This is a genomic window from Microbacterium sp. CFBP9023 (assembly GCF_034045055.1).
In the GTDB taxonomy this organism is placed as follows: domain Bacteria; phylum Actinomycetota; class Actinomycetes; order Actinomycetales; family Microbacteriaceae; genus Microbacterium.
In genome coordinates this window covers 1,700,879-1,756,648 of the sequence record NZ_JAXCWI010000001.1, presented here as the reverse complement: position 1 = coordinate 1,756,648, position 55,770 = coordinate 1,700,879, and the positions used below count along the sequence as shown (strand labels likewise).

Below are 55,770 nucleotides of genomic sequence, written 5' to 3'. Positions count from 1 at the left end.
CACCGACATCGCGCAGGGCGTGCCCGAGATCTTCGGCGTCGGCGAAGCGATCGGACTCGCATTCGCCGCCGTCGTGCTGATCGTCATGCTCGGCACACTCATCGGCGCAGCACTGCCGATCGTGACGGCCGTCGTCGGCGTGGGCGTCGGTGTGACCGCATCTCTCGCCTTCTCGGGCGTCGTCGACATGGCATCCGTCACCCCCGTGCTCGGCGTCATGCTCGGTCTCGCCGTCGGCATCGACTACTCGCTCTTCATCGTGAACCGGCACCGCAAGCAGCTGCTCAATGGTGTTCCGGTTCGCGAATCCATCGGCCTCGCCACCGGCACCTCGGGAACGGCCGTGGTGTTCGCCGGCACCACGGTGATCGTCGCGCTGCTGGCCCTCAACGTCACCGGCGTTCCGTTCCTCGGACTCATGGGCACGGTCGGCGCGGTCTGCGTCGGCGTCGCCGTGCTCGTCGCCATCACCCTCGCCCCCGCGATCCTCGGGCTCGTCGGAACACGACTGCTCAGCGGCAAGGCTCGCACCACGATCGGCCAGCCGCACGCCGCGGGCAAGCCCGTGAAGCGGATGTCCACGCTCCGCGCGATCGTCACCGTGCTCGTCAGCGTGATCGCACTGCTGATCGTCGCGATCCCGTCGATGTCGATGCGCCTCGGACTGCCCGACGGCGCGAGCGAACCGTCGGATTCGACCAGCTACCGCGCCTTCCACATCGTCGACGAGCAGTTCGGCGAAGGGGCGAACGGTCCGCTGCTCGTCACAGCCACCCTCGACGACGCGGTGAGCGACGACGACCTGCTCGCCACGCAGGTCGAGATCGCCCAGAAGATCGCCGACCAGGACGACGTCGTGGGTGTCGCGCCGATCGCGAACTCCGACGACAACACCCTGCTCGCGTTCCAGGTGCTCCCCGCCGAAGGCCCGAACAGCGCATCGACCGAGAAGCTCGTGCAGGACATCCGCGCCCTGCCGCAGCTCGACGGCGGCATCACCCTCGGCGTCGCCGGGCAGGCCGCGACCAACATCGACATCTCCGAGGCGCTGGCCGCCGTCCTGCCGCTCTACCTCGTGGTCGTGGTCGGGCTCTCGCTGCTCATCATGATCGTCGTGTTCCGCTCGCTGCTCGTGCCGATCATCGCCACCGGTGGCTTCGTGCTCTCGCTGTTCGCGACCTACGGCCTGATCGTCGCCGTGTTCCAGTGGGGCTGGGGCGCCGACCTCATCGGCCTGGACAGCCCGGGGCCCATCCTCAGCTTCCTGCCCGTGATCCTCGTCGGCATCCTGTTCGGGTTGGCGATGGACTACCAGCTCTTCCTCGCCTCGGGGATGCGCGAGGCGTACGTGCACGGAGCCTCGGCACGGGATGCCGTCGCCCAGGGCTTCCGGGCCGGACGTTCGGTCGTCGTCGCCGCGGCGCTCATCATGGTGTCGGTCTTCGGCGGGTTCATCTTCTCGGAGTCGACCATCATCCGCTCGATCGGCTTCGGCCTGGCGTTCGGTGTGCTGCTCGACGCCTTCGTCGTCCGGATGCTGCTCATGCCGGCGCTCATGCACCTGCTCGGCCGGTCGGCCTGGTGGCTGCCGCGGTGGCTGGACCGCATCCTTCCGAACGTCGACATGGAGGGTGCTGCGCTCGAGCGCGAGCACCCGGGAGTCAGGACCGACACGGTGCAGGTCGTGGCGAGCTCGGAGACGCCTGAGGCGCGCTGACGCCGCGGCAGTGACTGCCGCTCGGACTGCCGCTCGGCGTCCCTGCGAAGGAGATCTCGCACAACGAAGGAGCCCATCCGAGGAATGCTCCTTCGATGCGTGAGATCTCCTTCCGTGCGTGAGATCCCTTCGGCGCGTGAGATCTCCTTCCGCTGACGTCGCGGCAGTGACTGCCGCTCGGGTTCCCTGGGAAGGAGCTCTCGCACAACGAAGGAACCCATCCGAGGAATGCTCCTTCGGTGCGTGAGATCTCCTTCGGTACGTGAGATCCCCTGAGGGCGATTCAGCCGCCATTCGTGACGCAGCCCGCCGTCTGCATCACCTCACCCGGATGCCCGGGTGGGTCCCCGGGACGCGTGGGTCAGGCGACCATCCCGCGCCAGATCGTCTCGACCGCAGCCCGCAGGCGAGCGGCCACCGCAGGGTCGTCCATCCGGTCGCCGCGCACGACGATCTGGTAGTACGCGGTGCCGGCTATCGCATCGAAGCACGCCTCGACGTCGAGGTCGGCCCGCAGCTCGCCACGGGAGATTCCTGCGCGCAACGCGTTCAGGAGCGGCACTCGCCGCCGCGACACGTGCGACTGCCAGTACGCCTTCTGCAGTGCGCGATCCGACATGACGAGTCGGATGCGCTGCCGGAATCGTTCCTCCGCATAGCCGGATGCCGCGACAGACAGCGCCACCCCGGTGTCACCGAGCCCGAACCCGTCGAACAGCGCCTCACGCAGGTCGACATGGTCCGGGTATTCGGGCGGGATGGTGCGTCCGACGTCGAGCGCCGCCGCGATCAGCGTCGTGAGCGACGGCCACCGCCGATACAGGGCAGCGCGACTGACTCCGCTCCGCGCGACGACGCGGCTGACGGTGACGTCCTCGCCCGCATCGATGATCTCGAGCGTCGCGGCGACTATCTGCCCGTCCATGTCCTCATCGCGCGGACGGCCGGGGCGGCGGCGGGCCGCAGCCCCGGCATCCGACGCGCCCGCAAACTTCGCGCGCGCAGACTTCGCGCCCGCAGACGTCGAGCCCGCAGTTCCGACGGCGACCGGAGCGGCACCGACAGCGTCACCCGCGCTCGCGACGCGAGCCTTCAGCTCCACGGTCGTCACGCGGCGAGCGCCCGCTCACGGAGCCGCGCGACAGTGGCATCCGACAGTCCCGCCGCTCGCAGCGGAGCGAGTGCATCGCCGTGCTGCGCGCGGAGGGTGTCGAGCAGGGTGCGCATCGACACCTCCATCGAACCCTCCAACAGCGACGACGTCGCACCGGCGGCATCCGCGTCGAAGCCGAGCGCCTTCCACATCGCGCCCATCACGGGTGCGGTGCGCTGCATTATCGCGACCATGTTGCCGCCGGTGAGGGCGTAGTCGGCGACGATGTCATCATCAGCCGCGCCGAGGGCGAGCAGCAGCATCGCCGCCACGACTCCGGTGCGGTCGCGCCCGGCCGCGCAGTGGAACGCCGCGGTTCCCGGCGTGTAGGCGATCACGTTCAGCGCGGTGACGAGCTGGGGTGCGGCGACCTCGACCATGCGCAGGTACATCCGGCCCATGGCGTCGTGGCTGAGCTCGGGAGCGTCGCGGTTCATCGACTCCCCGACATCCGCGATCAGCGGCAGGTGGTGGTACGCGACCGGGTAGTCGGCGAGCGGACCCCGCCCCGTGACCGAGACCTCGAGCGGCGAGCGCAGGTCGATGATCGCGGTGAGCCCTGCGGCTACGAGCTGCGACGCGATCTCGGTCGTGACGTAGGCGAGGTCATCCGTGCGGATCGCGAGACCATCCCGCAGCACTCCCCCCTCGATCGGGATGCCGCCGAGGTCGCGCAGGTTCACGGGGGCGCTGAGCACCAGGTCGATGTCGGCGATGGTCATGTGATTCTCCTTCGGATGAGGGCGCTGCCCTGGTCGATCGCCGTGACGAGCACGATGATGCAGATGATGATGGCGCTGAGGTGGCCGTAGTCGTACATGCGCATGGCGGTGGTCAGCTCGAGGCCGATGCCACCGGCGCCGACGAGGCCGAGGATGGTCGCGCCGCGCACGTTGCCCTCGAACAGCAGCAGCGTGTAGGACGTGAGCAGCGGTGCGCTCTGCGGCAGGATGCCGTACTGGATGACCTGACGCTTCGAGGCACCGATCGCCTCCATGGCGACGACGGGTCCGCGGTCGACCTGCTCCATGGCCTCGGCGAAGATCTTGCCGATCGACCCGATCGAGCCGAGGGTCATGGCCAGGATGCCGGCGAACGGACCGAGTCCGACAGCCGAGACGAACATGAGCGCGAACACAAGGTCGGGCACCGAGCGGATGATGTTCATGACCCAGCGCGTCGGGTAGTAGACCCACTTCGGCGCGATGTTCGACGATGCCCCGAAGGCGACGAGCAGCGACAGCACGGCTCCGAGCACGGTGCCGACCACCGCCATCTGGAAGGTCTCGAGCAGCAGCGCGAGGATCGTGCCGATCTTCGAGAAGTCCGGCGGGAACAGGCGCGACAGGAACTCGCCCATGTTGACCGCGCCGTCGCCCAGCTTGATGAAGTTGAACTCGGCGCCGTTGAACGACCAGATCAGCAGCAGGGCGGCGATCGGCAGCCCGAGCAGGAACCTCGCGCGCGGCACCCGGAACGCCCGCTCGAGCCGCGAGCGCTCGGCAGGGTCGAGGGTCGGCCTCGAGATCGAGCGGTCGGTCGTGCCGGCGGCGGGGCCGGCTGAGCCTGCCGACCCTGCCGTGGAGCGGGGGTCAGTGGTGAGCGTCATCGTCGTGCTCCTCGTCGTCGTAGAGCGGCGCAAGGGCCGCGGCATCCAGCTGCGAAGTGGCGCCGGCGACCAGCATCCGTCCGTGCCGCAGGCCGATGATGCGGTCGCTGTGCGCGAGGGCCAGCGGCAGCACGTGCAGGCTGACGAGCACGGGGATGCCGTCTTCGGTGGCGATCTCGCGCAGCAGACCGAGAACGGAGTCGGCGAGCTTCGGGTCGAGCGACGCGACCGGTTCGTCGGCGAGGATCACCTTCGGCTGCTGCATGAGAGCGCGGGCGATCGCGACGCGCTGCTGCTGTCCGCCCGACAGCGAGCGAGCAGGCTCGTTGGCCTTGTGCGCGATGCCGACGCGATCGAGCAGCTCGAGTGCGCGGCGACGGTGCGCGCTCGAGAAGCCGCCGACCAGATTGATGGAGCCCGCGCCGTGCAGGGCTCCGGCCAGCACGTTCGTCATGACGCTCAGACGCGGGATGAGGTTGAACTGCTGGAACACCTGGCCGACATCCGACCGCAGGGTGCGCAGCTCGCCGCGCGCGAGATTGGTGACGTCGTAGCCGGCGACTCGCGCCGAGCCTGCCGAGATCGGCGCGAAGCCCGTGAGACTGCGCATCAGGGTGGACTTGCCCGACCCCGAGGCGCCCAGCAGCGCGACCATCTCGCCCGGGAACAGGTCGAGATCGACGCCGTCGAGCACGGTGGTGGTGTCATACGCGACGCTGAGGTCGCGCACCGTGACGAGCGGCAGGGCCTGGCGCAGCTCGGCGGTCGGGGTGCGGAGCTCTTCCGCCGTCGGAGATCCCAGACCATCGGATGCCGTCTCGGCGCGTCGGGAGGCGACATGCCGATCGGCGGACGCACCGCGCGCGTTCTCCAGCGAAGCGACGACGGGTGCGGGACTCGTCACTTGAGGTCCTTGAGCTCGACACCGGCGACCGCGGCGATCTCGGCGAACGAGGCGAACGACGAGCCGTCGGGGTCGACGGTCTGCTCGGCGGCGGCGAAGGCGCCGTACGCTCCGAGGCGCTCGGCGTTCTCGGGCGAGAAGACCTCGGCGATGCCCTCCTGGATGACCTTGCGGGTGTCGGCGTCGAGCGACTGACGTCCGAGCACAGCACCCTGGATGTCCATCGCCGGGCTCTCACCCACCGCACGCCACTCCCCGTCGGCGAACGGGAACATCGGCGCGCCGAGCTCGGTCAGCATGACCGCGGTGCAGGCGGCATCCACCTGTCCCTGCTCGAGCGCGGCGAAGCTGCCTTCGTGTCCGCCGGCGAAGATCGCCTCGTAGTCGGTGCCCTGCTCGAGGCCCGCCTCATGCAGCATGTACACCGGCATGAAGTAGCCCGAGCTCGACGCCTGGTCGGCGAAGGCGACGGTCTTGCCCTCGAGGTCCTCGACGGTCTGGATCGGCGAGTCGTTCAGCACCACACAGGTCGAGACGGGCTTGCCGTCGCCCTGGAAGGCGACGAGCGCGTCGACCTCGCCCGTGTTCACGGCGAGCGCCGAGGGGAAGCCGCTCATGATGCCGATGTCGACGTGGTCGGCGCGGATCGCCTCGACGACGCTGAGGTAGTCGGGAACATCGGTGATCTCGACGTCGCGGCCGGTGGCGTCTTCGAGCAGCTCGGCGAAGACCTCGACGGGGTTCTCGGCTGTGGGGTCGTCGCCGACCGGGATCGTCGCGATCGTGAGAGGAGCGTTCGGGTCGGCGGGGGCCGCTTCGGCGGACGGGCTCTGGCAGCCGGTCAGGGCGAGGGCGGCGACGCCGAGGAGGCCGACGGCGGGCAGGGTGAGGCGGCGCATGATGACCTTTCGGGAGGAGGCGTTCCCGAATTCCGAGAACATGGGTATTCCAACTCGCGAAGGTGACAGGCAATTACGAGACCGCCGTACTCGAAACGGAACGCTGAGTGAACGGCTGGTGTCGGAGGTGCCGCCTAGAGTGTGCGGATGACGTCGGATGCCCGCTCACGCCTCGAGATGCTGCGCGCCGAGGCGACGGCGCGGGTCGCATCGACGGCGGCGACCCTCGCCGAGCTGATGCACGATCGCGAAGGCTCGAACGACGACGACGAGCACGACCCCGAGGGCGTCACGCTCTCGTCCGAGTGGTCACGGCTGACCGGGCTCGCCGATGCGGCGGCATCCGAACTCCAGCAGGTCGACGACGCGATCTCACGACTGGATGCCGGCACCTACGGCGTCTGCGCGCACTGCGGCAGGCCGATTCGCGAGGCGCGACTCGAGGTGCGCCCGTTCGCCACGCACTGCGTCGCCTGCGCGGAGAAGCTCGGCCTCTGATCGGCGCCCCGGGGGGGCTCCATAACTCCGGAGATCCTGTGCACCCCCGCGAGGGCCGCCCGTCTTCTCGGCGCTTGCGAACGAACGTGGTCGCCTGCCAGTCCGGATCTCCGGAGTTGTGGAGCACACGCGCACGCAACCCCGGCCGCCCACGCCACACAGCCCGAGAAGTAGGCTGAGGGCATCATGGACGAGTTCATCCAGGGCTTCTGGAACTTCGCGGGGCACTACTGGTGGCTCGTCTTCCCCATCATGGGCATGGCCGGCGGCGCCGCGAAGGCGTGGGAGCGCAACTCGAAGCGTCGCCACGAACGTCGCATCGAGACCCTGCGACTGAAGGCCGAGATCAAGACGGCTCAGCTCGAAGCCCGCACCGGAAGGGCGAGGCAGGCGGGACCGGCGTTCGTCGACACTCGTGCTTCCGTCGCACCGAACACCCTGCTCGAGCGGCTCTTCTCCGAGCACGACGAGATCACCGCGCGGTGGCTCGACTACGAGCTCGACGTCGCGAAGCTCATCGCCTTCCCCGCCATGAGCGACGGACGCCAGCCTCTGGTCGCGGCGTTCCTTCGGGCCAAGAGGACGGCGGATGCGCTGCGCCCGCTCTCCGCTGACGCAGCCGTGACGGAGCAGCAGGTGTCGGAGTACCTCGACGCCGTCGGTGCGTACGCCGTCGCATTCGAGATCGCCGAGAAGGATGCCCGGCGGCTGCGCGACTCGACCTTCACCGAACCCGAGCGCAAGCGCCTCGACCGCGCGCAGCAGCTGCTCAAGGTCGCCGTCGACGAGTCGGCCACCCAGGCCGAGCGCAACGTCGCCTACCGACGCGTGCGCGACGAGCTCGAGGGCCTGATCCTGCTCAGCGACGAGGCCGTGCAGGTGCTCGAGAAGCAGGTCGCGCGCGAGCTCCCCGCACATCCGTCGACGGGCACCGTCACGGATGCCGCATCGACGACGCCCGCCCGCGCCGGGGCCGTCTCCGATCCGGAGCCCGAGAAGATCCGGCTGCCGTCGCCGACGACGGCTCCCGACTCCCCGGCCCGGACTGACGCGTCTGCACCCCTGCGCGCGAACACGAACGACGACGGCGAGAATCCCCGATGATCACGAGATTCGAAGAGCTCGACTGGCAGGAGACCCCGATCGGCGAGCTGACGCTGCGTCGCCGCACCGAACCCGCTGTCGGCCAGGAGATCTACGAGGTCAAGCTCGGTGACGAATACCTGATGTCGAGCCTGTTCACGGTGGCGGAGGAGGAGCTCTCGAATCTCGGCCTGGCCGCTGTCGCCGGCGATGACCTCTCTGTGCTGGTCGGCGGCCTGGGGCTCGGATACACGGCGGTCGCGGCGCTGCGTGACGACCGCGTGGCGTCGCTCACCGTGGTCGACCGGCTCGGCGCGGTGATCGGATGGCACCGACGGAAGCTGCTGCCCGTGTCGGCGGAACTTGTCGACGACCCGCGCACGAGCCTGGTCGAGGACGACTTCTTCGCCGTGGTCCGCGCAGCGCCCCCGGAGGGCCACCGCGGCTACTCCGCGATCCTGCTCGATGTCGACCACTCGCCGCGCCACCAGCTCGACCCCACGCACGCCGACCTCTATACCGCGGCCGGCCTGCGCGCACTCGACCGGCACCTCGCCTCCGGTGGCGTCTTCGCACTGTGGTCGGATGATCCGCCCGACGATGCCTTCATGGACGAGATGCGTGCCGTGTTCGACGACGCCGTCGCCCACGTGGTCGACTTCGCGAACGCGGTCACCGGTGGGACGTCGTCCAACACCGTGTACGTCGGGCGCAGCCGCGGCGCAGCGGAGCCGACGTCGTGACCCCGAAGACGGTGGTCCTCACGGGCGCATCCGACGGGATCGGTGCGGCATCGGCACGCCAGCTCGCGGCATCCGGCCACCGACTCATCCTCGTCGGACGATCTATCGAGAAGACACGCGCCGTCGCCGCAGACACCGGGGCCGAGTGGTTCACCGCCGACTTCGCGCGACTCGACGACGTGCGCGAACTCGCGACGAAGATCGCGGATGCCGTGGGCGACGGCGGCATCGACGTGCTCGCGAACAACGCCGGCGGCATCTTCGGCGATCAGACCCCGACGGTCGACGGCTTCGAGAAGACGCTGCAGGTCAATCACCTGGCGCCGTTCCTGATGACGAACCTGCTGCTGCCGCAGCTGCGCACCGGTCGCGCGGCGATCATCAACACCTCGAGCGTCGCGCACCGGCTGTTCGCCAAGCTCGACATCGACGACCTCGACAACCTCAAGGACTTCAGCGCGAACCGCGCCTACGGCGATGCGAAGCTCGCGAACGTGCTGTTCACGAAGAGCCTGCACACGAAGTTCCACGGCGAGGGACTCCGCTCGGTCGCCTTCCACCCCGGCACCGTGCAGACCAACTTCGCCTCGGACTCGAACACGCTCATGCGGTTCGTCTACCGAACCCCGCTCAAGCGACTGCTGCTCATCAGCAGCGAGAAGGGCGGCAGCACGCTCAGCTGGTTCGTCGAAGGCACCCCGGATGACACCTGGATCTCGGGCGAGTACTACGACGAGCGCGTTCTGACCCGGCGGGTGAACCCGATGATCGAGGATGCCGCACTGGCCGAGGCCCTGTGGCAGAAGAGCGCCGAACTCGTCGGGATCGACGCCGCCTGACCGCATCCTGATCGCCGGCCGTTCGCCCCGCTGTGTTGCGACCGGAACCACGAGCGGACGCAGCCGGACCGGTGGATCGACCCCCAGCAGGCAGGAGTATGCTGGCACACCGGGTCACATGACCCGTTCAGAGCGCGAGAGGCGGTGATGGCGATGTCCGGTGATAGTTGCGACGCCGCCTTCGTTGCGTCGCGTCTGACGGCATCCGTGCGTTGAGCTCCGGCTCCGCACCTGCACGTCCTGCTCCGCAGCCGTCGGCGGCGTCTTCCGCCCCCTGACGAATACTGCGCACGCCCCCTCTGACCCGGCGTGCGCCTGCGAGAACGGAGCCAGCCATGGCCCTCATCGACAACGGCGTGTACGTCCACGGACGTCGCGTGGAGACCCCGAAGAACCTCGACGAGACCTACCGGTCGCTCGATGCCCACGGCGGCATCGCCTGGATCGGCCTCTACCGACCGAGCCCTCAGGAGGTCGCCTCGGTCGCGCGCGAGTTCGACCTGCATCCGCTCGCGGTCGAGGATGCCCTCTCGGGTCACCAGCGGTCGAAGGTCGAGCGCTACGGTGACACGCTCTTCGCCGTGCTGCGCCCCGCCCGCTATCGCGACGAGCAGGAGTCGATCGAGTTCGGCGAGCTGCACCTGTTCGTCGGCCCCGACTTCGTGGTGACCATCCGGCACGCCGAGTCGCCCGACCTCGTGGGCGTGCGTCGTCGCATGGAGGCGCACCCCGACCTGCTCGCGATGGGCCCCGAGGCCGTGTTCTACGCGATCCTCGACGAGGTCGTCGACGGCTACGAGCCCATCGTCACGGGGCTGCTGAACGACATCGACGAGATCGAGGACCAGCTCTTCGGCGACAGCGACGACGACGCCCTCTCGCGGCGCATCTACGAGCTCTCGCGCGAGGTCATCAACTTCCAGCGCGCGGTGCACCCCCTCGCCGGGATGCTGGAATGGCTGCGCCGCGGATCCGAGAAGTACCGCATCGATGAAGAGCTGCAGCGCTCACTCCGCGACGTGCTCGACCACGTCATCCGCGTGAACGAGCGGGTCGACTCGTTCCGCGCGATCCTCGAGAACGCCCTCACGGTGCAGTCGGCTCTCGTCGCACGCCGGCAGTCGGATGCGAGCCTCGCCCAGAACGACGAGATCAAGAAGATCTCGTCGTGGGCGGCGATCATCTTCGCGCCCACCCTCGTCGGCACGGTCTACGGCATGAACTTCGACGTCATGCCCGAGCTGCACTGGGCGCACGGCTATCCGATGGCGATCGGCGCGATGGCCGCCTTCGCGGTCGCCCTCTACGGGGTGTTCAAGTACAAGAAGTGGCTGTGACCCCCGGCGGGCTCAGCGGTCGTCGCCGCTGAGCCTGTCGAGCAGCTCGTCGAGATCGTCGAACTCCAGGACCTCGACGTCAGCGGCATCCCGGTCGCGCACCTCGATGTTCGCGACTTCGAGGTCGTCGTCGAGCTGCACCAGGATCCGCGAGTCCGGGAACTGCTTCGGCGCATCGAAGGCGATCAGCACGGCATCGGCGAACACCACCACCGAGGTGGCTTCGAGATCGTCGCGCAGGTCGACCTGCTCGATCACCGGCTCGTCGTCGACGGCCTCGTCGATGTCGTCGGCGACCTCGTCGATCACCGCCCGCCACCGGGTCTCGGACACCGACAGGATGCGGGTGATCGCCGCGATCAGCGCGTCGTCGTCGAGGGTCTCCTCGTCGTCCTCCAGCTCGGGGTCGACGTTGACGGTGACGACCGCGCCGGCGGCATCGATGGTGGCCCGCCCGTAGACGAGACCGTTCTCGGCGACCGGATCATCGAGCAGTCCGCTGTCGACGATGCGGGCGAGGAGAGTGTCGAGCAGTGGGGAGGACATGGCACCAGTCTTCCACTCTCGCCGCCGCTAGGCTCTAGGGCGTGCCGAATGCTGACTCCCCCGCCTCCGCCGCATCCGACCTCCGCCGCATCGCGGCCTCCCTCGCCGGCGTCGAGCCGCTGAACTGGGTCATCACCGGAGACTCCATCACGCACGGCCTGCTGCACACGCAGGGCGGGCGCAGCTACTCCGAACATCTGCACGAGCTGATCCGCGGCGAGCTCGGGCGTGTGCGCGACATCGTGATCAACACCGCGATCAGCGGCAACCGGATCATCGACATCCTCGACGACTGGGACCGCCGCGTCGCGTCATGGCGACCCGATCTCGTGACGCTGATGATCGGCACGAACGATGCCTCCGACGGCGGGCCCCGTGTCGTCATCGGAGCCGACGACTACGCCAGCTCACTGCGCGAGTTCGTCGCGCGGGTCAGGGCGCTGGGGGCCATCCCCGTGCTGCAGACCCCGCCGACCATCGACACGGCGAACGCGCCCGAACGCGCCCGGATCGCGGAGTTCGCGGATGCCGTGCGCACCGTCGCGGCATCCGAGGACGTGATCCTCGTCGACCAGCACGCGCGCTTCACCGAGCTGGGCAACGGCGGAGTTCCGTGGGGGCTGATGGGCGACCCGTTCCATCCGAACGCCGCCGGTCACGCCGCGCTGGCTCTCGAACTCGCGAACGCCCTCGACATCTGCCCGCAGCCCGACGCCGATCGCACCCTGCCGCTGCTCGAGGCGCAGGTCGCGATGGCGCGCCTGAACGGCTGAACGGCTGAACGGCTGATCGCGGCGGTCGCCCCGCCCGGGTGAGATCACCCCCCGCAGCGCCCCGAACCCCAATACGCTGAGCGCATTCGCAGACGACAGCGGGGGTGGCGACGTGTCTCATGTGGTGGCGACGGGCGCAGGCAAGGCCATGATGGAGCGGCGGAACGATCCGACGCACGACTACATCCTCGGGCTCACCCGCAAGGAGAGACCTCGAGTGCTGTTCGTCGGCACGGCGACGGGCGATGACGCGGCATACATCGTGAGCTTCTACGCGACGTACGACTCGGACCGCTGCGCACCGCATCATCTGCCCCTCTTCCACCGATCGGTCGACGACGGCGACGACGAGGAATCGCGAGTCGCGATTCCTCGGCGACCAATGCCTCGTTCCGCTTCGACCAGATCGCGGCACTGTACGAGCTGATCGCGCAGGCGCGCACCGCCTCGGTGTCGCCGCTCGACGGCATCCGTCGCCTGAACGAGATCGGGGCGATGCGTCCACGGCTGGGCTGGGTCACCCGCACGTTCGGGCATGCCGTGCTGACGACCGGCTTGGCGCTGCTGCTCGCCCCCACCTGGCAGGGCGCGATCGTCGCCTTCGTCCTGGGTGCGGGCATCGGGCTGCTCAAGCTCGTGCGCTCGCCCACCCTGCAGCTCGTGATGCCGATCGCCGCGGCGTTCGTGTGCGCCGCCGCGGTGTTCCTGCTCGCCGAGGTCATCGAGATCGGCGATCCGATCCGACTGCTCATCGCCCCGCTGGTCACCTTCCTGCCCGGAGGCGTGCTGACGACCGCGACCGTCGAGCTCGCGGCGGGGCAGATGATCTCGGGCGCCTCGCGTCTGATCTACGGCTTCGTGCAGCTCGCCCTGCTGGCATTCGGCATCCTGGCGGCAGGCACCGTCGTGGGTGTCGAATCGCGCTCCTACGAGCCGCTCGAAGCGGCATCCTTCCTACCGTGGTGGGTCGCGCTGATCGGCATCCTGGTGTTCGCGCTCGGCAACTATCTGCACTTCTCGGCCCCCACCTCGACATTCGGGTGGGTGCTGCTGGCGCTCGTCGTGGCGTACATCGGACAGTGGGTCGGCACCGCGCTGCTCGGCGCGACCCTCGGCGGATTCGTCGGGGCCGTGGCGATGGCACTCGTGGTGTTCTGGATCGCCTCGCTGCGCCGCGGCGTCCCGGCGCAGATCACGTTCCTTCCGGCGTTCTGGCTGCTCGTCCCGGGCGCTGCGGGACTCGTCGGACTCACCGAGGCCGTCGCCACCGACAGCGGCCTCGCCGACTTCATGGCGGCGCTGCTGTCGATCATGTCGATCGCTCTCGGAGTGCTCATCGGCACCGCGCTGTATCGGGTGGTGCACCACGGGGCCGAGGAGATCGTGCAGTTCGCCGTCGCTCCGCCCACGGTGGTGTCCGAGGCGCCGCGGCGGTTCCTCGACCGGCTGCTGCCCTGGCGGCGCGCTCGCGACTGAGCCGCGCTCGCGCTCAGCCCGCCCGCGGATCGCTCAGCCACCCGGGCGGCAGCAGCCCGCGCAGCACGAAGCGCGACCGTCAACGCGGCCACCGGGCGGCTTCCGAGAAAGTTCAGTATTCGGTGTTGCTAAGTACCGGTACTCAGTGTTACTTTGTACCGGTACCCAGCAACACTGAGTACCGAACCAACGAAAGGAGGCTCTCATGGGCAAGCAGATGACCGAGATGCTCAAGGGCACACTCGAGGGCATCGTCCTGGCACTCCTCGCCGAGCAGCCGGCTTACGGCTACGAGATCACCAGCCGCGTGCGCGACCACGGATTCACCGACATCGCCGAGGGCACGATCTACGCACTGCTGGTGCGCGTCGAGCAGAAGAAGCTCGTCGACGTCGAGAAGGTGCCGAGCGAGAAGGGACCGCCCCGCAAGGTGTACTCCCTGAACGCCGCAGGCACGCAGGAGCTCGAGGAGTTCTGGAAGACGTGGAGCTTCCTCTCCGAGCACATCGAACAGCTGAACACGAACAGCACGAACAGCACGAACACGAACAACAAGGAGAACTGACATGGCCGCCAAGTGGATCGAAGCGCTCACCGGATCGCTCGAGCAGAAGAAGCAGTACCGCGATGCGAAGAAGCGCATCGACGCCCTCCCCGAGCCCTATCGCACGGTCGCCAACGCCCAGCACCGCTACACGATGTATTACGGGGGCATCACCGACGGCGACATCCTCGTGCAGATCTTCCTCGACCTCGCCGATCTGTGGGAGCGCGCCGCCATAGACGGCACCCCGATCGACGACATCGTCGGCGACGACCCCGTCTCGTTCGCCGAGACCTACGCCGAGGCGTACGGCGGAACCCACTGGATCGACAAGGAGCGCGCCCGCCTCGTCACGGCGGTCGACGACGCGAAGAAGAAGGAATCACGATCATGAACGCACCAGCGATCGCCGTTCGCGGCATCGAGAAGTCCTACAAGGACCTCCACGTGCTGCGAGGCGTCGACTTCGAGGTCGAGAAAGGGACGATCTTCGCCCTCCTCGGCTCGAACGGCGCCGGCAAGACGACGATGGTCCGCATCCTCTCGACGCTGCTGAAGTCGGATGCCGGCGCAGCCACCGTGCAGGGGATCGACGTGGCCGCCGACCCCCTCGGCGTCCGTCAGCGCATCAGCCTCACCGGTCAGTTCGCCGCAGTGGACGAGATCCTCACCGGACGCGAGAACCTCGTGCTCGTCGCCCAGCTGCGCCACCTGCCCGACCCCGGAACGGTGGCCGACGAACTGCTCGCGACGTTCCGGCTGACGGATGCCGGGGGCCGCAAGGTCGGCACCTACTCCGGCGGTATGCGCCGCCGACTCGACATCGCGATGAGCCTCGTCGGGAATCCCGAGGTGATCTACCTCGACGAGCCGACCACCGGTCTCGACCCCGAGGCCCGCATCGAGGTGTGGGACGTGGTGAAGAAGCTCGCGAACACCGGCACCACCGTGCTGCTCACCACGCAGTACCTCGATGAGGCCGAGCAGCTGGCCGACCGCATCGCGATCCTGCACGAGGGTCGGATCATCGCCAACGGCACCCTCGCCGACCTCAAGCGGCTGCTGCCCGCGGCGAAGGTCGAGTACGTCGAGAAGCAGCCCACCCTCGAGGAGATCTTCCTCACTCTCATCGGACCGAAGTCGGGTTCGACCACCGGAAAGGAGAACGCAGCATGAGCACGCACTTCGCCGCCGATACGGCGACACTCACCGGCCGCTCGATGCGGCACATCTTCCGCAGCCCCGACACGATCATCACGACGGCGGTCACCCCGATCGCCCTGATGCTGCTGTTCGTCTACGTCTTCGGCGGGGCTCTGCAGACGAGCACCGGGGTCGACAATTACGTGAACTATCTGCTTCCGGGCATCCTGCTGATCGCGATCGCGTCCGGCATCGCCTACACGGCGTTCCGGCTCTTCACCGACATGCAGAGCGGCATCTTCGAGCGCTTCCACTCCATGCCGATCGCCCGATCGAGCGTGCTGTGGGCGCACGTGCTCACATCACTCACCGCGAACGCCATCACGCTCGCGATCATCTTCGCGGTCGGGTTCGTGATGGGATTCCGCACCGGGGCGAGCGTCTGGGCCTGGCTCGCCGTCATCGGCATCCTGATGCTGTTCACCCTGGCGCTCACGTGGCTCGCGATCATCGCGGGGCTCAACGCCAAGACGGTCGACGGGGCGAGCGCGTTCTCGTATCCGCTGATCTTCCTGCCGTTCATCAGCTCGGCCTTCGTGCCGACCGACACGATGCCGGGTCCGGTGCAGTGGTTCGCGGAGAACCAGCCGGTCACCTCGATCGTCGACACCATCCAGGCGCTGTTCGCCGAGCAGCCGGTCGGCACCGACATCTGGGTCGCTCTCGCCTGGTGCGTCGGCATCCTGGTCGTCGCCTACGTGTTCGCGATCATCTCGTACCGCAAGAAGGTCAGTTGAACGTCTGCAGTGAGACGGAACGCTCCGTCCGGGCCCCGCGCCCGGCCGGGGCGTTTCGCCGCGCTCGGCGTCGGCTTCTTCTGCGCACTCCCGCGCCCCTCGTGCACTCACTCCCGCACCCTCGTGCCTTCATGCGGGAGGAGATCTGCGATTCGGAGGATGAATCTCGGCAATGTGCCCTCCCGATCGCAGATCTCCTCCGGAACGCCGGTGGGGGATGCCGGATGCCGGGCAGCGGATGCGGATGCCGGGCGCCGCGGCCTACCGCAGCCCAAGGGGACCGAGCACGACGGACTGGCGCGTGCGCACCCACACCCCGGCGCCGTCGCGCCGTTCGGCCCGCGTCGCGAAGCGGTAGCGGTATGACACGGCGCGCACCCACCGCGGAGGTTCACCGTCGAACGGGTCGGACCGCAGCAGAGCGAGCGTCGGAGCATCGGCCTCGAGCAGTCGCAGCAGGAAGACCGTGAACCAGTCGTCGAGCGAACGGCCGAGCGGCAGGAACCACATCAGCCAGTCGAGGCGCAGGTGGTACGGCGCGAACTGCCCCGGGATGCGTCGCACGTCGCCCGGCTTTCCCTTGAACTCGTACTCGCGCCACAGCAGACCGTCGTCGTCGACCGATCCCTCGACGACGATCTCGACCCGCTGCTTCGTGACCGTGCCGAACGCTCCGTAGGCGTTGCCGATCTGCCACCGGTTGAAGCTCGCGTTCATCAGCTGCCGCCGCGCGAACAGGTTGCGCAGGGCGGGCCCGCTCAGCGCCACGACGAGCACGCCCACGGCCGCCGTGAGCACGAACCAGTACAGCGGGATGCCGGGCCACAGCGTGTCGTCCATCGCATCGTCGCGCGGTGCCGCGCCCACCCCCGGCAGTCCGATCGCCGAGAAGGCGATCACGATCGTCACCCAGTTCAGCCAGGCGAAGTTGCCTGTCGCGACGAGCCACACCTGGGTCGCGATCATGATCGTCGCGGCCACCGCCCCGACGATCTGGGGCACGGGACCGGGAATCCAGACCGACAGCAGCGGAGCGAACACGAAGAAGGGCACGACGAGCTGCGCGACGTGGTTGCCGACGACCTCGGCGCGATGGAACCACCGGGGCAGCAGATGGGCCTGCCTGCTGAGCGGCCCCGGCATGGGCTGCGTCTCGTGGTGGTACATCAGCGCCGTGAGGTCACGCCACTCCCGCCCGCCGCGGATCTTGATCATGCCGGCACCGAACTCGACACGGAACAGCAGCCACCAGAACAGCACGATCACGACGGTCGGCGGAGGCTGATCGTTCGAACCGAGGAAGGCGGCCAGGAACCCCGCCTCGAGCAGCAGCATCTCCCAGCCGAACGAGTAGAAGGTCTGACCGATGCTGACCACCGACATGTATCCGAGCCACAGCGCGAGGAAGCACAGCATCGGCACCCACGGCGGACCCCACTGCGGGATGCCGACGACCAGCGCCGCGGACACGACGATCCCTGCCCCGCACAGCAGTCCGAGCCTGCGGTCGGAGTACCGGACGCGGAGGAAGAGGGTCGGATGCAGCATCCGCCGTCGTGACTCCTTCTGCCCGATCCAGTCGAGCAGCGCCGGTGCCGGCAGCAGCCCGTGCTCGCCGAGCAGCGGTCGGAACTGGTTCAGAGTCGAGATGAACGCGACGAGATAGAGCGCCGCGACGCCCCGTTGCAGGACCTCGCGGGCGAACCCGAAGTCGACCGCCGCGAACCCGTCCACGGCCACAGGCTAACCCCGGGTGCGACAGGTCGAAGAGGGGGTTGCGCGTGCCGGGTGGCGCCGTGTCGGGAGTCGCCGTGTCGGGAGACGACCAGCGATCGGGAGGAGAACGGCGATCGGGAGGAGGATCCACCGGGGACCCCCCTCCCGAGTGCAGATCTCCTCCCGATCGCAGACGACTCGACCCGGGTCAGCTGACGGCGTCGAGCACTTCCTCGCGACGCCCACGCCGTGCGCGACGGATCTCCAGCGCGACCACGCCCGCGATCGCGAGCGCGATCAGCAGACCTCCGGTGAGCGTGAAGCCGTGCGACCCCGTTCCGCCCGCGGCCGGCAGCTCGAACACCGGGACGTCCCGCACCGACACCGTGCTGCCGGCGAGGGTGACCTGCGGACTCGACTGCCCGTCGGCGATCGACAGCACACCGGCCGCCGACACGATGATCTTCACCGGCTCGGCGAGGAGTGAGAACCCTTCCGGAGCCGTCGTCTCTTCGAGCCAGTACGTGCCAGGGCGCAGGCCAGCGGCGGTGAACAGCCCGACCTCGGCCCCGGCGATCAGCCCGGGAGTCACCGGCGCACCGGGAACCCCCGCGGCGTCGGCGAGCAGCCGGAAGCCCGACCCGTCCATCCGCACCCAGTCGCCGTTGACGTCTTCGCCGAGCTTCTCGACGATGAGCGAGGCCAGCACCTCTCGCGTGGTCGCGTGGGCCGGATCGGTGTCCGTCACCCGAGCCCCGCCCGACGCCGGCTGCCCTGAGGCGGTCGCCGTGTTCTTGTGCAGCACGCCGCCCGTGGTCGGGGCGGGGTAGGTCGCGGTGAACACGACCGACTCCCCCGGATCGAGCGTGCCGTCCCACGCGCCGACGGGAAGGATCGAGGCGGCCGCGATGACGTCATCCGCGAGCTGCACGGCGGTCAGCACGACATTGCCCGTGTTCGTGACCCGGAACTCGAACCTCATCGCCGATCCGGCGTCGACGGCGACTCCCGGCGCGGTGTTCGCGTCGTCGCCGTTCACGAGCTTGACGACCTCGATCGCGGGTGCCGCCGCGGCGAGGGTGAGGATGTAGTCCTCGACCTCACCGGACTGCGAGATGCCTCGCGGGTCAGCCACTTCCGCAGCGGTGAACGACGTGCGCAGACGCAGGTACGTGTCACCCACGACGGCCGTGCCCGGCACCGTCCACGAGAGGTTCACCGAGGTCGCACCGGCGAGGAAGGCGGCCTGCACCCGCTCGGTCGCATCGAAGATGCCGTTCTTGTTGAAGTCGATCCATCCGGCGACCGTGCCGGGCGACGTGGTGCCCGACAGCGGGATCGGCAACGAGTACGCGGTGCCGCGGATCGCGCGCGGAGCCCGGATGCCGTCGGCGATCGCGTCATCCGTGTCGAGCGAGGCTCCTGCACCGGCGTTCGGCGAGAGCGTCGGCTTGGCCGTCGCGTCGGCATCCGACGTGATGCCCGCACCGAGGCGCAGCGGACCCTGGACGTGCACCGCGGCCTGAGCGGCGTCGTAGCTGCTCGGCGCGTCGCCCATGTCCTCGTGCAGCCGGATCGAGAGCCGGATCAGGTCGCCGAGGCTCTTGCCCGGGTCGTAGGTGTTGTACCCGTTCGCCCAGCCACCCGCCGCCGGCGCCCGCTGGATGTGCGTGCCGAGATTCATGGTGACCGTCTGGAAGGTGCCCTTCAGCACGACGGAGCCGCAGCCGGCGAGCGCGGTGCTGGTCATCGTCCGCCCAGCCAGCTCGGCCGCAGTGGGGAGCATGGTGTTGCACCGCGAGCTGCTCGTCTTCGTCGCAGCGGTGAGCGTGGTGGGGGTGACGCTGAGGTTCTGCGCGCCGGCGATCGGAGCGAAGGTCACTCCGGGTGTCACGATGTCCATCTGCATGGCGATCCAGCCCGCGGCTGTGCGGTCACCATCGGCATCCGTCTTCATCGTGAATCCGTTGCCGGTGATGATCTCGCAGAACGTGTCGGCTGTATTGCGCTCCTCCACGCACTGCGCGTAGCCGCCGAGACCGGAGATGTCGATGATCGGATCCGTGACCGCGCGGCTGAATGCCACCGTGAGGGTGCCGTTCTTGTTCGCGCAGTAGCCGGAGAAGTCCAGGCCGTCGCACATGCCGGCGCCCGCCTCGAGTCCTACCGTCGGCGTGGTCGCGACGTCCAGGCCGGGCGCGAACATCGCGTTGGTCGCGCCGTATCCGTTGTGCGGCGTGGTCGCCAGGAACTGCACGCCGGCCGAGCCCGACTTCGTGGTCGCCGGGTTCACCGTCAGTGTGGCCGTGACTCCACCGCGGTAGTTCATGGTCGCGCTCGTCGCGGTGCGCGTCGTGCTCAGCGCTTCCTCGATGGCCTCTGCCGGCTGCTGCGTCATCGGCAGCCCGCCGGCGAGCAGGATCGCGCCCATGAGCGCGACTCCGAGGATCGTTCGGAGGCGACGGCGCCCTCGGGGTACGCGTGCGGATGCCGGTGCGGGTGCTGTCATGAGGTCCTCGAATCACAGGGACATCTCGCAGGAGTTCCGGGATCCGAGCTACGGACCGATGCGCATGGCAATCAGCCCCGGCGAAGCATGTCTGGGGTGTCGTCGATCTTTCGACGGCACTCACAAGACGTGGGGCTCGCGACATCGTGACGGGGGTGCATGGCCGCTGTTTCGGTACATCAATACACCCGCCCAGACACAGCGATGGGCGGAGGATCCGTGACAGATCCTCCGCCCATCGGAGGGGAGTCCACCCGCGTGCGGACGGACTCGTTCCCGTGAGTCAGGTCAGCTGACGACCCAGTCGAACTGGTCGCCGTTCTCCTCGAGCCACGCGTCGATGGCATCCGCTTCCTTGCCCTCGCCGTACTCGTTCACGACCATGTCCTCGAGCGAACCGTACTGCTCGTCGTCGAGCTTGATCTGCTCGATCAGCTCGGCGGCCTCGGGGAACTCCTCCGCGAAGCCCTTCGTGCCGAGGAAGTGCAGGGCCTCGGACTCGCCCATCGCACCCTTGGGGTCTTCGAGGTCCTTCACGGGGAAGGCGTCGTTGGCCCAGAACGGACGCCACAGCGTCACGACGATGTCCTCCTGCTTGTCGGTCGCCGACTTCAGCTCGGTGAGCATCGCCGCGGTCGACGAGGTGACGAGCTCGTACTCGCCGTCGAGACCGTACTCCGGCATCATCTTCTGGGTCTGCGCGGTGAGGCCGGCACCCGGCTCGATGCCGTAGATCTTGCCGTCGAGCTCTGCGCCCTTGCCCGCGAGGTCCTCGATCGAGTTCAGGTCGGAGTACTCCGGAACCGCGAGGGTCAGCTTCGCGTTGTCGTAGTACGCGCCGAGGTCCTCGATGTCGTCGCCGTACGTCTCCATGTACTCGGCGTGGGTCAGCTCGGGCCAGGCCGACGGGTACATGTCGACATCGCCCTGCGCCAGGCCGGTGTACAGCGGACCCGCCTCGGTCAGCGTCTTCATCTCGACCGTGTAGCCGATCTTCTCGAGCTGGTCCTGCAGCAGGTATGCGGTGCTGAGTCCGTCGGTCCACGAGGGCAGGAACCCGAGGGTGATCGTGCCCTTGTCGCCCGAACCGGACTCGCTGCCGCCGGTGTCTCCGCCGGTTCCGCCCATGCCGTCACCGCTGCAGCCGGCGAGGGTCAGTGTCGCTGCGGCGCCGATCGCCGCGATGGTCAGGATCTTCTTCTTCATGTGTATGTCTCTCGTTCCGTATATATAGGTGCTGTGTTGCTGTGTACTGCGTGTTCTCTTGTGCGGAAGGGATGAGTCAGTGCACGCCGCCGCCGACAGGGGCGCGGCGCGGGGAGGCCTTCAGTCGCTCGGCCTCGGCGTCGGCATCCAGCGCGTCGGCCGCGTCGGCCGATGCGGGAGCGGATGCCGTCGCCGTCGTGTCCGCCTCGGCGGATGCGGCATCGAGACGCTTCTGCGTGCGGCGACGCGCCAGCATCCCGAGCAGCGACGAGCGGTTGCTGCCCAGGTCGCCGAGGGCCGCGGTGACGCGGTCGAGGAAGACGGCGATGAGCACGACGCCCAGACCGGCCTCGACGCCCTTGGCGATGTTGATGGTCGAGATCGCCTCGACGACGATCTTCCCGAGGCCGTCGGCGCCCGCCATACCGGCGATGACCGCCATCGACAGCGCGAGCATGATGACCTGGTTGACGCCGGCGAGGATCGTCGGCATCGCGAGCGGGAGCTGGATGCCGCGCAGGATCTGACCCGGCTTGGCGCCGAATGCCTGACCGGCCTCGACGGTCTCGGAGTCGACTCCGCGGATGCCGAGCTCGGTCAGTCGCACACCCGGAGGCAGCGCGAAGATGACGGTGGCGACGAGACCGGGCACGACGCCGATGCTGAAGAACACGATTGCCGGGATCAGGTAGACGAACGCCGGCATCGTCTGCATGAAGTCGAGCACGGGCTTGAGCACCGCGCGCACGGTGGCGTTGCGGGCCGACCAGATGCCCAGCGGCACCGCGATCAGCACGGCGATCACCGCGGCGACGAGCACGAGGGCGAGGGTCTGCATCGCGGGGACCCAGAGGCCCATGGCCACGATCAGACCGAACGAGACGATCGTCCCGATCGCGAGCTGCCACGAGCGCACGAGCCACGCGATGAACGCCGCGATCAGGATGATGACCACGAAATGCGGGCTCAGCAGGGCGCGGGTGAGGCCGTCGACCAGGAAGCTGACCACGAACGAGATGACGTCGAGCAGACCGTCGAGGTTCGTCTTGATCCAGTCGACTCCCGTTGCGACCCAGCTGCCGAGAGGAATGCGGAAACCATCCATCAGCGCACCTCCTCCGTCGTCGTCGCGACCGGCAGCGGCTCGGCCGTCCATCCGTCATCGAGCACGGCATCGATCTCGGCCTGCGGCATCGGAAGAAGCGGCAGGGTGAGCTCGCCCGTGGCACCGGGGCCGGGGCCCAGGGCTGCGAGCAGGGTGATGCGTGGGATCACGCCGACGAGGCGCCCCTCGGCATCCACCACGGCCAGAGGCAGCGGCGATTCGACGGAGGGGATGAACAGGTTCATCAGCACCTCGTCCTTGCTGACGCTCTGCGGCGCCGGCTTGATGATGGAGTCGAGGGTCGACACCCCCTGGCGCACGAGTTTGACGGCATCGCGGTCGGTGACGATTCCCAGCAACTTGCGGTCGCGACCGGTCACGTAGGTGGCCGACATGAACGCGTCGCGCATCTGGCGAAGCGCCGTGCGGGGGCCGGCGGTCTCGGCGACGACCGGGCGCGGGCGCTCCATGACGTTCGCGGCGGTGAGCACGCGAGCGCGGTCGACGTCCTGCACGAACTGCTCGACGTAGTCGTTGGCGGGGTCCGTGAGGATGTCCTCGGGCGTGCCGATCTGCACGATGCGACCGTCGCGCATGACAGCGATGCGGTCGCCGAGGAACATGGCCTCATTGAGGTCGTGGGTGATGAAGACGATCGTCTTCTGCAGCTTCTCCTGCAGTTCGAGGAGCTGCTCCTGCATCTCGCGACGGATCAGCGGGTCGAGGGCGCTGAACGCCTCGTCCATGAGCAGGATGTCGGAGTCGGCGGCGAGCGCACGGGCGATGCCGACGCGCTGCTGCATACCGCCCGAGAGCTCGGACGGGAGCTTGTCGGCCTGGCCTTCGAGACCCACCAGGGTGAGGATCTCCTCGGCCTTCTTCAGTCGCTCGTCCTTGCCGACGCCCTTGAGCTCGAGCGGATAGGCGACGTTCGCGGCGACCGTGCGGTGCGGCAGCAGGGCGAAGTGCTGGAACACCATCGAGACGCGGTCGCGGCGGATCTCGCGGAGCCGTGACGACGGGATGCCCGTGATCGGGTCGCCGTTCACGATCACGGATCCGTCGGTCACATCGTGCAGGCCGTTGAGCATGCGGATGATGGTGGACTTGCCGGAACCGGAGAGCCCCATGATCACGAAGATCTCGCCGCGGTTCACGGTGAAACTGGCGTCGATGACGGCGGCGGTTCCTGCGTCGCCGACGGCGGATCTGCTCTCACCGGCCTTGAGTCGACGGACGGCACTGCTCGGATTCTTCCCGAACACCTTGTACAGATTGCGCGCTTCAAGAGCGATTTCGGACACGTTTCCCCTGCGGCTCGCCTTCGGGTGGCTGAGCCTGCTTCGGTTACGCCCGGGTGATCCTCCCGGCCGTTTCGAGTTGGAGCTGTGGCGGCGCGGACGGCGGATTTCGGATCCACCGCGATAGAGCATCGACCGTACGTCCACGCCTCTTCGCAGCACAGCACATTCGAAAGAAGGACGTGGTCGCGGACTGGTCTTCGGGCCGTCAGGCCCACCAACCAACGTAACGAAATGGCCGGTCAGGGGCAAATCCACGATCCCTAGTGCCGTTCAGTTTCGTCGGCTGACCGGGGGATTGCGCGGGTTTCGGACGCGGTCGCGGCGCAGTTCTGGTCGGCGATTTCGGTCGGCCGTTCGCGCCTGCGTCGGCCCGATCCCGAGCATTCGGCCGCGGGAAGTGCGTGTGACCGAACGACGCCCAGTCGGCGACGGATCAGCGCCGGATGCTGCGCGTGACCGTGAACTTCGGGGTGCGCGCGAGCTGCTCGGTCGCCCCGACGAGCCGAGTCAGTTCGGCGCGGTACCCGAGCGACGAGTTGAAAACCGTGAAGAGCTCACCGCCGGGGCGGAGGATGCGGGCGGCGGCCTCGAACAGTCGGGTCGCTGCCCCGGTGTGCACGCTGCTGCCGAGGTGGAAGGGCGGATTGAGCAGCACGACCTCGGCGGTCGCGTCGGCGATCTCCGAACCGGCGTCGTCGTGCATGACGGCGACTCGATCGTCGACGCCGTTCGCGACCATCGTGGCGCGGGCCGAGGCGACGGCCGCCGCAGATCGGTCGGTGGCGATCACGCGGGCTTCCGGGTGCGCGAGGGCGTAGGAGGCGGCGAGCGCGCCGGTCCCGCAGCCCAGGTCGACGACGATCGGAGCCGGGCTCGGCTGTTCATCGAGACCGAGCACCTCGAGCAGAACCCGCGTGCCGATGTCGAGTTTCGCCCCCGCGAACGCGCCGCCGTGCGCGACGAGCACGAGCCCGTCATGCCGCTCCGTGACCGGGAACGGCGGCTCAGCGGGGGCCGGCCGCGGCTCGGACGCGACCACCAACCGCGACTTCCGCTCGGCGCGCTGCGCCTGCACCGTCTCGAATCTCCGCGCGAGCACCTCGTTCTGCGTGATGGTCATGTGCTTCACGCGCCCGCCGGCGACGAGCACCACATCCGGGGCGGCCCGACGCGATACGGCATCCGCGATCTCCTCGAGCTCGGCGAGCGCCTTGGGCAGCTGCAGCAGCACGAGCCGCGCGCCGTCGAGCAGAGTGGAGTCGAGCTCGTGAGTGGAGAATCCCGTCAGCCCGAGCTCCTCGGCGTTACGGTCGAGCGCGCGTCGCCCGGTCGCGAGGTCCTGATGCACGCGGATGCCGTCGAGTCCGCCGGCCGTGAGCGCGAGCGTGATCGCCCCGTATTCGTCGCCGATCACCGCGATCTCGCGCCCCGAGAGACCGGAGAACTCCGGCGCCAGCGCGCGCTCGACGAGCAGCAGGTCGGTCGCGTCGTGCGCCTGCAGATTGTCGGCCTCGACGTCGGGCCAGCGGCGCAGGCGGCTGTAGGGGAAGTCCACTCCTCCAGAGTACGAGCGACCCCTCTTGACCGCGGCTGAACATCTGTTTAGTGTGCTGTACATGCGTTCAGCTTCCGACGATCTCACCGCTCGTGCCCGCATCCGCGACACTGCCATCGCCGCTTTCGCGCGCAACGGCTTCGATGCCACCAGCCTTCGCGCGATCGCCACGGAGGCCGGAGTCAGCGCGGCGCTGATCGTGCATCACTTCGGCGACAAGAACGCCCTGCGCACGGAGTGCGACGACTACGTCGTCGGCGTCTTCACCGATGAGGAGCACGACCTCATCACGGCCCCGACCGGCGACCGCATCCGCACCGCGCTGAACGACCTCGGCCGATACGGGCCCTATATCGACTACCTCGCCCGGATGCTGATCGACGGCTCTCCGGCAGCGGATCGGCTGTTCGACAGCTTCCTCGCGAGGACGCGCGATGTGCTCGCCGAGCAGCGCGAGGCGGGGATGCTCGAGCCGATGAGCGACCCCGAGATGACGACGCTGACCCTCACCCTGATCGGCCTGGCGCCGGTCGTGATGCGCGCTCAGATCGCCCGGGCCCTGGGCACCGATCAACTGAGCCCGGCCGGGCTGCGACGCACGACGCTGCCCACACTCGAGCTGCTCACCCACGGCATCTATTCGACGACCGCGCTGCTCGACGGTGCGCGCGAAGCCCTCGGAACAGAGGGTCCCACCCCGGAAGGAGACGCATCATGACCGACACCATCGAGATCGAACGTCTGCACAAGCGCTACGGCAGCCGCGTCGCGCTGCACGAGCTCGACCTCCGAGTACGTCCGGGAACCGTGTTCGGGCTCATCGGACCGAACGGCGCGGGCAAGACCACCACGCTCCGCACACTGGTCGACATCATCCGTCCGTCCTCCGGCACAGTGCGCATCCTCGGCGAGGACCCGCGTCGCGGCGGTGCCGCTCTGCGGCGGCGCATCGGCTACGTGCCGGGCGAGCTGCACCTCGAGGGGCGCACGAGCGGACACCGGATGCTGGCGTTCTACGCGCAGGTCTCGGGTTCACGGGACTCCGCCGCGACTCTGCATACGGCACGCGACCTGGGCGACCGTCTCGGCGTCGATCTGTCACGACCGGTGCGCACCCTGTCGAAGGGCAACAAGCAGAAGGTGGGGCTGATCCAGGCGTTCATGCATCGTCCGGAGCTGCTGATCCTCGATGAGCCCACCAGCGGCCTCGATCCTCTCGTGCAGCGGGAGTTCCTGCAGATGGTCCGCGAGGCGAAGGATGCCGGGCAGACCGTGCTGCTGAGCTCGCATGTGCTCAGCGAGATCCAGCAGACCGCCGACGAGGTCGCCGTCCTCGCGAACGGACGGGTCGTCGCCGACGGTGACGTCGCCTCGCTGCGACTGGGCTCGATCCGCCGGGTGCGCGTCGAGCTCGCGACGACGGATGCCGCGGCCGCGCGCGCCGGCTTCGACCGGGTGCCGGGGCTCACCGGCATCGACGCGCACGATGCCGACGGCATCCTGCAGCTGTCCGGCACGGTCGACGGCGCGATCGACCCGTTCATCAAGGCGCTCGCACCGTTCGAGGTGCGCGACCTCACCGTCGAGGAACCGGACCTCGAGGAGTCCGTGCTGCGGCTCTACGGATCCTCTGTCACTCCGGCATCGGCCCGACCCGCGACCCGACGATCGCGGCGCGACAGGGAGGAGCCGCGATGAACGGCATCCTGCCCGTGTTCCGACGCAGCCTGCGCGAGTCCTGGCGAAGCCTGCTCGGATGGACCGCCGGCCTCGCCGCGGTGCTGTTCCTCTATCTGCCGCTGTACCCGAGCCTCGCCGGAGACGGCCAGCTCGAGGCCATGATCTCGTCGCTGCCGAAGGAACTCGTCGGCACCCTCGGGTACGACCAGATCGCGACCGGCGCGGGATACGCGCAGAGCACGTTCTTCGGCCTGATCGGCTTCCTTCTGCTGACGATCGCAGCAGTGACGTGGGGGTCGGCGGCCATCGCCGGCGCGGAGGAGAGCGGACGGGCCGAACTCGACCTCGCGCACGGCATCGGCCGCGGCCGGTATGCGCTGGAGTCGGCCTTCGCCGTGCTCGTGCGACTGCTGTGGCTCGGCGTCTTCTCGGGGCTCGTCGTCTGGGCGTTGAACGACTCGGCCGAACTCGGCCTCGACGGCTGGCGCATCGTCGGAGCGAGCGCCGCGCTCACCGGACTCTCTTTCCTCACGGCATCCGCCGCTCTGCTCGCCGGCGCAGCGACGGGTCGCCGCATCTGGGCGACCGGCGCCGGCGCGGGAATTGCCGTGGTCGGCTACGTCCTGCAGGCCCTCGCGAAGCAGTCCGATGACCTCGAATGGTTGAACGCGCTCTCGCCCTACGCCTGGGTGTACCGTCAGCCACCCCTCGCCGAGGGCGTGGATGCCGGTGGACTCGCGCTCACCTGGGGCCTGGCCGTGGTCTTCGCCGCAGCTACGGCAGTCGCGCTGCGCGCTCGGGACCTGCGCGGCTGAGCGCTCCTCACCGCACCAGCCAGGCGGGGTCAGTTCCGCACCGCACCAGCCAGGCGGGGTCAGTTCCGCACCGCAACGCGGCCTTTCCGATGCGGAACTGACCCCGCACGGCTGCGTGCCCGAAACAACTGTTGACACACCCGCGGTTCAGTGGTTACCTACTCTAGTAACTAACCCACCAACCAGCGGAGGACTCGTGATCGAAGAAGGCAAGCCGCTCTTCCTCCAGATCGCCGAGCAGATCGAGGACTCGATCCTCGACGGCTCTCTCGAGGAGGAATCGCAGGCGCCCTCGACGAACGAGCTCGCCGGCTTCTACCGGATCAACCCCGCGACGGCAGCGAAGGGAGTCGCCATGCTCACCGACAAGGGAGTGCTCTACAAGCGCCGCGGCATCGGCATGTTCGTCGCCGCCGGGGCGAAGGATCTGCTGCTCGGCGAGCGCCGTGCCGCATTCGCCGACCGCTACATCGAACCGCTCATCGCGGAGGCCCGCACACTGGGCCTCGGCTCCGACGACCTCGTCGCTCTGCTGCACGAGCGCGCGACCCAGACACAGCAGAACGACCAGACAGAAGGGAAGACCACCGCATGACCGCCGTCATCGAGGTCCAGAACCTCACCAAGCACTACAAGGAGAAGAACGCGCTCGACGACGTGTCGCTCAGCCTCGAGGGCGGCGCGATCTACGGACTGCTCGGCCGCAACGGCGCGGGCAAGACCACGCTCATGTCGATCCTGACCGCGCAGAACTTCGAGTCGTCCGGCACCGTGCGCGTCTTCGGCGAGCACCCCTACGAGAACACGCACGTCCTCAACCGGATCTGCTTCGTGCGCGAGAGCCAGAAGTATCCGGATGACGCCTACCCGCGTCACGCGTTCAAGGCGGCGAGCCTGTTCTTCCGCAACTGGAACCAGGAGCTGGCCGACGAGCTCATCGAGCAGTTCCAGCTGCCGATGAAGCAGACCATCAAGAAGCTCTCCCGCGGACAGCTCTCGGCCGTCGGGGTCATCATCGGCCTGGCGTCGCGCGCCGAGCTCACCTTCTTCGACGAGCCGTACCTGGGGCTCGACGCGGTCGCCAGGCAGATCTTCTACGACCGCCTGCTCGAGGACTACGCCGAGCACCCGCGCACGATCGTCCTCTCGTCGCACCTCATCGACGAGGTCTCGAACCTCATCGAGAAGGTCATCGTGATCGACAACGGCAAGATCCTCCTCAACGAAGACACGGATGCCGTGCGCGACCGCGCCGTCACCGTGGTCGGCGATGCGGTCAAGGTCGACGCGTGGGCGGCAGACCGCGAGGTCCTGCACCGCGAGGCGCTCGGCCGAGTGGCATCCGTCACCGTGCTCGGGGCGCTGTCGGCCGCCGAGCGCGCCGAGCTCACGGCATCCGGTCTCGATCTGGCTCCGGTGTCGCTGCAGCAGCTGATCGTCCGTCTGACCCAGAAGGCCGAGGCGGGCGCAGCCACCAGAGCCTCCGTCGCGAAAGAGGAGGTGCGCTGATGCGACGCACACTCAACGTCATCCGCCTGCAGCTCATCAACCGTCAGACGTTCATCTGGGTGCCGCTGATCATCCTCGGCTCCGCGGTCGTGATCTCGGTGCTGATCTACGCGATGATCCCCGTCGACACCCCCAAGTACGGCGGTGGCGGCCAGGCTCCGCTCTGGTACTTCTTCGCGATCGGCCTCTCGGCCATGACACTCACCTTCCCGTTCTCGCAGGCGATGAGCATCACGCGGCGCGATTTCTTCTTCGGCACGCTGCTCACCGCGATCCTCGGCAGTGCGCTCATGGGCGTCGTCTTCCTGATCGGCGGAGGAATCGAGACGCTGACGAACGGCTACGGCGTGAACGGCTACGTGTTCTACCTGCCGTGGCTGTGGGAGGCGGGTCCGCTCGGAGCGTTCACCGTCTACTTCACGCTCGCCCTGTTCCTGTTCGTCGTCGGCTTCACCGGGGCGACGATCTACAAGAGCTGGGGACCCACCGTGCTCACGATCGCGGGCGTCGGGCTCGGTCTCGTGCTCGTGGGTCTCGCGTTCCTCGCGACGAGGCTCGAGCTGTGGGACGAGGTGTGGCGGGGCATCCTCGACGCCGGAGCTCTCGGTCTCGCACTGTGGGGTCTCGTCGTGACCGCGGTGCTGGCGGGCATCTCGTTCCTCGCGTTCCGCCGGGCCATCCCCTGATCGCCCGCTGATCACTCGACGCCGGTCGCTCCGAAGAGGGGCGGCCGGCGTCGACGCGTCGCGACCGCTACTCGCCCTCGCCGCCGGACGCAAGCACATGCGTGAACGGATGCCGAGCGGCTAGCGTCACCCTTCGGGGAGGATGACGAGAGGATGCCGTGACGAACATCAGGACACGAGTGCGCGCGCGCCGTCCCGGCATCGTGCGCTCACTGCGCGAGGCGGTCGACCCGGCCCGGCTGCTGCTCGTGGCCAAGACCGCTCTGGCTGTCGGACTCGCGTGGCTGATCGCCCCGCACATGCCCGGCGTCACCGACGAGTACCCGTACTACGCGCCGCTCGGCGCCCTCGTGAGCATGTATCCCACGCTGATGGGGTCGGTGCGGTCGGGGCTGCAGACCCTGCTCGGACTCGCCACCGGCATCGGGCTGGCAGCTATCGTCGTGCTCACCGTCGGCCCGACGTGGTGGACCATCCCGGCCGTGGTCGGCATCGGGGTGCTGGTCTCGGGAACGGGGTGGTTCGGCGTCGGCCGCGAGTACGTGCCCATGGCCGCGCTCTTCGTGCTGATCATCGGCGGCCAGAATGCTGACGACTACTCGATCGGGTACCTGGTGCAGACGGCGGTCGGCGTCGTCGTCGGACTCCTCGTGAACCTGGTGATCGCGCCGGCGCCGCTGACCCTCGCCGCCGCGGCCAAGGTCGACGCCTTCCGCACCCAGCTGAGCGAGCACCTGCACGACATCGGGTCGGCGGTCTCGGAGTCGTGGCCGCCCGAGCACCAGCAGTGGGCCGATGATGCGGCCTCGCTCGCCGACACCACGTCGGAGCTGCGCACGGCCCTGTCGGAGGCCGACGACAGCCGGCGAGGCAACCCACGGGCCCTGGGACGACGGGGGGAGACGCGACACATCCACGCCGAGCTCGCCCGGCTCGACAGGATCGCGCATCTGATCCGCGACATCTCGGACGAGATCGCCGACACCATCTGGGATCGCCCAGGGGCTCTGGTGCTCGACGCGGCGCTGCCCGAACCGCTGTCGAACGCGTGCCATGCCGTCGCCGAGGTGATCGCCCGAGAGGATCCCCTGTCGCCCGAGGATCACCGGGTCAGGGGCGAGGCGGCGCGCGCCGTGAGGCTGCTGCTCGAGACCGTCGACGACCGGACCATCGACGCGCGCCGCTCGATGGGGCCGGGAGTGCTCGCGGCCATGCACCTGCGGCGCATCCTGATCCTCAGCGGCCACCGCGACGAGGACGAAGACGAGGACGAGTCGGACGACGAGGCGGGATAGTCGGATCCGACGAGCGACCAGGATCGACGACGGTAGCCGATGTCCATGCCCCTGCGTAGGATCGGCGGCACGCACCCACGACCTGAGGAGACGACGATGTCCGCCGAGCAGATCACCGAGAAGCCCCTTCCCTACGTCCGCCTCGCGGCGCTGACCCAGAGCGTCGCCTCACAGCCCGAGGTCGCGGGGGTGGTGGGTCCGCTGTTCGATCAGGTGGCCGATGCGATCGTCGCGTCGGGCGGAGAACCGGGGCTCCCGATCGCGGAGTACGACATGAACAAGCACGGCGTGCGCATCACGGTCGGCTTCACCTATGACGGGCCGGCGATCGACGGCCTTGTCATCGTCGAGCTTCCCGCCGTCGAGGATGCGTTCACCGCCACGCACCTCGGCACCATGGCGACGATCGATGACAGCTGGCACGCGCTGAACCAGGCGATCGCCGCGCACGGGGCGACGGCGCAGGGCGCCTGCCGTGAGGTCTATCTGCAGTCGGAGTCCGAAGATCAGGCCGACTGGATCACCGAGCTCCAGCAGCCGGTCACCCGCAGCTGATCGTCAGAGCGCTCCGGCGAGCGCCACGATGCCGACGATCACCGAGACGAGCGCGAGCACCAGCGCGATCGCGATCAGCACGGCGTGCACCTTGAGGAACGCCGTCGCCTTGCCGTCGGCATCCCGTGCCCGCGGGTCGGTCGCGACGCGCTTGTAGAAACGGGGCCACACCAGCACGTTGAAGGCGGCGTTGAGGAAGAGCACGACGGCGAGAGCGATCACCACTCCACGCTAACGCCCGCGGCACGAGTCGCCGGACACCCGGCATCCGTCTCCCCGGGACGGAATTCCGCCAGAACCCCGAAAAAACATACCGAGTCCATGTATCAGGAGCCTCTTGCCGTGCTCCTTACCGGTGTGATCACAATGGGACTCATGATCGACGGCGCACCCGACGGCGCCGCCCTCGATCCTGCACCGGACGACGGAGCAGCACGCTGGAGGCGTGCCGCCGAGTTCTTCGACGCATGGCGGGACGGCGAGAGCCGCGCGATGGACGACCTCGTGCGGCTGATGACGCCTGTGCTCTGGCATGTCGTGCGCGCCTACGGACTCGACCGCACACTGGCCGAAGACGTCGTCCAGACCACGTGGCTGCAGCTGGTTCGCGGGCACCGCTCGATCAGTGATCCGAAAGCCGTGTCGGCCTGGCTGACGACCACCGCTCGCCGCGAGGCCTGGCGTGCCGGGAAGGCCCAGAACAGGGTCGACACGACCGAGTCGGATGCTCTCGACGCACTGCTTCCCACGCAGCAGTCGGCCGAGCACCACGCCACCGTCGGCGACGAGAAGCGACGGCTGTGGGCAGCGGTTCGCCTCCTCGCCGACCGATGCCAGCGACTGCTGCGAGTGATCGCCTTCGAGGAGCGACCGGACTACGCCCGCCTCGCCGCCGATCTCGCGATGCCGGTCGGCAGCATCGGCCCCACCCGCCAGCGCTGCCTCGCGAAGCTGCGCGAGCTGCTCGACGCACCGACACCACGAACGGAGGGCAGCTCATGAGCGAGAACGATCGCGCCAACGGCGGCGACAACCATGAGGATGCCGAGCTGTTCGCGCAGCTGCGTTCGCTCTGGCGCGACGTCGACCCGATGCCGGCCGCCCTCATCGACCGCATGATCGCGGCCGTGGCAGCCGAGGGACTGTCGGAGGAGTACGCGCTGCTCACCCTCATCGAGGAACCGCTCGGAGCCGTTCGCGGCGACGCCGACGCGCTCACCCTGCAGTTCAGCGACGGTACGACCAGCATCCTGCTGCATGTCACGCGCACGGCGAGCGGTGCGCACCGGGTCGACGGCTGGGTCGACTCGATCTCGGGTGCGATCGAACTGGCTCAGGGCGAGAGCATCCGCACGACGACGGCGAACGACACCGGCCGCTTCCTGTTCGACGACGTGCCCGACGGGTTGACCCGCGTGCGCCTGAGCGCCACGGTCGGCGACCAGGAGCGCACCCTGTCGACCCCGCAGTTCGAGTTGTGATCGACCGCGGGGCGACCCGCGCATGACGGGGCGACCCGTGCACACCACCGCTGGGCGACTCCCGCACCACGCAGGACCTCACTCACCGGAAGCGGGCCGACCCGCACACACCGCGGGGTCCCCCGCACAGGACGCGGGCTCATCCCGCAGAGGACGCGGGTCCGCCCGCAAGGAGAGGATCGACGATGGAGCAGCCCAAGGGGTGGAGCTGGCAGGACCGGGCCGAGGGATCGATCAGACGGGGGACAGCGCTGGACCCGTCGGTCGAACCCGTCGAGGGCGTCAGGGCGTTCCCCACCGCGTATCTGCAGGAGCGGCTGCTGATCACGCAGGATCAGGAGAACGGTCAGGAGGAGTACGACGAGGAGATCCGCGAGCTGCGCGATGCTGCCGGCTCGTTCGGCTGGATGCTCGAGATCGATTCGCCGGATGCTCTGCGCGCGGCTGATCCGCTGGTCCCCGGCGTGCCGGGGTTCCTGCGCGCTCGCCTGACCACTCCCGACGAGCCGACCCGCGGCGAGTCGCCGGTGCCGCCGGACGCCTGGCGCGTGCTGCAGCGCGCGCGGCGCAGCTCCGGCACGTCGATGCCGCGAACCAGCCTCGAGCATGTGCTGTCGATCGACCCCGTCGGACTCAACCCGTTCAGCCGAACGAATCCCTTCAGCCGCACCAACCCGTTCAGCCGCACCAACCCGGTGCGCGGCGCGGGCGGAGGGGCCGGAGGCAGCGACGACTACCTCGAGCCGGGGCGCGGCGCGCGCCAGCCGGTGACCTGGCTCGGACCGGCTCCCCGGCGCACGGCGGCCCCGAAGCGCGGCCGACGTCCGGTGGTGGCGGTGCTCGACACGGGATGCGGTGTGCACGACTGGCTGCCGGACGACATCGTCACCCGGCACATCGAGATCGACGGCATGCCGATCGGACTCACCGACGACGCAGACCCCGAGGTCTATCCGGATCTCTACGGGCAGCTCGACGGCGAGATCGACGCCGTCGCCGGGCACGGCACGTTCATCGCGGGCATCATCCGCCAGACGGCGCCGGATGCCGACATCCTGTCGATCCGCATGGCCGGCGCACTGGGCGTGATCGACGAGAGCACCTTCCTGACGACCGTCGCGCAGGTCGTCGAGCTGCTGCGGCGACACCGCGAGGACCCGTCGACCGGGCATCCGATCGACGTGCTCAACCTGTCGCTCGGGTACTACCACGAGACCCCGGTCGACGGTCAGTTCAGCCGGACCCTCGACGCGCTGCTCTCCGCGGCGCGAGAGCTGGGATGCGTGGTGGTGTGCTCGGCGGGCAACGACGCGATCGACCGGCCGTCGTTCCCGGCATCGCTGTGGCCGTGGCCCGGTGCCGACAACGGCATCCCCCGTGATCACGCTGCGCCGCATGTGTCGGTCGGGGCTCTCAATCCGTCGGGCCGCTCGGTCGCGCTGTTCTCGAACGTCGGCCCCTGGGTGCAGGTCTACGCCCCCGGCGCCGCCGTCGTGAGCACGTCACCGGCCTTCGTCGGAGGCGAGCAGGCGACGACCAGAGCGGACGTCGACGGACTGCGGCGCGAGACGATCGACCCGGACGACTACCGCGGAGGCTTCTCGATCTGGAGCGGCACGTCGTTCGCGGCTCCGTATGTCGCGGGGCGCATCGCGGCACAGTGGGGCTCCGTGCCGGCGGGGGGCGTCACGGCGGATGCTGCGGCCAAGGCCGTCTCCGCCGTGCTCAAAACCCTGCCTTCACCCGTGACGGGAGGGTAGCCGCGCGCGTCTGATCACAGCACACCTTCCCTGAGGCCAGACATACCGGCATTCTGGTGCAATGCCCCTGTCTGCTCTCGAGCTGCATCAGCGCGGCGTCGACGCAGCCAACTCCCGACGGTTCGCCCAGGCGCGGCGTGCGCTGACCGCCGCATCGGCGCGCACGGACGACGCCGATCTGCGTGCCCGCATCGACGGGACCATGGCCTACGTGCTCGCCCAGACGGGCCAGCCGGTGGAAGCCGAGCGACTGTCGCGCGAAGCGCTGTCACGGCCGGGCCTCAGCGACGAGACAGTCGCCCTCGCGAACGGCCAACTCGGCACGTTGCTCATGCACGGCGGACGGCTCGACGACGCCGACCTGTTTCTCACCAGGGCGATAGACGGCCTCGACGAGGGCTCGATCGAGAGCGCCAACTGCCTGATGAGCCGGTCGATCGTCAGTATGCAGAGGCACCGGCTCGACGCCTGCACGGCCGATCTGCAGCGGGCCATCGCGGCCTATGAGGCCCACGGAGCCGAGGAACCGCTGGCCGAAGCGCGCCACAATCTCGGCTACGCCGCGCTGCTTGGCGGCGACCTCGTCACCGCACTCGGGCTGATGACCCGATCGCGTCCGATCCTCGCCGCGACCAGCGACCTCGCCGCCGCGATCAGCGACCTCGATCGGGCCGAGGTGCTGCGCGATGCCGGCCTCACGACCGAGGCCGAAGAACTGCTCGGCACGGTCGCGGTGCGATTCGGTGCACAGCGGATGCGGCAGGCGCGAGGTGAGGCCGAATTCCATCTCGCCCGATCGCTGCTGCGGCACGACGCCTCGTCGGCCGAGCGTGCCGCGGCGACCGCATCCCGCCGCTTCGCCGGCCTGGGAAGCGCGAGCTGGGCCGCCCGCGCCGACGCGGTGCGGCTGGAAGCGCAACTGCGAACTCGACCTCACAAGCCGCCGGCCGCAGAGGACTTCTCGCGCACGGTGGACGCGCTCACCCGGGGAGGATTCCGCACGGAAGCGGCTGCGGTGTCGCTCACCGCTCGGCTGGCCGACGGAGGTCGCCTGCCCCGACTCACCCCTGACGCCCCGACGCCGCTGCGTCTGCGCGCGCACGAGGTGCGTGCGGTGCGTGCCGCCGCACGGGGCAGGGATGCCGATGCTCGCCGGGCCGCGGCCGAGGGCCTCGACCTGCTCACCACGTGGCAGCAGTCGTTCGGAGCGCTCGACCTGCAGGCGTCGGTGGCCATGCACGGCACCGAGCTGATGTTCGCCGGTCTCGCCGCGGCCGCGCGATCGCGCGATCCCGAGGTGCTGTTCGAGTGGTCCGAGCGTGCCAGGCATCTCAGCCAGCAGGTCGCACCGGTGCGCCCGCCGCACGATGCCGAACTGTCGGCCGACCTCGCCGAGCTGCGGATGCTGCGCGCCGACCTCGCGGGGTCGGACTGGACGACGGATGCCCGGGTGCGCGAGCTGCGGGATCGAGTACGTGACCGCCAGTGGTCGTCGACCGGCGTCGGCGAGAGCCACGAACGCCTGGGTCTCTCCGAGACCCGGGCGCGACTCGACGATGACACCGCGATCCTCGCCTACGTCTTCACGCGCGAGGAGCTGCTGTGCGTCGTCGTGACGACATCCGGCTCGTCGATCGTCGAGCTGGCGCTGCCGCGCATCGAGGCCGCGCTCGACGGACTCCGCGCCGACCTCGACGTGGCGGCTCTGACCCACGGCGGGCCGATGGCGCACGTCGTGGCGCGTTCGCTCGACGACAGACTGCGACGACTCGACCAGGCCCTCCTGGCACCTGTGCGCGCGGCGTCGGGAGGAGCGGCACGTCTGGCCCTGACGGTTCCCGGCATCCTGGGCGGCATCCCGTGGGCGATGCTCCCGGGAATGCGCGGAACTCCGTTCACCATCGCGACGTCGGTGTCTCGCCTGCTCGGCGGCTCCGATCGCCGCCCGCCACGGGCCTCCCGGGCAGGTTTCGCGACCGGCCCCCGCGTCGCGCGCGCCGAAGAGGAGGTGCGCCGGGCCGCCGCAGCGTGGGCAGGCGCCAGGATGCTGACCGGCGACAGCGCGCGGGTCAGTGCCGTCACCGAGCTCGCCGAGCAGGTCGACGTGCTGCACATCGCCGCCCACGGTCGTCACGCGGTCGACAACCCGCTGTTCTCAGGGTTCGAACTCGTCGACGGCACCCTGTTCGGGTACGACGTCGACCTGATCTCGCGCCCGCCCGAGACCGTCGTGCTCTCGGCGTGCGAACTCGGCCGCTCGTCGGTGCGCTGGGGCGAGGAGGCGCTGGGCATGACGCGCGTCTGGCTGCACGCCGGCACCGGCTGCGTCATCGCCGCCCCTGTCGTGGTCGCCGACGACGTCGCCTGCGAGCTGCTCGGGGCCGTGCACTCCGAGCTGGCGACCGGCGCCAGACCCGCGGACGCGCTGGCCGCGGCATCGGAATCCACAGGCCTCAGCGCGCCTTTCCAGTGCCACGGAAGCGGACTCTGAAACTTTTCTCCAGTCGATGTATCAGAACATCGGTGACCCGCTCCTTATCTCCAGAAGGTGCCAGCGAAGGGCTTCGGAAACGAAGCGCGAGGGAGGCGCAGTCGAACTGGGGAACCCCTCGTGCACTGGGGAGTGTGAGGGGACGACAGGACACCATCTACTCCGGGGATGTCGCGAGAGGGGTCGCGGCATCCCCACCAGGAGTCCGGCACCGTGTTGCGTGTGAGAGTCGAGGACTGATCGGCAGGTCAGGCCGTGATGACCTCGTACCCCGCGTCGCGGAACGCGGCGAGCGCGGCGTCGTCGGAACCGTCGTCGGTCAGGAGAACGGGGAACAGCTCCGGGCCGCCGACGGCCGCGAACGCCACGGTGCCGATCTTGCTGCTGTCGGTGACGACCACGGCTCGGCGGGCGCGCTCGGCCATCATGCGGTTGACGGCTGCCTCGCGTTCGTCCTGCGTGGTGGCGCCGGCCTCGGCATCCATCCCGTTGACCCCGATGAAGGCGATGTCGAGTCGCACTCCGCGCAGCAGCTGCTCGACGAACGGACCCACCAGCTCGTAGCTGCGCGAGTGGATCACCCCGCCGGTCACGACGACCTTGATGTCGGGTCTGGTGGCGAGCTGGGCGGCGATGTTCACGGCGTTGGTGACGACCGTGATGCCCGGGCCTGCGGCGAGATCGTCCCGAGCGGCGAGCGCTGCGGCGATGGCGGTGGTCGTGGTTCCGCCCGAGAGCCCGACGACCATGCCCGGCGCCACGAGGGCGGCGGCGGCCTGGGCGATGCTCTCCTTCTGCTGCGAGCGCTGGTGGCTCTTGTAGCGGATCGGCAGCTCGTAGGCGACCGAGTGGGCGACCGCCCCGCCGTGGGTGCGCGTGAGCAGACGCTGCTCGGCGAGCGAGTCGAGATCACGGCGCGTCGTGGCGGCCGAGGCTCCGAAGCGCTCGACGAGCTCGTCGACGTTCACCTCGCCGTCCGCGGCCAGCAGGTCGAGGATCGCGTTCAGTCGGGCGGCGCGCTTCATGTCACCATCCTGCCCGGCATCGCGTGACTCACCCCGCCACCTCGGTGGACTCGAGGGCGAACAGGCGCAGCATCCGCGTCGCCTCCCCGGCGAGCGCATCGCGCGCAGGGGTGAGGTACTTGCGCGAGTCGACGAGCCTCTCATCGGTGTCGAGGGTCGCGCGGATCGCGCGGGTGAAGAACCCGTTCAGGTGCGTCGAGACGTTGATCTTCGTCATGCCCGCGCGCACGGCGTCGGCGATCACGGCGTCCGAGACTCCCGATGATCCGTGCAGCACCAGGGGAACGGGGAGGGCTTCGCGCAGGCGTGCGATGAGAGCGAGGTCGAGGGATGCCGTGCGGTCCGTCATGGCGTGCGACGACCCCACGGCGACGGCGAGCGCGTCGACGCCGGTCGCTGCGACGAACGCGCGGGACTCGTCGGGGTCGGTGCGCACACCGGGGGCGTGGGCGCCGTCCTTGCCGCCGACCTCGCCCAGCTCGCCCTCGACGTAGACGCCTGCCGCGTGCGCCCGCTCGGCGACGGCAGCGGTCAGCGCCACGTTCTCGTCGTACGGCAGCGCACCGCCGTCGAACATGACCGAGCCGAAGCCCAGCGCGATGGCCTCGTCGACGAGCTCGGGGCGCTCGGCGTGATCCAGGTGCACCGCGACCGGGGTCTGCGCGCGCCGCGCGACGGCGAGCGTCGCCAGAGCGATCGGCTCGAGGCCGCCGTGGTAGTCGGCGCAGTTCTGCGAGATCTGCAGGATCACGGGCAGTCCGGCGTCGGCAGAGGCGCGTACGAGCCCCTCGGCGGTCTCGAGGTGGATCACGTTGAAGGCGCCGATGCCGGCGCCGCGGGCTGCGGCATCCGTCACGAGCTCTCGGGCGGAGACCAGGGTCACAGAGGGTCCTCTCGAACGGGGGAATCGTAGGGGGTGACGACGAGGCGCTCCTCGAGCGCCGCCCAGTCGTCGGAGATCTCGCCGGCGAGCGGCATGAGCACGGCGGCGGCCGACCACGCGGTGGCGCGTCGCAGAATCGTTGCGGGATCCCGGATGCCGTCGGCGTAGAGCACGGCGCACGCGGCCACTCCCGCGTCGCCCGCACCGGTCGGGTTGCCGGCCAGCGGGGCATCGAGGCGCGCATGCAGCACGTCGGAGGCCGTGACGGCGAGCATGCCCTCGGCGCCGAGCGACAGCAGCACGAGGTCGACGCCGCGCTCGATCAGCGAACGCGCGCCGTCGACCGGGTCGCTGATGCCGGTAGCCTCGACGAGCTCGGCCGCGTTGGGCTTGAGGACGGATGCTCCGGCATCCGCGGCGTGCAGCAGAGCGGGTCCCGAGGTGTCGACGATCACGGGCACACCGGCGTCCCGCGCCGTGCCGATCAGCAGCGGAAGCAGCGTCTCAGGAGCACCGGGCGGCAGGCTGCCCGAGATCACGAGCACGCGCGCGCCGGGAAGCGCATCGACGACCTCGCCCAGCATCGCAGCCCACTCGGGGTCGGAGGGGTTCACGCCCCGCTCGTTCACGATCGTCGTGTCGCCGAGGGTCTCGTCGACCAGCGCGATGCTCTGCCGCGTGGCTCCGACCACGGTGACCAGGCGATGGGGCACGCCGCTGGCCCCGAGCTCTGCGGCGAGCTCGACACCGCTGCGACCGCCGGCCGTCGACACGGCGAGCACCGAGGCGCCCTGCGCGTGGGCGACCCGGGCGACGTTCAGGCCTTTGCCGCCGGCACGCACCGCACCGGCATCCGCTCGGTGGGTCTCGCCGAGGGTCAGTCGCTCGACGTGCCAGGTGAGGTCGAGCGCGGGGTTCGGGGTGACGGTGAGGATCATGCCAGCTCCCTCGCGCGCAGCGCCGCGCCCAGGATGCCGGCATTGCCCGACAGCTCCGCCGGCACGAGCTCAGGAAGGCGATGGAAGCTCAGACGCTCCGCCAGTCGTGCCCGCAGCTCGTCGAAGAGCGCTCCCCCGGCGCGGGAGAGTCCACCACCGATCACGATCGCCTCGGGGGCGATGACGGCGGTGAGCTGCGCGAGGGACAGGGCGAGGGCGTCGAGCGCCGAGTTCCAGATCTCGGAGGCGACGCGGTCGCCGGCCGCCGCGCGGGCGATCACGTCCTTCGCGCCGTCAGGGCTGATTCCGGTCGCCTCGCGATAGCGGCGAGCGATGGCGCCGGCAGACGCGACGACCTCGAGGCACCCGCGCGCACCGCACGCGCACACCGGTCCGTCGGCGATCGGCGAGTGGCCGATCTCGCCCGCGTAACCGCCGGCGGTGTACGGCTCGCCGCCCACCAACAGGGCACCCGCGATGCCCGTGCCGATGACCAGCACGACGGAGTTCGAGTAGGCGCGGGCGCCGCCGAGGCGGTGCTCGGCCCAGCTCGCCGCCCGCACGTCGTGATCGAACGCGACGGGCAGACCGAGCTTCTCCGACGCGAGGTCGCGCAGCGGCGAGTTCCGCCAGCCGAGATTGCTCGCGAAGACGCCGAGGCCGGCCTCCGCGTCGACGATCCCCGGCACCACGAGTCCTGCCGCCTGCGGCACGACACCTGGGTGGTCGGCCCGCAGTTCAGCGGCGAGCACGCCCAGGCGCTCGATCAGCACCTCCGTGCGGTCGCCCTCGGCGACGGGGGTCGGCGTGCGGCGGAGGCCGAGAGCCGTGCCGTCGGCATCGAACAGCGCCGACTTGATGTCGGTGCCGCCCACGTCGAACGCCAGCACCGGCGCGCCGTGACCGAGCGGGCGCGCGGCGGCGAGCCGCTCGCCCGACGCGTCGCTCACGACGTCGGCGATGCTCGCGGCATCCTCAGTGCTGGTCATCGATCGCTCCGCTGGTGGGTCGGGTCATGCATCCAGGATGACGGATCGCGTGAGGTTGCGCGGCTGATCGGGGTCGAGCCCGCGGGCGACGGCCCTGTCGAGGGCGACGCGGTGCAGGCGCACGAGGTCGGCGAGCGGGTCGACCGGATGCTGCACGAAGCGGGCTCCGGTGGCCTCGACCTGCGCGGCCAGGCCTTCGGGCGCCTCGCCGAACTGCCAGGTGACGCGGCCGGGGGCGGCGATCGCGATCGGACCGTGGCGGTACTCCATCGACGGGTACGACTCGGTCCACGACTGCGACGACTCGCGCATCTTCAGCGCGGCCTCGTGCGCGAGGCCGACCGTCCACCCACGGCCGAGGAACGAGTACTGCTCGGCGTCGCGGAGCTCGTCGTCGTAGTCCGCCGTGAGCACGGCGGCCGCATCGGCGATCGCGCCGGTGAGGTCCTCACCCAGCGAGGCACGGAAGAGCGCGAGGGCCGTGGTCGCGAAACGGGTCTGCACGACCGACTTCTCATCGGCGAAGGGCAGCAGCACGGCATCGTCGACGAGCGAGACGAGCGGCGATGTCTCGTCGCCGATCACGCCGATCGTGGGCACGCGGCCCTTGATGCGCTCGACCAGCTCGAGCACCTCGGTCGTCGTGCCCGAACGCGTCAGTGCGACGACCGCGTCGTAGCCGCGGTCGACGAACGACTCGGATGCGGCGAACGCATCGGTCTCGCCCTGGCCCGCGGTCTCGCGGAGGAACGCGTAGGACTGCGCCATGAACCACGAGGTTCCGCAGCCGACGACGGCGATGCGGGCTCCGGATGCCGGGAGCAGCGCCTGCGCGTCGCGGAGATCCGCCGCGCGGGCCCAGGTCTCGGGCTGCGAATTCAGTTCTTCGCGCATGTGTGCGCCGGGCAGAAGTTCGGTCATGTCGGGCCCTCCGGACCAGATGTTGCAAGTTTGTGATTGTTTAGCGGCTTATTCGATCATAGTATGTCGACATTAGGAATCGTTGCAAGGTTCCTCTTGATTTGTTTATTCTCCTGACAAATAATCGAACAAGTTCCACCGCCCCTCCGGAGATCCGGTCCATGGAGGGTTCCTCGAGCCGACCCGGCTTGAACCGATCGTCCCGCCACCGGGGGAGGCGATCACACGCACCGTCGCGTGCTGTGCTTGCGACTGTGCACCACCTACACAGTGAGGAATGCAATACACATGAAGAAGTCACTGCGATTCGGTGCTGTCGCTCTTGCGGCCACCGCCACGCTCACGCTCGCTTCGTGCGGGTTCGGCGGCTCGACAGGAGGCGGCGGAGACGCCGAGGGCGAGACGACGCTCAACCTTCTGGTCCCCAGCTACTCCGACGCCACCAAGGGCCTGTGGGAAGACGTGATCGAGGGTTTCGAGAAGGAGAACCCTGACATCACGGTCGACCTCGAGGTGCAGTCGTGGGACAACCTCGAGAAGGTCGTCTCCACCAAGATCCAGGCCGGCGAGGCTCCCGACATCTACAACGGCGGTCCGTTCGCCGGATTCGTCGGCGACGAACTGCTCTACCCGGTCGAAGACGTCGTCTCGGAGGAGACCTACTCCGACTTCCAGGACGCGTTCCTCGCGAACGCCGAGGTCGACGGCACGGCCTACGCCCTGCCGCTGATCGCATCGGCCCGTGCGCTGTTCGTCAACAACGCGCTGCTCGAGCAGGCCGGCGTCGAGGCTCCGACGACCTGGGACGAGCTGCTCGACGCTGCGACCAAGGTGTCGGCACTCGGTGGCGGCGTGGCCGGCTACGGCATGCCCCTCGGCTCCGAAGAGGCTCAGGCCGAAGCGGCCGTGTGGCTGTGGGGCGGCGGCGGATCGTTCGGCGACGCGTCCGAGATCACGATCGACACCCCCGAGAACCTCGAAGGTGCCGAGCAGATCAAGAAGATGATCGACGCCGGTGCGACGCAGGCCGACCCCGGCTCGACGCAGCGCTCGCCCCTGATGGACATCTTCATCCAGGGCAAGATCGGCATGCAGGTCGGCCTGCCGCCGACGGTCGGCCAGATCGAAGAGGGCAACCCCGAGCTCGACTACTCGATCGTCCCGATCCCGACGAAGGACGGCTCGCCCTTCACCCTCGGCGTCATGGACCAGCTGATGGCCTTCCAGAACGACGGCGACAAGCAGGAGGCGATCACCGCCTTCTTCGACTACTACTACTCGGCAGACGTGTACGTGCCGTGGGTGCAGGCAGAGGGCTTCCTGCCCGTCACCAAGTCCGGTGCCGAGCAGCTCGCCGGTGAGGAGGCGCTCGCGCCGTTCCTCGAGGTCCTGCCCGACGCGCAGTTCTACCCGTCGACGAACGAGAAGTGGTCGGCCACCGACGGCGCCTTCAAGTCGCTGTTCGGCCAGCTGCAGTCGAAGCCGGCCCAGGACGTCCTGGCCGAGATCCAGGCACAGGTCGACGCGGGCTGAGCCCCGCAGACGGAGAGGTTCGGGTATCCCATGAGCCAGACGAAAGAATCCTCGAACCTCGCGGGGGCGGCCACCGGCCGCCCCCGCACCCCGGGCCGCCGATCGGGCGCCGCCCGCGGCAAGCCGGGAGGGAAGGACCTGCTCCAGGCGCTGCCCTGGATCGCGCCCGCCCTGCTCCTCATCATCGGCGTGGTCCTGTTCCCCGCCGGGGTGATGTTCTTCAACTCCACCCGTGACATCTCGCTCTCGGGCCTCGACAAGGGCTCGGTCGGCTTCGACAACTTCGTGACCGTGTTCACGTTCGCCGAGTTCTGGCCGATCATGTTCCGCACGATCATCTGGGTCGTCGCGGTGGTGACCTTCACCGTGATGATCTCGCTCGGGCTCGCGCAGATCCTCAACAAGGCCTTCCCCGGTCGCCAGATCGTCCGCATGGCCGTGATCGTGCCGTGGGCGGCATCCGTCGTGATGACGACGATGGTCTTCTACTACAGCCTCGAGCCGTACTTCGGCGTCTTCAACAAGTTCCTCTACGACATCGGGCTCGCAGACGACGCGGTCGGCTACGGCTGGACCAAGAACCCGGCCACCGCCTTCGCCTGGTCGATCGTGATCGCGATCTTCGTCTCGCTGCCGTTCACGACCTACACGATCCTCGCGGGCCTCCAGACGGTTCCGGCCGACACCCTCGAGGCCGCGAAGATGGACGGCGCCGGCGCGACCCGCACCTACTGGACGGTCGTCGTGCCCCAGCTGCGCAGCGCCCTGGCCGTCGCGATCCTCATCAACATCATCAACGTCTTCAACTCGCTGCCGATCCTCAAGGTGATGACCGGGTCGATCCCCGGATACGGCGCCGACACGATCATGACGATGATCTTCAAGTACATCGAGCTGCAGAAGAAGGTCGACGTCGCGAGCGCACTGTCGGTCGTCGCCTTCCTCATCGTGATCGTGATCGTCGCGATCTACGTCAAGGCCGTCAAGCCCATGAAGGAGGTCTGATCATGACCCTGACCGAGACCGCCCTCGTCACCACCGCGGGCGATGACGCCGCCCCTCGTATCCCCGGACGCAAGCGCCGCTACACCGAGGACCAGGTCACGCTGCCCCGCGTCATCCTGCGCATGGCCGCCGGCATCCTGGTGCTCGCGATCTTCGTGCTGCCGTACCTGATCATGTTCTTCGGCTCCGTGAAGACGAAGTCGCAGATCCGCTCGGTCGACCCGACGTACCTGCCGATCGAGTGGCACTGGGAGAACTACATCTCGATGTGGTCGACCCCCGAGACGCCGCTGCCCTACAACCTCATCTCGACGATCATCATCGCCGTGTTCGCGACGCTGCTCGTGCTGATGGTCTCGCTGCCCGCGGCCTACTACACCGCCCGCTTCAAGTTCCCCGGGCGCATGGTCTTCCTGTTCCTGGTGATCGTGACGCAGATGCTGCAGCCGGCCGTGCTCACCTCGGGCCTGTTCCGCCAGTTCACGGTGCTCGGACTCAGCGACACGTGGGCGGCGATGATCTTCATCAACGCCGCGTTCAACCTGTCGTTCGCGGTGTGGATCATGCACTCGTTCTTCGCGGGCATCCCGAAGGAGATCGACGAGGCCGCCCAGATCGACGGCGCGGGGCGCTTCACCGTGCTGTTCAAGATCAACCTGCCGCTCGTCTGGCCGGGCATCGTGACGGCCATCGTCTTCACGTTCGTCGCCTGCTGGAACGAGTTCGCCGCATCGCTCGTCATCCTCTCGACCGACAAGAACCAGCCGCTCTCGGTCGCATTGACCAAGTTCGTCGGTCAGTACGAGACGAGCTGGCAGTACGTGTTCGGCGTCTCGATCGTCGCGATCCTGCCCGTCGTCATCCTGTTCATGCTCATCGAGAAGCGCCTCGTCGGCGGCCTGACCGCCGGCAGCGTCAAGTAGACCTCGGGCCCGTCGCGGGGCGTCCGGTTCGCAGTTCGTGCCGCCGGACGCACCCGCGAGCGGCACGAACTGCGACGGGAACCTCGACTCTGACGCCTACCGCGCAGGCAGCTCGACCCCGGTCGCGTCAGCGAGGGCCGCGAGGAGCCGCTCCTGGAAGGATGTGTCGTCGACGGCCGGGTGGGGTGTGCGCCGCTCGCCGTGGTGCCAGTATCCGCCGGTGACGTCGAGACGCGGCTCGGTCGCGAGGCGCTCCTGCGTCTCATGCCCGAGATCGAAGTCGTCGGGGGCGCCGGCACCGCCCATCTTCGTCGGCACCCATCCAGGATCGACCGAGTCGGCCGCGACGCGAGGCGCCCACCGTCGGGCGACCGCCGCCGACAGAGCCGTGACGAACAGCTTGCTATCGGAATAGCTGGCCGTCGTCCGCGAGCCGTCCCAGTCGAGCTCCGTGAGATCGGTCGAGCCGCCGCGATGCATCCCGCTGCTGAGGTAGACGTGACGTGTGGGCGTGCGCAGCAGCGCGGTGAGCAGGTAGGGACTGACCACGTTGACGGGCAGGATGCCGGACCCCGAGATGACACCGGCGTTGTGGATGACCGCGTCGACCTCCGAGCCCCCGTTCAGCTCGTCGGCGACATCCCTGAGGGCACGGCGATCCGTGAGGTCGGCGATGACGAGATCGGCACCGCGATCCGTCAACGAGGAGACGGCGGCTGCTCGATCCGCGCTGCGCGCGTGGACGATCACCCGATGGCCCTGGTCGAGAAGTGCGGCGGCCGTCGCGCGGCCGAGACCGTCCGTGGAGCCCGTGACGAGGATGCGTGTCATGACCCCATCCTCTCGCGATGCTCAGCATCCTCTCCACCGACAGGAACCGACCGCTCCCGGTACTCTGGCACGGTCGACTCCGCCATCCGGCGCGGTGAGACGGGGGGATCACATGACCTGGCAGGATGCGGGGCGCGTCGAAAGGCGGCCGACGGAAGACGCTCACCCCGGGTGGGGGTGGGGCGTGGTGCTGGTGCCCGTGGCCGTCGGACTCGCGGCTCTCGGGCTGTTCTTCATCCGTGAGCTCGACCCCGGGATGGGCACCGTGATCGGCGTCGCGCTCATCGCCTGGGCCGTGTCTCTCGCGATGCCGTTCTTCGTCATCGCCTGGTATGCCGTGCAGGCTGCGTGGAAGGCATCACGCGAAGAGCGCGGGCAGACGTTCGCCGCACCGTCGCACGCGCTGCGGCGCATCGGGTTCGGCATGCGCTGGAGCTTCCGCGCACGCGGCACGCTCTTCAATCCCGCGTCGTACGACGGACCCGACCTGCCGATGCTCGTCGTGGGCAAGGTGGTGCACATCCTCGCGATCGTCGTCCTGGTGATCGCCGGGCTCGTCGCCGCCCTCGTCGGGATCGCCTCGCGCTGAGCGGGATCCCGCATCCTCCGATGCGTCGTTGCCGATCCGCGAATCAGGATGCCGGAACGGATGCCGCGCGCAGCTGCGCGGGACTCCAGCGGACCCCGAGCGCGCTCGACAGCGCCACCTGTGCGACCCCCGTCGAGATCGACGCGTCGGCATCCGCGAAACGCACCGGAACGTTCGCGGTGCCCGTCGCCGTGTAGTCGATCTCCGCCTGCACGAGGCCGAGGAACGGGTCTCCGAGCGCGCGCGCCGGCCCCCCGATCACGACCTCTGCCGCGTCGAGCACTGCGGCGATGAGCTTGATGGTGCGCGCGAGTGCGCGTGCGCCCTCAGCCAGCTTCTCTTCATCCGCTGACGCGGCCAGCGCGGTGATCGCCTCGTCATCCATGGCGTCATCGAAGTCATCGCCCAGCATCGCCGTCATCGACGACGCCGATTCCAGGCATCCCTGGCGTCCGCAGCGACACGCGCGCGCATTTTCGCCGAACTGCACCTGGACGTGACCGATCTCGCCCGCGCGATCGCGCGGGCCCGGTGCGAGTTCGCCGTCGAGAGTCACCGCCGCACCGATCCCGGTGCCGATGTGGATGAACAGCCGGTATCCGGACGACTCATCCTCTCGGGCCGCTTCGGCGATCGCCTCGGCATCGACGTCGTTCACGAGAAGGACGGGAACCGAGAGCAGGCGCTCGAAGCGCTCGGCGAGCGGCACGTCGGTCCATCCGAGCTGCACGCTCTCGAACACGCGGCGGCCGTCTGTCGTTCCGGGAAGCTGCACGCCGGCGACGAGCAGCCGTCCGGCGTACTCGGCGGCGATCTCCGTCAGCGCAGCGTCGAGCATTCGCACCCGTGATTCATCGGAGAACGCGACTCGCCGCGTCTCGACCTCGGTGCCGTCGAGCGCGACCAGAGCGATGCGCGCATCGGTCGGTCGGATCACGAGCACCAGGATGACGTGATGCTCGGCCTCGATGCTCAGCGTGGTCGCGCGTTTGCCGCCCGTGCTGGCGGCCTGCTCGCCGTCGACGACCAGCTGCAGCTCGATGAGCTCGGCGACCAGCGACGAGGCCGTCGCCGCGGTCAGGCCGGTGGCTCGGGCGATCCCCGCCCGGGTCTCGGAGCCCGGGTTGCGGAAGACCAACTGCAGCGCCCGGCGCAGGTTCGCGCGGCGGACCGAGGCCTGGGTGTCGAGTGCGTCATCGCCGTTCAGCATGGTGCCGGTCCCGGTGCAGGAATCAGTTGACAGACCTGGTGGTTCTGCGTACCCTCGGTCATAGTTTATTCAATAAACTTAGTTCGGTCCCCGGGCGAGTGAGTGCTGCACACACTGTCACTCGCTCGGAAGGCCGGATCATCGTCCTTCGGCGGCTTCGGTGTGATGGCGGATCACTTCGGCCACGACGAAGTTGAACCACTTCTCGGCGAACTCCGGATCGAGATGCGCCTGCTCGGCGAGTGCCTTGAGCCGCGCGACCTGCTGCTCCTCGCGACCCGGATCGGATGCCGGCATCTCGTGCTCGGCTTTGAGCTGACCGACCTGCTGCGTGGCGCGGAAGCGCTCGGCGAGCATGAAGATGAGTGCGGCGTCGATGTTGTCGATGCTCGAACGCAGTCGGAGGAGTTCAGCTCGGGGGTCTTCGGCGGCGGTCATGCCCCCTACTCTACGGAAACACGCGGCAGAACGACCCCACCCTGAAGGGGGGATGCCTCCCGGATGGACCCGCGCTCGGCCGCTATCGTGAGCACATGAGCCGAGAAGAGCAGGACCCGTCGAAGAGCGCGTCTGCTGTCGCATCCGAACCCTCCTCGGCACCCGACGTCGCAGCGTCGATCACCGAAGCATCCGCCGACACCCCGGGGTCCGCGAGCTCCCCTGCAGGAGACACCACCGTTCCGGCGATCTCCCCGCCCACGCCGAAGACGTCGCCGGCAGTTCGTCACGGGGTCGTCGAGCCGATGACTCCGAGCCGCTCGTTCTGGACGCGCATCGACCGGCCTTTCGTGTTCGGATTCCTGGTGACGATCGGCGGCCTCGCCGCCATCGTGCTCGGTCTGGCCGTCGCGAACCTGTCGACCGTGCTCATCTACATCGCCCTGGCACTGTTCGCCGCCCTGGGCCTCGACCCCACCGTGCGCTTCCTCGAGCGGCGCGGGCTGTCTCGCGCCATCTCGGTGGTCGTCGCGATCCTCGGGCTCGTGATCGTGGCAGGTCTCGTCGTGTGGATGGTGCTGCCGGTCGTGATCGACCAGGTCGCGAGCTTCGTGCGGTCGGTGCCGGGGATGATCCAGGAGTTCACCCGCAGCGACATCTACGCGACGCTCGACGCCCAGTTCGGCGACCAGTTCCAGGACCTCGTCGCCGATGTGCAGAGGTTCCTCACCGACCCGGGAAACATCGCCGCGATCGGCGGAGGAGCGCTGCAGGTCGGCGCCTCGATCGCCAACGCCATCTCGGGCATCATCGTGGTGCTCGTGCTCACGCTCTACTTCGTCGCGACGCTGCCGTCGATCAAGTCGGGGATGCTCCGCCTCGCTCCCGCACGTGACCGCGCTCGCGCAAGCGACATCACCGAGCAGATCACCGATTCCGTGGGCGCCTACGTGATGGGAATGGTCGTGCTCGCGTTCTGCAACGCCGTGCTCACGTTCCTGCTGTACGTGTTCCTCGGGCTGCCGTTCCCACCGCTGATGGCGACGGTCGCCTTCTGCATCACCCTGATCCCGCTCGTGGGCTCTGTGATCTTCTGGATCATCGGCACCGGCATCGCGCTGTTCAGCGACCCGATCGCGGCACTCATCTTCGCTCTCATCTACGTCGTGTACATGCAGATCGAGGCCTACGTCATCACCCCGCGCGTCATGAACAAGGCCGTCGCCGTTCCGGGTGCCCTCGTCGTGATCGGCGCCCTCGCCGGCGGCACGCTGCTCGGCCTGCTCGGCGCTCTCGTGGCGGTGCCGGTCGCGGCATCCATCCTCATCGTGATCAAACAGGTGCTGATACCCCGGCAGGACGCCAGGGTCTAGGCAGTCCCTGGACGCAGAAGTGCCCGGCCCCCTGAAGGGCCGGGCACTTCTGTGAGGACGACTCGGGTCAGACCAGGTCGTTGTCAGCGAGCCACTTCTTCGCGATGTCCGCGGAGGACTGCTCCTCGACCGTGCTGAGCACGTTGAGGGCGACGAGCTCCTCGCCGGTCAGCTTGGCGCTGATGGCGTTGAGGACATCGGAGACGTCGTCGGCGATGTCGCTCGAGACGATCGGCACGACGTTCGACGAGATGATCAGGTTCTCGGGGTCTTCGAGAGCGACGATCTCCTCGGTCTCGAAAGCCGGGTCGGCGGTGTAGATGTCGGCGACCTGGATCTGGCCGGCGAGCAGCGACTCGAGCGTGGTCGGGCCGGTGGCCGAGAACGTCAGGTCGACGCCGTAGACCTCTTTGGCCTTGGCCGGGCTGTACGGACGCTGCTCGAACTCCGGAGCCGCACCGATCGTCACCTCGGAGGTCACCTTCGAGAGGTCGCCGATCGTCTTCAGGTCGTTCTCCTCGGCGAAGCTCTTCAGCACCGTGTAGGAGTCCTGATCGGTCGCCTCGGCGAAGTCGAGAGCGGTCAGGCTCTCGGGAAGGGCCTCCTGCAGCGCCGCGTAGACGTCGTCAGGGCTCGTGACGTCGACCTCGTCATCCGAGATGTACTCGAGCAGGCTGCCCGTGTACTCGGGGAAGACGTCGATGTCACCCGACTCGACATCCGGCATGTACGCGTCACGCTGGCCGATGCTGAGCTGCTTCTCGACGTCGAAGCCGGCGGCCTCGAGCGCCTGGGCGTAGATCTCGGCGATGATCTCGTTGGAGTAGTACGCCTGCGAGCCGACGACGATCGTGTCGCCGCTGCCCGAGCTCTCACCGGAGTCGGACGGCTCGTCGAGCGGGTTGCTCGACGAGCAGGCGGACAGGGCGAGTGCAGCCGCGGCGACAAGACCGACGGCGAAGACAGAGCGCTTGCCTCGTGCTGTGAACATGGACTTCCTCTTTTCTGGAACTGCTGTGGGGGACTGCTGCTGTGCGGAACTGCTGCTGTGTGGAACTGCGCGGTAGGGACGGAGGAGCCGGTGCGCGATCAGGCCGTGGCCGGAGCCGCGGCGGGAGCGAGGTCGCGCGACCGGCGACGGGTGGGACGGCCGGCACGGAGCCCCGCCGGCACCGCGGCGTGCTGGGCTGCGGCGAGGATCAGGTCGACGAGCAGCGCCAGCGTGGCCACGAGGATCGCCCCGGCCAGCACCTGATCGAACTTCTGCAGGGGAATGCCCTGGATGATCGGCCAGCCGAGGCCGCCGAGATTCACGTAGGCGGCGATCGTGACGGTCGCGATGACCTGAAGCAGGGCTGAGCGGAGGCCGCCGACGAGCAGAGGCAGTCCGAGCGGCACCTCGACCTTCCAGAAGATCTGCCAGCCGGTCATGCCCATCGCCTTGGCCGAATCGATCACGCGGCGATCGATCGCCTCGAGCCCCGTATACGCGCCGGCGAGCAGCGAGGGGATCGCGAGCAGAACGAAGGTGATGATGGCCGCCTGCGGCACACGCAGCACGCCGAGCAGGAGGACGAGCAGGATCATCAGGCCGAACGCGGGAATCGCTCGCGCCGCGCCGGAGATCGCGACCGCGACCTCGCGCCCCTTGCCCGTGTGGCCGATCAGCCAGCCGATCGGCACCGCGATCACCGCGGCGATCAGCACCGAGATCACCGTCAGGGCGAGATGCTCGGCCAGCAGCTTGGGCAGCGCGTAGTTTCCCGTCCACTGCTCGGGAGCGAGCATCCAGGCGAAGGCCTCGGCGAAGAGATTCATGCCGGGGCCCCCAGCGCGATCGGGCGAGACGCGACCTTCTTCGAGGCGGCGCGAGTCCACGGCATCAGCGCGCGACCGATCAGCAGCAGGATCAGATCGATCACGAGGGCGATGATGACCACGGCGACGACGCCCGCGAACACCTCGGCGATGATGCGCCGGTCGAGGCCGTTCGTGAACAGGTAGCCGAGGTTGGTCACGCCGATCAGGATGCCGACCGTGGCGAGCGAGATGGTGCTGACGGCCGTCACGCGGAGTCCGGCGAGGATCACCGGACCGGCGAGCGGGAACTCCACCGCCCAGAATCTGCGGAAGGCGGCGAAGCCCGTCGCCGTCGCCGCCTGGCGCACATCGTCATCGACCGAATCGAGACCGTCGGAGACCGCGCGCACCAGGATCGCGATCGCATAGATCGTGAGCGCGATGACGAGATTCGACTCGCTCCGGGCCGAATACCCGGCGACCGAGGGCAGCAGGATGAGCAGCGCGAGCGACGGGATCGTGTAGAGCAGACCGGTGAGCACGATGATCGGGCCGCGCACCAGGCGGAAACGCCACGCGACCCAGCCGAGCGGGAGCGACAGCACGAAACCGAGCACGATCGGGATGATGCTCTGACGCAGATGCACCAGAGTCAGATCGAGGATCAACCCGAGGTTGTCGGTGACCCAGTTCACGCGCCCTCGCCCTGCACAGCGCCGAGGGCGGCGGCATCCGGCCCCGCCAGAGGGCCGTCGGACGTCTCGGCCGCCGCGACGATCGCACCCTGCGTGCGCCCCTCGGAGTCGACCACGACGGTGCCGTGAGGGGTCTCTTTGAGGTGCAGGGCCCGACGCCCACGGTCGGCTCCGATGAACGAGGCGACGAAGTCGTCTGCCGGGTTCTCGATGATCTCGCTCGGGCTGCCCACCTGCACGATGCGCGCACCCTTGTCGAGGATCACGACCTGATCGCCGAGCAGGAAGGCCTCGTCGATGTCGTGGGTGACGAACACGACGGTCTTGTCGAGTTCGTGCTGCAACCGCAGCGTCTCCTGCTGCAGGTCGGCGCGCACGATCGGGTCGACGGCGCCGAAGGGCTCGTCCATCAGCAGGATGTTCGGATCCGCCGCAAGACCGCGGGCCACACCCACACGCTGCTGCTGACCGCCCGAGAGCTGACTGGGATACCGGTCGGCGAGTGACTGGTCGAGACCGACCGTCTTGAGCAGCTCACGCGCGCGCTCGTGCGCCGGCCCCTTCTTCACGCCGGTCAGACGCAGCACGGTGGCGACGTTGTCGATCACCGTGAAGTGCGGCATCAGGCCGGAGTTCTGCATGACGTAGCCGATGCGGCGGCGCAGGGCGACGGGGTCGCCGCCGAGCACGCTCTCGCCGTCGATCTCGACCTCGCCCGAGGTCGGCTCGACCATGCGGTTGATCATGCGCAGCAGAGTGGTCTTGCCGCATCCCGAGGATCCGACGAACACCGTCGTCTTGCGGGACGGCAGCACCAGGCTGAAGTCCTTCACGGCGGTCGTGCCATCGGGGAACTGCTTGGTGACGTTGCGGAACTCGATCACGATTTACTACTCTCCGGTCGATCGATCGACGAGGCGCGCATCAGCACCTCGACTGCGGCATACAGAGGTCATGCAGAGACCTCGACCCGCGGGTCGAAGGCGACGAAGCCCGAGAAGTCCTTGCCCACACGGTCGAAGGCGCTCGGATACGGCGTCGGATACGACCAGGCGTAGTCGGTGTGCAGCTCGCCACCGGCCTGGACGGAGAAGTACTGGGCGGCGCCCTTCCACGGGCATGTGTACGGAGTGGGGCTCTCGACGAGCACGCCCTCTGTGATGGATGCCGGCGGGAAATACCAGTTTCCCTCGATGCGCGCGAGATCGCTCTCGTCGGCTTCGGCGATGACGGTTCCTGCGAGTACAGCCTTCATGGTCCTGCCTCCTCGGATGTGTGTTCGAGCGTATAAGAGGTGTGCGACATTCGGCCGGGGGTTGTGCCGGAGGTCGTCAATGTGGGAAACAATCCTGCTCCGGGCGCGCCGATCGCGCCAGTCTCTCGTCGGTTGTTCGGAGCGGATGCCGAAACGGATGGGCCGCGCGGCGTCCGTCGTCGGCATCCGTCCGATGCGCTCAGGCCGAGTCCCTCCCGTAGGACTCGAGCAGCCGCAGCCAGATCTCGCTGATCGTCGGGTACGCCGGAACGGCGTGCCACAGGCGGGCGATCGGCACCTCGCCGACGATCGCGACCGTGGCCGTCTGCACGAGCTCGGCGACCTCGGGGCCGACGAAGGTCGCTCCGATGATCACGTCGCGCTCCTTGTCGATCACGAGGCGGGCCTGCCCCTCGAAGCCGTCCTCATAGAGACTCGCGCCGGCGACAGCACCCAGGTCGTAATCGACGACGGCGACGTCGGTTCCGGCCTTGCGGGCCTCTGCCTCGGTATGCCCGACCGAGGCGACCTCGGGGAACGAGAAGGTCACCTGAGGGGCGCCCGCGCTGTCCGCGGTGGCGACGTGACGACCCCAGGCCGCATCGTCGACGTCCTCGCCCTTGGCGCGCGCCGCGATCACGTCGCCCGCTGCTCGCGCCTGATACTTGCCCTGGTGCGTGAGCAGCACACGACCGTTCACATCGCCGACCGCATAGAGCCAGTCGGATCCGGGAACACGCAGCGTGTCGTCGACCGTGATCCAGCGACCGGGCTCGAGACCGGCGACGTCGAGGCCGATGTCGCCGCTGCGAGGAGACCGCCCGGTCGCCACGAGGACCTCGGCAGCGGTGACCGTCGACCCGTCGTCGAGCACGATCTCGACTCCCCCGTCACCTCGCGTCACGCTGGTCGTGCCGGTGTCGGTGCGGACGTCGACACCGAGCTCCTTCAGCCCGGCCGCGACGCGCTCCCCGGCGAACGGCTCCATCGAACCCAGCAGACCGCTGCGGGCGATGATCGTCACCGTCGAACCGAGGGCCGCATAAGCCGTGGCCATCTCGACCGCCACGACCCCGCCGCCGATCACGGCCAGCGACTCGGGCAGCTCCTCTGCGCTGGTCGCCTCGCGGCTGGTCCAGGGGGACGAGTCGCGCAGGCCCTCGATGGGCGGGATCACGGCATCCGATCCGGTGCTGATCGCGACGGCGTGGCGGGCGCGGAGCACGCGGGTGCCGCCGTCGGCCTCCGTCACCGTCACCTCGCGCTCACCCGTCACACGACCGTGCCCGCGGGCGAGGTCGATGCCGGCGGAGTCGAGCCACTTCACCTGCCCGTCATCCGACCAGTTGCTCGTGAACGAGTCGCGGCGGTCGAACACCGCTCGCACGTCGAGCGACCCCGTCACCGCCTCGGCCGAGCCCTTGACCTTCTGCGCCGCTCGCAGCGCCTGGGCCGGACGCAGCAGCGCCTTCGACGGCATGCATGCCCAGTACGAGCACTCACCGCCGACCAGCTCGCTCTCGACGATGATCGCGGTCAGTCCGTTCTGCACGGCGCGGTCGGCGACGTTCTCGCCCACCGGCCCGCCGCCCAGCACGATCAGGTCGTAGTCGTCGGTCTTCTCAGCAGTCATG

57 protein-coding genes (1 of these 57 running past the window's edge) are annotated in these 55,770 nt (G+C 68.8%); 30 read left to right on the top strand and 27 right to left on the bottom strand.

Annotated elements, in window-relative coordinates:
- Positions 1-1,717, top strand: the 3' portion of a protein-coding gene (locus SOM10_RS08585; protein WP_320489504.1) for an MMPL family transporter. It extends 824 nt beyond the left edge of the window; 1,717 of the gene's 2,541 nt are visible here — the last part of the coding sequence; its start codon lies off the left edge, out of view; its stop codon occupies positions 1,715-1,717.
- A gap of 361 nt (positions 1,718-2,078) precedes the next feature.
- On the opposite strand, the gene SOM10_RS08580 is transcribed toward SOM10_RS08585, so the two are convergent.
- The 5 genes from SOM10_RS08580 to phnD are packed head-to-tail and all read right to left on the bottom strand — an operon-like array spanning position 2,079 to position 6,324.
- Positions 2,079-2,828 carry a TetR/AcrR family transcriptional regulator gene (locus tag SOM10_RS08580; RefSeq protein WP_320489503.1) on the bottom strand — a complete coding sequence of 250 codons (750 nt, stop codon included), beginning with the start codon at positions 2,826-2,828 and terminating at the stop codon, positions 2,079-2,081.
- Complete coding sequence (locus SOM10_RS08575; protein WP_320489502.1) at positions 2,825-3,592, bottom strand: tyrosine-protein phosphatase; 768 nt, start codon at positions 3,590-3,592, stop codon at positions 2,825-2,827. Before SOM10_RS08575 ends, SOM10_RS08580 begins: the two co-directional genes overlap by 4 nt.
- On the bottom strand, positions 3,589-4,479 hold the full coding sequence (gene phnE / locus SOM10_RS08570; protein WP_320489501.1) for a phosphonate ABC transporter, permease protein PhnE: 891 nt from the start codon (positions 4,477-4,479) through the stop codon (positions 3,589-3,591). Before phnE ends, SOM10_RS08575 begins: the two co-directional genes overlap by 4 nt.
- Positions 4,463-5,383, bottom strand: coding sequence for a phosphonate ABC transporter ATP-binding protein (locus SOM10_RS08565; protein ID WP_320489500.1), 921 nt, complete (start codon positions 5,381-5,383; stop codon positions 4,463-4,465). The genes phnE and SOM10_RS08565 overlap by 17 nt, the downstream gene beginning before the upstream one ends.
- Entirely contained in the window at positions 5,380-6,324 is a 945-nt protein-coding gene (phnD, locus tag SOM10_RS08560; RefSeq protein WP_320489499.1) for a phosphate/phosphite/phosphonate ABC transporter substrate-binding protein, read from the bottom strand. Before phnD ends, SOM10_RS08565 begins: the two co-directional genes overlap by 4 nt.
- Positions 6,325-6,429: 105 nt before the next feature.
- Between phnD and SOM10_RS08555 the strand changes: the two genes are divergently transcribed.
- The 5 genes from SOM10_RS08555 (at position 6,430) to SOM10_RS08535 (ending at position 10,782) form a co-directional block, all read left to right on the top strand.
- A complete protein-coding gene (locus SOM10_RS08555) occupies positions 6,430-6,780 on the top strand; it encodes a TraR/DksA family transcriptional regulator (protein WP_320489498.1) in 351 nt (116 codons plus the stop codon).
- 186 nt (positions 6,781-6,966) lie between these two features.
- On the top strand, positions 6,967-7,884 hold the full coding sequence (locus tag SOM10_RS08550; RefSeq protein ID WP_320489497.1) for a hypothetical protein: 918 nt from the start codon (positions 6,967-6,969) through the stop codon (positions 7,882-7,884).
- The gene (locus SOM10_RS08545; protein ID WP_285363645.1) at positions 7,881-8,606 is read left to right on the top strand and encodes a spermidine synthase; all 726 of its coding nucleotides are present in this window, start codon (positions 7,881-7,883) and stop codon (positions 8,604-8,606) included. Before SOM10_RS08550 ends, SOM10_RS08545 begins: the two co-directional genes overlap by 4 nt.
- Positions 8,603-9,445: an SDR family NAD(P)-dependent oxidoreductase gene (locus tag SOM10_RS08540; protein ID WP_320489496.1), complete on the top strand. Its 843-nt coding sequence runs from the start codon at positions 8,603-8,605 to the stop codon at positions 9,443-9,445. Before SOM10_RS08545 ends, SOM10_RS08540 begins: the two co-directional genes overlap by 4 nt.
- Before the next feature lie 335 nt (positions 9,446-9,780).
- On the top strand, positions 9,781-10,782 hold the full coding sequence (locus SOM10_RS08535; protein ID WP_053098377.1) for a magnesium and cobalt transport protein CorA: 1,002 nt from the start codon (positions 9,781-9,783) through the stop codon (positions 10,780-10,782).
- Positions 10,783-10,794: 12 nt separating this feature from the next.
- Here the strand turns inward: SOM10_RS08535 and SOM10_RS08530 are convergent, their stop codons facing one another.
- Positions 10,795-11,328: a hypothetical protein gene (locus SOM10_RS08530; protein WP_053098376.1), complete on the bottom strand. Its 534-nt coding sequence runs from the start codon at positions 11,326-11,328 to the stop codon at positions 10,795-10,797.
- A gap of 41 nt (positions 11,329-11,369) precedes the next feature.
- On the opposite strand from SOM10_RS08530, the gene SOM10_RS08525 reads away from it, so the two are divergent.
- The 7 genes from SOM10_RS08525 (at position 11,370) to SOM10_RS08495 (ending at position 16,061) form a co-directional block, all read left to right on the top strand.
- Complete coding sequence (locus SOM10_RS08525; protein ID WP_320489493.1) at positions 11,370-12,101, top strand: SGNH/GDSL hydrolase family protein; 732 nt, start codon at positions 11,370-11,372, stop codon at positions 12,099-12,101.
- A 112-nt stretch (positions 12,102-12,213) separates the two neighbouring features.
- Positions 12,214-12,528 carry a Type 1 glutamine amidotransferase-like domain-containing protein gene (locus SOM10_RS08520; RefSeq protein ID WP_320489492.1) on the top strand — a complete coding sequence of 105 codons (315 nt, stop codon included), beginning with the start codon at positions 12,214-12,216 and terminating at the stop codon, positions 12,526-12,528.
- A complete protein-coding gene (locus tag SOM10_RS08515; protein WP_320489779.1) occupies positions 12,429-13,577 on the top strand; it encodes a threonine/serine exporter family protein in 1,149 nt (382 codons plus the stop codon). The genes SOM10_RS08520 and SOM10_RS08515 overlap by 100 nt, the downstream gene beginning before the upstream one ends.
- A 205-nt stretch (positions 13,578-13,782) precedes the next feature.
- On the top strand, positions 13,783-14,142 hold the full coding sequence (locus SOM10_RS08510) for a PadR family transcriptional regulator (protein WP_053098373.1): 360 nt from the start codon (positions 13,783-13,785) through the stop codon (positions 14,140-14,142).
- Position 14,143: 1 nt separating this feature from the next.
- The gene (locus tag SOM10_RS08505; RefSeq protein ID WP_053098372.1) at positions 14,144-14,515 is read left to right on the top strand and encodes a DUF1048 domain-containing protein; all 372 of its coding nucleotides are present in this window, start codon (positions 14,144-14,146) and stop codon (positions 14,513-14,515) included.
- Complete coding sequence (locus SOM10_RS08500) at positions 14,512-15,297, top strand: ABC transporter ATP-binding protein (protein WP_056275960.1); 786 nt, start codon at positions 14,512-14,514, stop codon at positions 15,295-15,297. Before SOM10_RS08505 ends, SOM10_RS08500 begins: the two co-directional genes overlap by 4 nt.
- On the top strand, positions 15,294-16,061 hold the full coding sequence (locus tag SOM10_RS08495) for an ABC transporter permease (protein ID WP_053098370.1): 768 nt from the start codon (positions 15,294-15,296) through the stop codon (positions 16,059-16,061). The genes SOM10_RS08500 and SOM10_RS08495 overlap by 4 nt, the downstream gene beginning before the upstream one ends.
- Before the next feature lie 261 nt (positions 16,062-16,322).
- On the opposite strand, the gene SOM10_RS08490 is transcribed toward SOM10_RS08495, so the two are convergent.
- From SOM10_RS08490 to SOM10_RS08465, 6 genes are all read right to left on the bottom strand, one after another.
- Positions 16,323-17,795, bottom strand: coding sequence for a lipase maturation factor family protein (locus SOM10_RS08490; RefSeq protein ID WP_072592168.1), 1,473 nt, complete (start codon positions 17,793-17,795; stop codon positions 16,323-16,325).
- Between the two features lie 190 nt (positions 17,796-17,985).
- Positions 17,986-20,286 carry a GEVED domain-containing protein gene (locus SOM10_RS08485; protein ID WP_320489489.1) on the bottom strand — a complete coding sequence of 767 codons (2,301 nt, stop codon included), beginning with the start codon at positions 20,284-20,286 and terminating at the stop codon, positions 17,986-17,988.
- A 288-nt stretch (positions 20,287-20,574) separates the two neighbouring features.
- A complete protein-coding gene (locus SOM10_RS08480; protein WP_053098368.1) occupies positions 20,575-21,492 on the bottom strand; it encodes a glycine betaine ABC transporter substrate-binding protein in 918 nt (305 codons plus the stop codon).
- A gap of 76 nt (positions 21,493-21,568) precedes the next feature.
- Complete coding sequence (locus SOM10_RS08475; protein WP_056277616.1) at positions 21,569-22,597, bottom strand: ABC transporter permease; 1,029 nt, start codon at positions 22,595-22,597, stop codon at positions 21,569-21,571.
- Complete coding sequence (locus tag SOM10_RS08470; RefSeq protein WP_053098367.1) at positions 22,597-23,901, bottom strand: quaternary amine ABC transporter ATP-binding protein; 1,305 nt, start codon at positions 23,899-23,901, stop codon at positions 22,597-22,599. Before SOM10_RS08470 ends, SOM10_RS08475 begins: the two co-directional genes overlap by 1 nt.
- Positions 23,902-24,334: 433 nt before the next feature.
- Positions 24,335-25,456 (bottom strand): class I SAM-dependent methyltransferase, encoded by a 1,122-nt coding sequence (locus tag SOM10_RS08465; protein WP_320489488.1) that lies wholly within the window; start codon positions 25,454-25,456, stop codon positions 24,335-24,337.
- A gap of 61 nt (positions 25,457-25,517) precedes the next feature.
- On the opposite strand from SOM10_RS08465, the gene SOM10_RS08460 reads away from it, so the two are divergent.
- The 8 genes from SOM10_RS08460 (at position 25,518) to SOM10_RS08425 (ending at position 31,996) form a co-directional block, all read left to right on the top strand.
- The gene (locus SOM10_RS08460) at positions 25,518-26,174 is read left to right on the top strand and encodes a TetR/AcrR family transcriptional regulator (protein ID WP_320489487.1); all 657 of its coding nucleotides are present in this window, start codon (positions 25,518-25,520) and stop codon (positions 26,172-26,174) included.
- Positions 26,171-27,154, top strand: a complete 984-nt coding sequence (locus SOM10_RS08455; RefSeq protein ID WP_320489486.1) for an ABC transporter ATP-binding protein — start codon at positions 26,171-26,173, stop codon at positions 27,152-27,154. The genes SOM10_RS08460 and SOM10_RS08455 overlap by 4 nt, the downstream gene beginning before the upstream one ends.
- Entirely contained in the window at positions 27,151-27,951 is an 801-nt protein-coding gene (locus SOM10_RS08450; RefSeq protein ID WP_320489484.1) for an ABC transporter permease subunit, read from the top strand. The genes SOM10_RS08455 and SOM10_RS08450 overlap by 4 nt, the downstream gene beginning before the upstream one ends.
- Positions 27,952-28,147: 196 nt before the next feature.
- Positions 28,148-28,546 (top strand): GntR family transcriptional regulator, encoded by a 399-nt coding sequence (locus tag SOM10_RS08445; RefSeq protein ID WP_072590463.1) that lies wholly within the window; start codon positions 28,148-28,150, stop codon positions 28,544-28,546.
- A complete protein-coding gene (locus tag SOM10_RS08440; protein ID WP_056275931.1) occupies positions 28,543-29,460 on the top strand; it encodes an ABC transporter ATP-binding protein in 918 nt (305 codons plus the stop codon). Before SOM10_RS08445 ends, SOM10_RS08440 begins: the two co-directional genes overlap by 4 nt.
- Positions 29,460-30,146 (top strand): hypothetical protein, encoded by a 687-nt coding sequence (locus SOM10_RS08435; RefSeq protein ID WP_053098360.1) that lies wholly within the window; start codon positions 29,460-29,462, stop codon positions 30,144-30,146. Before SOM10_RS08440 ends, SOM10_RS08435 begins: the two co-directional genes overlap by 1 nt.
- A gap of 158 nt (positions 30,147-30,304) precedes the next feature.
- Positions 30,305-31,441, top strand: a complete 1,137-nt coding sequence (locus SOM10_RS08430) for an FUSC family protein (protein WP_320489482.1) — start codon at positions 30,305-30,307, stop codon at positions 31,439-31,441.
- A gap of 96 nt (positions 31,442-31,537) precedes the next feature.
- On the top strand, positions 31,538-31,996 hold the full coding sequence (locus SOM10_RS08425; RefSeq protein ID WP_320489481.1) for a GyrI-like domain-containing protein: 459 nt from the start codon (positions 31,538-31,540) through the stop codon (positions 31,994-31,996).
- A gap of 3 nt (positions 31,997-31,999) precedes the next feature.
- Here the strand turns inward: SOM10_RS08425 and SOM10_RS08420 are convergent, their stop codons facing one another.
- Positions 32,000-32,218 carry an SCO4848 family membrane protein gene (locus SOM10_RS08420; protein ID WP_414683573.1) on the bottom strand — a complete coding sequence of 73 codons (219 nt, stop codon included), beginning with the start codon at positions 32,216-32,218 and terminating at the stop codon, positions 32,000-32,002.
- Between the two features lie 153 nt (positions 32,219-32,371).
- Between SOM10_RS08420 and SOM10_RS08415 the strand changes: the two genes are divergently transcribed.
- The 4 genes from SOM10_RS08415 to SOM10_RS08400 all read left to right on the top strand — a co-directional run bounded on the left by SOM10_RS08415 (position 32,372) and on the right by SOM10_RS08400 (position 37,728).
- Complete coding sequence (locus tag SOM10_RS08415; protein WP_230101089.1) at positions 32,372-32,998, top strand: RNA polymerase sigma factor; 627 nt, start codon at positions 32,372-32,374, stop codon at positions 32,996-32,998.
- On the top strand, positions 32,995-33,477 hold the full coding sequence (locus SOM10_RS08410) for a hypothetical protein (RefSeq protein ID WP_320489479.1): 483 nt from the start codon (positions 32,995-32,997) through the stop codon (positions 33,475-33,477). Before SOM10_RS08415 ends, SOM10_RS08410 begins: the two co-directional genes overlap by 4 nt.
- Before the next feature lie 185 nt (positions 33,478-33,662).
- Positions 33,663-35,237: a S8/S53 family peptidase gene (locus SOM10_RS08405; protein WP_320489478.1), complete on the top strand. Its 1,575-nt coding sequence runs from the start codon at positions 33,663-33,665 to the stop codon at positions 35,235-35,237.
- Positions 35,238-35,298: 61 nt separating this feature from the next.
- Positions 35,299-37,728, top strand: coding sequence for a CHAT domain-containing protein (locus SOM10_RS08400; RefSeq protein ID WP_320489477.1), 2,430 nt, complete (start codon positions 35,299-35,301; stop codon positions 37,726-37,728).
- A gap of 248 nt (positions 37,729-37,976) precedes the next feature.
- On the opposite strand, the gene SOM10_RS08395 is transcribed toward SOM10_RS08400, so the two are convergent.
- The 5 genes from SOM10_RS08395 to SOM10_RS08375 are packed head-to-tail and all read right to left on the bottom strand — an operon-like array spanning position 37,977 to position 42,484.
- The gene (locus SOM10_RS08395) at positions 37,977-38,753 is read right to left on the bottom strand and encodes a DeoR/GlpR family DNA-binding transcription regulator (protein ID WP_320489476.1); all 777 of its coding nucleotides are present in this window, start codon (positions 38,751-38,753) and stop codon (positions 37,977-37,979) included.
- A gap of 28 nt (positions 38,754-38,781) precedes the next feature.
- Entirely contained in the window at positions 38,782-39,636 is an 855-nt protein-coding gene (locus SOM10_RS08390; protein WP_320489474.1) for a class II fructose-bisphosphate aldolase, read from the bottom strand.
- Positions 39,633-40,574: a 1-phosphofructokinase family hexose kinase gene (locus SOM10_RS08385; protein ID WP_320489473.1), complete on the bottom strand. Its 942-nt coding sequence runs from the start codon at positions 40,572-40,574 to the stop codon at positions 39,633-39,635. Before SOM10_RS08385 ends, SOM10_RS08390 begins: the two co-directional genes overlap by 4 nt.
- Positions 40,571-41,563 (bottom strand): ROK family protein, encoded by a 993-nt coding sequence (locus SOM10_RS08380; protein WP_320489472.1) that lies wholly within the window; start codon positions 41,561-41,563, stop codon positions 40,571-40,573. The genes SOM10_RS08385 and SOM10_RS08380 overlap by 4 nt, the downstream gene beginning before the upstream one ends.
- Before the next feature lie 24 nt (positions 41,564-41,587).
- Positions 41,588-42,484, bottom strand: coding sequence for a sugar isomerase (locus tag SOM10_RS08375; protein WP_320489471.1), 897 nt, complete (start codon positions 42,482-42,484; stop codon positions 41,588-41,590).
- A gap of 288 nt (positions 42,485-42,772) precedes the next feature.
- Between SOM10_RS08375 and SOM10_RS08370 the strand changes: the two genes are divergently transcribed.
- Genes SOM10_RS08370 through SOM10_RS08360 form a run of 3 tightly spaced genes read left to right on the top strand, consistent with a single transcriptional unit; the run spans position 42,773 to position 45,945 of the window.
- Complete coding sequence (locus SOM10_RS08370) at positions 42,773-44,017, top strand: extracellular solute-binding protein (protein ID WP_056275906.1); 1,245 nt, start codon at positions 42,773-42,775, stop codon at positions 44,015-44,017.
- Positions 44,018-44,047: 30 nt separating this feature from the next.
- Complete coding sequence (locus SOM10_RS08365; protein ID WP_053098347.1) at positions 44,048-45,022, top strand: carbohydrate ABC transporter permease; 975 nt, start codon at positions 44,048-44,050, stop codon at positions 45,020-45,022.
- Between the two features lie 2 nt (positions 45,023-45,024).
- Complete coding sequence (locus SOM10_RS08360) at positions 45,025-45,945, top strand: carbohydrate ABC transporter permease (RefSeq protein WP_320489468.1); 921 nt, start codon at positions 45,025-45,027, stop codon at positions 45,943-45,945.
- A 96-nt stretch (positions 45,946-46,041) separates the two neighbouring features.
- Here SOM10_RS08360 and SOM10_RS08355 read toward each other — a convergent pair whose 3' ends face one another.
- Positions 46,042-46,776, bottom strand: a complete 735-nt coding sequence (locus tag SOM10_RS08355; RefSeq protein ID WP_320489466.1) for an SDR family NAD(P)-dependent oxidoreductase — start codon at positions 46,774-46,776, stop codon at positions 46,042-46,044.
- Between the two features lie 112 nt (positions 46,777-46,888).
- On the opposite strand from SOM10_RS08355, the gene SOM10_RS08350 reads away from it, so the two are divergent.
- Positions 46,889-47,365 (top strand): hypothetical protein, encoded by a 477-nt coding sequence (locus tag SOM10_RS08350; protein WP_053098345.1) that lies wholly within the window; start codon positions 46,889-46,891, stop codon positions 47,363-47,365.
- A 43-nt stretch (positions 47,366-47,408) separates the two neighbouring features.
- On the opposite strand, the gene SOM10_RS08345 is transcribed toward SOM10_RS08350, so the two are convergent.
- Positions 47,409-48,575, bottom strand: coding sequence for an ROK family protein (locus tag SOM10_RS08345; protein WP_320489464.1), 1,167 nt, complete (start codon positions 48,573-48,575; stop codon positions 47,409-47,411).
- 138 nt (positions 48,576-48,713) lie between these two features.
- Positions 48,714-49,013, bottom strand: a complete 300-nt coding sequence (locus SOM10_RS08340) for a chorismate mutase (RefSeq protein WP_053098343.1) — start codon at positions 49,011-49,013, stop codon at positions 48,714-48,716.
- 95 nt (positions 49,014-49,108) lie between these two features.
- Between SOM10_RS08340 and SOM10_RS08335 the strand changes: the two genes are divergently transcribed.
- On the top strand, positions 49,109-50,386 hold the full coding sequence (locus SOM10_RS08335) for an AI-2E family transporter (RefSeq protein WP_320489462.1): 1,278 nt from the start codon (positions 49,109-49,111) through the stop codon (positions 50,384-50,386).
- Between the two features lie 67 nt (positions 50,387-50,453).
- Here SOM10_RS08335 and SOM10_RS08330 read toward each other — a convergent pair whose 3' ends face one another.
- The 6 genes from SOM10_RS08330 to SOM10_RS08305 all read right to left on the bottom strand — a co-directional run bounded on the left by SOM10_RS08330 (position 50,454) and on the right by SOM10_RS08305 (position 55,769).
- On the bottom strand, positions 50,454-51,377 hold the full coding sequence (locus SOM10_RS08330) for an ABC transporter substrate-binding protein (RefSeq protein WP_056275893.1): 924 nt from the start codon (positions 51,375-51,377) through the stop codon (positions 50,454-50,456).
- A gap of 98 nt (positions 51,378-51,475) precedes the next feature.
- Entirely contained in the window at positions 51,476-52,204 is a 729-nt protein-coding gene (locus tag SOM10_RS08325) for an ABC transporter permease (protein ID WP_053099329.1), read from the bottom strand.
- On the bottom strand, positions 52,201-52,881 hold the full coding sequence (locus SOM10_RS08320) for an ABC transporter permease (RefSeq protein ID WP_320489459.1): 681 nt from the start codon (positions 52,879-52,881) through the stop codon (positions 52,201-52,203). Before SOM10_RS08320 ends, SOM10_RS08325 begins: the two co-directional genes overlap by 4 nt.
- Entirely contained in the window at positions 52,878-53,765 is an 888-nt protein-coding gene (locus SOM10_RS08315) for an ABC transporter ATP-binding protein (protein ID WP_053098339.1), read from the bottom strand. Before SOM10_RS08315 ends, SOM10_RS08320 begins: the two co-directional genes overlap by 4 nt.
- A 68-nt stretch (positions 53,766-53,833) precedes the next feature.
- A complete protein-coding gene (locus SOM10_RS08310; RefSeq protein ID WP_056275888.1) occupies positions 53,834-54,136 on the bottom strand; it encodes a DUF427 domain-containing protein in 303 nt (100 codons plus the stop codon).
- A 199-nt stretch (positions 54,137-54,335) separates the two neighbouring features.
- On the bottom strand, positions 54,336-55,769 hold the full coding sequence (locus SOM10_RS08305; RefSeq protein WP_320489458.1) for an NAD(P)/FAD-dependent oxidoreductase: 1,434 nt from the start codon (positions 55,767-55,769) through the stop codon (positions 54,336-54,338).
- Between the last annotated feature and the right edge of the window lies 1 nt (position 55,770).

What these genes read in the sequence shown, in the direction of transcription:
- SOM10_RS08575 (WP_320489502.1), bottom strand. Translation starts at nt 3,592, where the DNA reads ATGACCATCGCCGACATCGACCTGGTGCTCAGCGCCCCCGTGAACCTG.
- phnE (WP_320489501.1), bottom strand. Translation starts at nt 4,479, where the DNA reads ATGACGCTCACCACTGACCCCCGCTCCACGGCAGGGTCGGCAGGCTCA.
- phnD (WP_320489499.1), bottom strand. Translation starts at nt 6,324, where the DNA reads ATGTTCTCGGAATTCGGGAACGCCTCCTCCCGAAAGGTCATCATGCGC.
- SOM10_RS08555 (WP_320489498.1), top strand. Translation starts at nt 6,430, where the DNA reads ATGACGTCGGATGCCCGCTCACGCCTCGAGATGCTGCGCGCCGAGGCG.
- SOM10_RS08550 (WP_320489497.1), top strand. Translation starts at nt 6,967, where the DNA reads ATGGACGAGTTCATCCAGGGCTTCTGGAACTTCGCGGGGCACTACTGG.
- SOM10_RS08545 (WP_285363645.1), top strand. Translation starts at nt 7,881, where the DNA reads ATGATCACGAGATTCGAAGAGCTCGACTGGCAGGAGACCCCGATCGGC.
- SOM10_RS08535 (WP_053098377.1), top strand. Translation starts at nt 9,781, where the DNA reads ATGGCCCTCATCGACAACGGCGTGTACGTCCACGGACGTCGCGTGGAG.
- SOM10_RS08530 (WP_053098376.1), bottom strand. Translation starts at nt 11,328, where the DNA reads ATGTCCTCCCCACTGCTCGACACTCTCCTCGCCCGCATCGTCGACAGC.
- SOM10_RS08510 (WP_053098373.1), top strand. Translation starts at nt 13,783, where the DNA reads ATGGGCAAGCAGATGACCGAGATGCTCAAGGGCACACTCGAGGGCATC.
- SOM10_RS08505 (WP_053098372.1), top strand. Translation starts at nt 14,144, where the DNA reads ATGGCCGCCAAGTGGATCGAAGCGCTCACCGGATCGCTCGAGCAGAAG.
- SOM10_RS08500 (WP_056275960.1), top strand. Translation starts at nt 14,512, where the DNA reads ATGAACGCACCAGCGATCGCCGTTCGCGGCATCGAGAAGTCCTACAAG.
- SOM10_RS08495 (WP_053098370.1), top strand. Translation starts at nt 15,294, where the DNA reads ATGAGCACGCACTTCGCCGCCGATACGGCGACACTCACCGGCCGCTCG.
- SOM10_RS08485 (WP_320489489.1), bottom strand. Translation starts at nt 20,286, where the DNA reads ATGACAGCACCCGCACCGGCATCCGCACGCGTACCCCGAGGGCGCCGT.
- SOM10_RS08480 (WP_053098368.1), bottom strand. Translation starts at nt 21,492, where the DNA reads ATGAAGAAGAAGATCCTGACCATCGCGGCGATCGGCGCCGCAGCGACA.
- SOM10_RS08475 (WP_056277616.1), bottom strand. Translation starts at nt 22,597, where the DNA reads ATGGATGGTTTCCGCATTCCTCTCGGCAGCTGGGTCGCAACGGGAGTC.
- SOM10_RS08460 (WP_320489487.1), top strand. Translation starts at nt 25,518, where the DNA reads ATGCGTTCAGCTTCCGACGATCTCACCGCTCGTGCCCGCATCCGCGAC.
- SOM10_RS08455 (WP_320489486.1), top strand. Translation starts at nt 26,171, where the DNA reads ATGACCGACACCATCGAGATCGAACGTCTGCACAAGCGCTACGGCAGC.
- SOM10_RS08450 (WP_320489484.1), top strand. Translation starts at nt 27,151, where the DNA reads ATGAACGGCATCCTGCCCGTGTTCCGACGCAGCCTGCGCGAGTCCTGG.
- SOM10_RS08440 (WP_056275931.1), top strand. Translation starts at nt 28,543, where the DNA reads ATGACCGCCGTCATCGAGGTCCAGAACCTCACCAAGCACTACAAGGAG.
- SOM10_RS08435 (WP_053098360.1), top strand. Translation starts at nt 29,460, where the DNA reads ATGCGACGCACACTCAACGTCATCCGCCTGCAGCTCATCAACCGTCAG.
- SOM10_RS08425 (WP_320489481.1), top strand. Translation starts at nt 31,538, where the DNA reads ATGTCCGCCGAGCAGATCACCGAGAAGCCCCTTCCCTACGTCCGCCTC.
- SOM10_RS08415 (WP_230101089.1), top strand. Translation starts at nt 32,372, where the DNA reads ATGATCGACGGCGCACCCGACGGCGCCGCCCTCGATCCTGCACCGGAC.
- SOM10_RS08410 (WP_320489479.1), top strand. Translation starts at nt 32,995, where the DNA reads ATGAGCGAGAACGATCGCGCCAACGGCGGCGACAACCATGAGGATGCC.
- SOM10_RS08405 (WP_320489478.1), top strand. Translation starts at nt 33,663, where the DNA reads ATGGAGCAGCCCAAGGGGTGGAGCTGGCAGGACCGGGCCGAGGGATCG.
- SOM10_RS08400 (WP_320489477.1), top strand. Translation starts at nt 35,299, where the DNA reads ATGCCCCTGTCTGCTCTCGAGCTGCATCAGCGCGGCGTCGACGCAGCC.
- SOM10_RS08395 (WP_320489476.1), bottom strand. Translation starts at nt 38,753, where the DNA reads ATGAAGCGCGCCGCCCGACTGAACGCGATCCTCGACCTGCTGGCCGCG.
- SOM10_RS08385 (WP_320489473.1), bottom strand. Translation starts at nt 40,574, where the DNA reads ATGATCCTCACCGTCACCCCGAACCCCGCGCTCGACCTCACCTGGCAC.
- SOM10_RS08380 (WP_320489472.1), bottom strand. Translation starts at nt 41,563, where the DNA reads ATGACCAGCACTGAGGATGCCGCGAGCATCGCCGACGTCGTGAGCGAC.
- SOM10_RS08375 (WP_320489471.1), bottom strand. Translation starts at nt 42,484, where the DNA reads ATGACCGAACTTCTGCCCGGCGCACACATGCGCGAAGAACTGAATTCG.
- SOM10_RS08370 (WP_056275906.1), top strand. Translation starts at nt 42,773, where the DNA reads ATGAAGAAGTCACTGCGATTCGGTGCTGTCGCTCTTGCGGCCACCGCC.
- SOM10_RS08365 (WP_053098347.1), top strand. Translation starts at nt 44,048, where the DNA reads ATGAGCCAGACGAAAGAATCCTCGAACCTCGCGGGGGCGGCCACCGGC.
- SOM10_RS08360 (WP_320489468.1), top strand. Translation starts at nt 45,025, where the DNA reads ATGACCCTGACCGAGACCGCCCTCGTCACCACCGCGGGCGATGACGCC.
- SOM10_RS08355 (WP_320489466.1), bottom strand. Translation starts at nt 46,776, where the DNA reads ATGACACGCATCCTCGTCACGGGCTCCACGGACGGTCTCGGCCGCGCG.
- SOM10_RS08350 (WP_053098345.1), top strand. Translation starts at nt 46,889, where the DNA reads ATGACCTGGCAGGATGCGGGGCGCGTCGAAAGGCGGCCGACGGAAGAC.
- SOM10_RS08345 (WP_320489464.1), bottom strand. Translation starts at nt 48,575, where the DNA reads ATGCTGAACGGCGATGACGCACTCGACACCCAGGCCTCGGTCCGCCGC.
- SOM10_RS08340 (WP_053098343.1), bottom strand. Translation starts at nt 49,013, where the DNA reads ATGACCGCCGCCGAAGACCCCCGAGCTGAACTCCTCCGACTGCGTTCG.
- SOM10_RS08335 (WP_320489462.1), top strand. Translation starts at nt 49,109, where the DNA reads ATGAGCCGAGAAGAGCAGGACCCGTCGAAGAGCGCGTCTGCTGTCGCA.
- SOM10_RS08330 (WP_056275893.1), bottom strand. Translation starts at nt 51,377, where the DNA reads ATGTTCACAGCACGAGGCAAGCGCTCTGTCTTCGCCGTCGGTCTTGTC.
- SOM10_RS08325 (WP_053099329.1), bottom strand. Translation starts at nt 52,204, where the DNA reads ATGAATCTCTTCGCCGAGGCCTTCGCCTGGATGCTCGCTCCCGAGCAG.
- SOM10_RS08310 (WP_056275888.1), bottom strand. Translation starts at nt 54,136, where the DNA reads ATGAAGGCTGTACTCGCAGGAACCGTCATCGCCGAAGCCGACGAGAGC.
- SOM10_RS08305 (WP_320489458.1), bottom strand. Translation starts at nt 55,769, where the DNA reads ATGACTGCTGAGAAGACCGACGACTACGACCTGATCGTGCTGGGCGGC.